Annotated in this window: 40 protein-coding genes (1 of these 40 running past the window's edge); 25 read left to right on the forward strand and 15 right to left on the reverse strand. The window is 58.2% G+C overall.

The features are described from left to right. Positions 1-231, reverse strand: the beginning of a protein-coding gene (gene leuS, locus ACLI1T_RS11150) for a leucine--tRNA ligase (protein WP_349852925.1). It extends 2616 nt beyond the left edge of the window; the window shows 231 of its 2847 coding nt (coding positions 1-231); its start codon is at positions 229-231; the stop codon falls past the left edge of the window. A gap of 297 nt (positions 232-528) precedes the next feature. Between leuS and ACLI1T_RS11155 the strand changes: the two genes are divergently transcribed. From ACLI1T_RS11155 to ACLI1T_RS11165, 3 genes are all read left to right on the forward strand, one after another. After that, positions 529-2082: an alkaline phosphatase gene (locus ACLI1T_RS11155; protein ID WP_411702695.1), complete on the forward strand. Its 1554-nt coding sequence runs from the start codon at positions 529-531 to the stop codon at positions 2080-2082. Positions 2083-2195: 113 nt separating this feature from the next. Further along, positions 2196-4781: a hypothetical protein gene (locus ACLI1T_RS11160; protein ID WP_411702696.1), complete on the forward strand. Its 2586-nt coding sequence runs from the start codon at positions 2196-2198 to the stop codon at positions 4779-4781. Position 4782: 1 nt separating this feature from the next. Then, positions 4783-5415 carry an MOSC domain-containing protein gene (locus tag ACLI1T_RS11165; protein ID WP_349886935.1) on the forward strand — a complete coding sequence of 211 codons (633 nt, stop codon included), beginning with the start codon at positions 4783-4785 and terminating at the stop codon, positions 5413-5415. Positions 5416-5441: 26 nt separating this feature from the next. On the opposite strand, the gene ACLI1T_RS11170 is transcribed toward ACLI1T_RS11165, so the two are convergent. Together ACLI1T_RS11170 and ACLI1T_RS11175 are read right to left on the reverse strand one after the other, a co-directional pair. After that, entirely contained in the window at positions 5442-6626 is a 1185-nt protein-coding gene (locus ACLI1T_RS11170) for an MFS transporter (protein WP_198010510.1), read from the reverse strand. 219 nt (positions 6627-6845) lie between these two features. Beyond that, entirely contained in the window at positions 6846-8321 is a 1476-nt protein-coding gene (locus ACLI1T_RS11175) for an NAD-dependent succinate-semialdehyde dehydrogenase (protein ID WP_023024543.1), read from the reverse strand. A 310-nt stretch (positions 8322-8631) separates the two neighbouring features. On the opposite strand from ACLI1T_RS11175, the gene ACLI1T_RS11180 reads away from it, so the two are divergent. From ACLI1T_RS11180 to trpA, 6 genes are read left to right on the forward strand one after another with little or no spacing between them, the layout of a single operon-like run. Continuing rightward, entirely contained in the window at positions 8632-10158 is a 1527-nt protein-coding gene (locus ACLI1T_RS11180) for an anthranilate synthase component 1 (protein WP_411702697.1), read from the forward strand. Further along, on the forward strand, positions 10155-10802 hold the full coding sequence (locus tag ACLI1T_RS11185) for an anthranilate synthase component II (RefSeq protein WP_349852931.1): 648 nt from the start codon (positions 10155-10157) through the stop codon (positions 10800-10802). Before ACLI1T_RS11180 ends, ACLI1T_RS11185 begins: the two co-directional genes overlap by 4 nt. Continuing rightward, positions 10802-11821: an anthranilate phosphoribosyltransferase gene (gene trpD, locus ACLI1T_RS11190; RefSeq protein WP_284896408.1), complete on the forward strand. Its 1020-nt coding sequence runs from the start codon at positions 10802-10804 to the stop codon at positions 11819-11821. Before ACLI1T_RS11185 ends, trpD begins: the two co-directional genes overlap by 1 nt. A 23-nt stretch (positions 11822-11844) precedes the next feature. Further along, entirely contained in the window at positions 11845-13272 is a 1428-nt protein-coding gene (trpCF, locus tag ACLI1T_RS11195) for a bifunctional indole-3-glycerol-phosphate synthase TrpC/phosphoribosylanthranilate isomerase TrpF (protein ID WP_411702698.1), read from the forward strand. Between the two features lie 2 nt (positions 13273-13274). Beyond that, positions 13275-14477, forward strand: coding sequence for a tryptophan synthase subunit beta (gene trpB, locus ACLI1T_RS11200; RefSeq protein WP_411702699.1), 1203 nt, complete (start codon positions 13275-13277; stop codon positions 14475-14477). A 2-nt stretch (positions 14478-14479) separates the two neighbouring features. Further along, a complete protein-coding gene (gene trpA, locus ACLI1T_RS11205) occupies positions 14480-15322 on the forward strand; it encodes a tryptophan synthase subunit alpha (RefSeq protein ID WP_023024556.1) in 843 nt (280 codons plus the stop codon). 96 nt (positions 15323-15418) lie between these two features. Here trpA and ACLI1T_RS11210 read toward each other — a convergent pair whose 3' ends face one another. Then, positions 15419-16630, reverse strand: coding sequence for a dicarboxylate/amino acid:cation symporter (locus ACLI1T_RS11210; protein WP_023024558.1), 1212 nt, complete (start codon positions 16628-16630; stop codon positions 15419-15421). A gap of 206 nt (positions 16631-16836) precedes the next feature. Here ACLI1T_RS11210 and ACLI1T_RS11215 point away from each other — a divergent pair, with 206 nt between their 5' ends. From ACLI1T_RS11215 to ACLI1T_RS11235, 5 genes are all read left to right on the forward strand, one after another. Next, complete coding sequence (locus ACLI1T_RS11215; RefSeq protein WP_034661150.1) at positions 16837-17313, forward strand: SdpI family protein; 477 nt, start codon at positions 16837-16839, stop codon at positions 17311-17313. 305 nt (positions 17314-17618) lie between these two features. Continuing rightward, positions 17619-17834: a catechol 1,2-dioxygenase gene (locus tag ACLI1T_RS11220; protein WP_232208530.1), complete on the forward strand. Its 216-nt coding sequence runs from the start codon at positions 17619-17621 to the stop codon at positions 17832-17834. A 119-nt stretch (positions 17835-17953) separates the two neighbouring features. After that, positions 17954-18319 carry a Rieske (2Fe-2S) protein gene (locus ACLI1T_RS11225; RefSeq protein WP_023024565.1) on the forward strand — a complete coding sequence of 122 codons (366 nt, stop codon included), beginning with the start codon at positions 17954-17956 and terminating at the stop codon, positions 18317-18319. A 130-nt stretch (positions 18320-18449) separates the two neighbouring features. Beyond that, positions 18450-19424, forward strand: a complete 975-nt coding sequence (locus ACLI1T_RS11230) for a bile acid:sodium symporter family protein (protein ID WP_023024567.1) — start codon at positions 18450-18452, stop codon at positions 19422-19424. Between the two features lie 6 nt (positions 19425-19430). Further along, positions 19431-19739 (forward strand): hypothetical protein, encoded by a 309-nt coding sequence (locus ACLI1T_RS11235; protein WP_023024569.1) that lies wholly within the window; start codon positions 19431-19433, stop codon positions 19737-19739. Positions 19740-19750: 11 nt separating this feature from the next. Here the strand turns inward: ACLI1T_RS11235 and ACLI1T_RS11240 are convergent, their stop codons facing one another. Genes ACLI1T_RS11240 through ACLI1T_RS11255 form a run of 4 tightly spaced genes read right to left on the reverse strand, consistent with a single transcriptional unit; the run spans position 19751 to position 22887 of the window. Further along, positions 19751-20083 (reverse strand): branched-chain amino acid transporter permease, encoded by a 333-nt coding sequence (locus ACLI1T_RS11240; protein WP_023024572.1) that lies wholly within the window; start codon positions 20081-20083, stop codon positions 19751-19753. Then, positions 20084-20815 (reverse strand): AzlC family ABC transporter permease, encoded by a 732-nt coding sequence (locus tag ACLI1T_RS11245; protein WP_023024574.1) that lies wholly within the window; start codon positions 20813-20815, stop codon positions 20084-20086. 39 nt (positions 20816-20854) lie between these two features. Continuing rightward, complete coding sequence (locus tag ACLI1T_RS11250; protein WP_284770829.1) at positions 20855-21451, reverse strand: YqgE/AlgH family protein; 597 nt, start codon at positions 21449-21451, stop codon at positions 20855-20857. After that, entirely contained in the window at positions 21451-22887 is a 1437-nt protein-coding gene (locus ACLI1T_RS11255; protein WP_023024578.1) for a CCA tRNA nucleotidyltransferase, read from the reverse strand. The genes ACLI1T_RS11250 and ACLI1T_RS11255 overlap by 1 nt, the downstream gene beginning before the upstream one ends. Before the next feature lie 28 nt (positions 22888-22915). Between ACLI1T_RS11255 and ACLI1T_RS11260 the strand changes: the two genes are divergently transcribed. The 11 genes from ACLI1T_RS11260 (at position 22916) to ACLI1T_RS11310 (ending at position 39552) form a co-directional block, all read left to right on the forward strand. Next, on the forward strand, positions 22916-23581 hold the full coding sequence (locus ACLI1T_RS11260; RefSeq protein ID WP_411702700.1) for an NUDIX hydrolase: 666 nt from the start codon (positions 22916-22918) through the stop codon (positions 23579-23581). 89 nt (positions 23582-23670) lie between these two features. Next, positions 23671-25812: a hypothetical protein gene (locus ACLI1T_RS11265; protein ID WP_232208531.1), complete on the forward strand. Its 2142-nt coding sequence runs from the start codon at positions 23671-23673 to the stop codon at positions 25810-25812. Between the two features lie 20 nt (positions 25813-25832). Then, entirely contained in the window at positions 25833-29270 is a 3438-nt protein-coding gene (gene murJ, locus ACLI1T_RS11270; RefSeq protein WP_349852942.1) for a murein biosynthesis integral membrane protein MurJ, read from the forward strand. Positions 29271-29381: 111 nt separating this feature from the next. Next, a complete protein-coding gene (locus ACLI1T_RS11275; RefSeq protein WP_349886877.1) occupies positions 29382-29915 on the forward strand; it encodes a YceI family protein in 534 nt (177 codons plus the stop codon). Between the two features lie 533 nt (positions 29916-30448). Beyond that, entirely contained in the window at positions 30449-32164 is a 1716-nt protein-coding gene (locus ACLI1T_RS11280) for an ATP-binding protein (RefSeq protein WP_349852943.1), read from the forward strand. Between the two features lie 69 nt (positions 32165-32233). Then, entirely contained in the window at positions 32234-34753 is a 2520-nt protein-coding gene (gene pepN, locus ACLI1T_RS11285) for an aminopeptidase N (protein ID WP_411702701.1), read from the forward strand. A 93-nt stretch (positions 34754-34846) separates the two neighbouring features. Continuing rightward, positions 34847-35395 carry an RNA polymerase sigma factor gene (locus tag ACLI1T_RS11290; protein ID WP_411702702.1) on the forward strand — a complete coding sequence of 183 codons (549 nt, stop codon included), beginning with the start codon at positions 34847-34849 and terminating at the stop codon, positions 35393-35395. 132 nt (positions 35396-35527) lie between these two features. Beyond that, positions 35528-36454, forward strand: a complete 927-nt coding sequence (gene trxB, locus ACLI1T_RS11295; RefSeq protein ID WP_411702703.1) for a thioredoxin-disulfide reductase — start codon at positions 35528-35530, stop codon at positions 36452-36454. Positions 36455-36461: 7 nt separating this feature from the next. Beyond that, complete coding sequence (trxA, locus tag ACLI1T_RS11300) at positions 36462-36785, forward strand: thioredoxin (RefSeq protein ID WP_411702704.1); 324 nt, start codon at positions 36462-36464, stop codon at positions 36783-36785. A gap of 82 nt (positions 36786-36867) precedes the next feature. Next, a complete protein-coding gene (locus ACLI1T_RS11305; RefSeq protein WP_034659476.1) occupies positions 36868-38049 on the forward strand; it encodes an N-acetylmuramoyl-L-alanine amidase in 1182 nt (393 codons plus the stop codon). A gap of 141 nt (positions 38050-38190) precedes the next feature. Then, a complete protein-coding gene (locus tag ACLI1T_RS11310; RefSeq protein ID WP_411702705.1) occupies positions 38191-39552 on the forward strand; it encodes an MFS transporter in 1362 nt (453 codons plus the stop codon). A 75-nt stretch (positions 39553-39627) separates the two neighbouring features. On the opposite strand, the gene ACLI1T_RS11315 is transcribed toward ACLI1T_RS11310, so the two are convergent. From ACLI1T_RS11315 to rpmH, 7 genes are read right to left on the reverse strand one after another with little or no spacing between them, the layout of a single operon-like run. Then, a complete protein-coding gene (locus ACLI1T_RS11315) occupies positions 39628-40668 on the reverse strand; it encodes a ParB/RepB/Spo0J family partition protein (protein WP_284622764.1) in 1041 nt (346 codons plus the stop codon). Positions 40669-40674: 6 nt separating this feature from the next. Beyond that, positions 40675-41523 (reverse strand): ParA family protein, encoded by an 849-nt coding sequence (locus ACLI1T_RS11320; RefSeq protein WP_349852948.1) that lies wholly within the window; start codon positions 41521-41523, stop codon positions 40675-40677. A gap of 10 nt (positions 41524-41533) precedes the next feature. Continuing rightward, on the reverse strand, positions 41534-42133 hold the full coding sequence (rsmG, locus tag ACLI1T_RS11325) for a 16S rRNA (guanine(527)-N(7))-methyltransferase RsmG (RefSeq protein WP_034659477.1): 600 nt from the start codon (positions 42131-42133) through the stop codon (positions 41534-41536). 33 nt (positions 42134-42166) lie between these two features. Then, positions 42167-43150, reverse strand: a complete 984-nt coding sequence (gene yidC, locus ACLI1T_RS11330; RefSeq protein ID WP_023024601.1) for a membrane protein insertase YidC — start codon at positions 43148-43150, stop codon at positions 42167-42169. A gap of 13 nt (positions 43151-43163) precedes the next feature. After that, positions 43164-43445, reverse strand: a complete 282-nt coding sequence (yidD, locus tag ACLI1T_RS11335) for a membrane protein insertion efficiency factor YidD (RefSeq protein ID WP_239269565.1) — start codon at positions 43443-43445, stop codon at positions 43164-43166. After that, positions 43433-43813 (reverse strand): ribonuclease P protein component, encoded by a 381-nt coding sequence (rnpA, locus tag ACLI1T_RS11340; RefSeq protein WP_349852949.1) that lies wholly within the window; start codon positions 43811-43813, stop codon positions 43433-43435. Before rnpA ends, yidD begins: the two co-directional genes overlap by 13 nt. A gap of 3 nt (positions 43814-43816) precedes the next feature. Continuing rightward, a complete protein-coding gene (rpmH, locus tag ACLI1T_RS11345; protein ID WP_005275994.1) occupies positions 43817-43960 on the reverse strand; it encodes a 50S ribosomal protein L34 in 144 nt (47 codons plus the stop codon). Positions 43961-44632 lie beyond the last annotated feature (672 nt).

Raw genomic sequence — 44632 nt, forward strand, 5'->3', positions numbered from 1 at the left:
ATAACCAAACGGGTGCCCCACGTGCAGGCCCGCACCGGAAGGGTAGGGGAACATGTCCTGCACGTTGAGCTTTTCCTTGGGCAGCTCGCCCGCACCCGTGGCTAGCGAACCGACCGGGTTGGGCGCGTTAAAGGTCTCGTGGTCCTTCCAATACTGCTGCCAAGTCTTTTCGATTTGGTTCGCCAGCTCAGGGGTGTAGCGGTACGACGTGGAATCGCTCGGTTTAATCATAAACACACAGTGTAATAGCCCCAGCCCGGCGCGGGGTAGGCAGAGGTGGGTTTTGCTTCACTAATCCGGCACCGGGCTGGCACTCTGGCGGTGACGAAGGGGGAGTGGGGCAAGGACTAAGGCCCGCCACGAGATGTTCCGGCGGTGTTTAGGAGCTATTAACGCCCAGTTCCTTTCATGGTTAAATCACGCTTTTATCTTCAATTCAAGGCTTTGCACCCAACCATGTTTGGGTCATTTCTCTCTTGCTCGCAAGGCCACCATCTCTTCATCTCTCACTTCCACAAAGGACAATTCATGCGTACCTCTCTCCGCATTGGCACCGCTGCCGTAGCCGCAACCGTGGCTACCGCTGGCGCAATTGCCCCAGCCACCGCCGCCGAATCCCAGGGCCCAAAGAACATCATCTACATGATTGGTGATGGCATGGGCTACGGCCACGTGGCATTTAATAACCTCTACGAAACCGGCCAGTCCAAATACCTGGTCGATGGCGCATTTAGCGCCGAAGGCCCAGAAGAACTCGACGGCGCATCCGTGCAGCGCTTCGAGGACTTCAACCGCCTGTCCATGACCACCTACCCCAATGGCTCTTCCTACGACCCACAAAAGGCGTGGGCAACCCACGAGTACGTGGATGAGGGATACACCGATTCCTCTGCCGCCGGCACCGCCATGTCCACCGGTGTGAAGACCGATAACGGCAAGCTTGGCGTTAATGATTACGGCCACGAGCAGGAAAACACCTCCGAGCGCGCCAAGAAGGCCGGAAAGTCCGCCGGCGTGGTCTCCTCCGTGCCGTTTAGCCACGCCACCCCAGCTGCCTGGGCCGCGCACAATATCTCCCGCAATAACTACCAAGAGATTGCGGAGGAGATGTTCAACTCTGACCTCGATGTCATCATGGGCTCCGGCCACCCGTTCTATGACGATGACAACAAGAAGCAAGATGAGGCCAAGTACAAGTACCTGTCTGAAAAGGTCTTCAACAAGCTATCGTCCGGGGAGTCCGACTGGAACTACGCCGAAACCAAGGAGCAATTTGAGGCCTTGGCCCAAGGTGATGTCGCGGCGGGGGAGAAGTACTTCGGCCTGGCGCCTGTGGCCTCTACCTTGCAGCAGGCACGCTCCGGCGAGTCCACAGTGCCTTATGACACTCCGTTCAACGATGTCGTGGATCTTCCCACCATGACCACCGGCGCCCTCAATGCACTGGGCCAAAATGACGAGGGCTTCCACGTCATGATCGAAGGCGGTGCCATCGACTGGAGCGGCCACGGCAACGAATCCGCCCGCGATATCGAAGAGGTACAGGACTTCAATAAGTCCGTCGATGCCGCCATCGACTGGGTAGAAGAAAACTCCTCCTGGGATGAGACCCTGCTAGTCGTTACCGCTGACCACGAAACGGGATACCTCTCCGGTGCCAATGAGCGCTCTGAGGGCAAGTTCAACTCCATGAACGGTGGCGGCAGCAACACCCTGCCCTCTGGCCACCAGTGGTACTCCACGCAGCACACCAACCAGCTCGTCCTATTCTTCTTCAAGGGCGCTGGCTCTAAGGCCCTTCGCGCGAAGGCCACCCACACCGACCCCGTGCGCGGTGACTACATCGATAACACCACCTTGGCCAAGCTCACCCTGAATGAATGGTGGGTCAAGCACGATGACCAGGGCAGCAACGACAACGCCGACGCCGGTGACGGTGACGGCTCCTCCAAGAGCGGGCTCCTCGCCGGTATCGCGGGCGCCGGTATCGCGTCGCTGGCTATCGGGGCCATTGCCTTCTTGGCCCAGCAGCTGGGCATCATCACCATCAACCCGAATGCTTGGCGGAACTTCTTCCACTAATCCAGGCGATTAATCTCGCGCAAAGGCTTTCACTTCCACGGTGGTGAAAGCCTTCTTATTGCCTTCTGCCTGCAGAATCCACATCTTTTCAAAAATGATCTAGGCTGGTGTAAATGAGCCAGGAGAAGTTTCGTAGCCAGCTATCATCTTTTCTAGACGCGGCGGTATTTCAGGGGGTTCCGCATCTTCGCCTCTCGCCGGATACCGATACTTTAGAGCTTTACCTGCCAGCCGTGAGCGCGGCTTATGAACCAGAAGACCCCCAATGGACCGTGACCACACAGTTGCTGGACGGCACGGAGGTCACCCGCAAGTTTTATTACGTCGCCGGTGAAGAACCTGGCCTGTGGGTGTCCATGCCACAGCCCTTTACCCACCTTGCCGTTACGTTTGCGGAGCAGACGCTGGAGTTTGCGGGTATTGCCAATGGCGGCCTGCTACTTGATTCCACACACCGGCCCGTCGATAGCACGCAGCCCATCGCGCAGGGCGCATATACCTTCATCGCACCGACCGGCACGCAGCTAACCCCCGCCCCGGATAACCAGCCGCGCCCGCATGGCGCGTGGGAAGGCTGGTCCATCTTTGAGGTAGCGGCACAAGATTCCTTCTCCATTGCGGTACCGCGCCAGGACAAGGCCACCATCACCGTCGCGGAAGGCGCGGATTTCTCCTGGGATATGGCGGTCAAGTCCCTGCCCAACGCGCGCGGGCTGGACGGCGAGCTGGTGTACACGAAATCCCCACGCCTCTTGGTCAATACCCCACTGCACCTGCAGCTGACCTATGTCCCCATCGGTGGGGAAGAGGAGGAAATCTTAGAAGATGAGCTGCCGGAGGGAATCCATGAGGTTCTACCCGGTGACGTATTCGAAGACCCCTGGGTGGGCCGGTACCGCTTTAGCCTGTACAAGGGCGAGGAGCTTGTCGATGTCCTCTATCTCAACTTTGCCGAAACCCTCCACATGCGCTCCAAGAACGAGGGACCCCGCGGCACCAACTTCCGCTTCATTGATGCGCTGGGGAACCTCTCACCGTTTAGCTATGCGCTTGCCTCGTCCCCCGATAAGCCCATTCACATGGAAAAGGGCCAGCGCGTATTTGGGGAAGACGAATCGGTGCGCGAGGAGACCATCAGCAGCGAGGCCGGCTACGAGCTGACCTTTGAGGTCATCCCGGCGACCATCCGCACGCGCGTGAAGCGCACCGCGGCCGAGCCCGTGGATTATATGGATAAGCAGGTCATCCTGGCGGATCAGCTGGATGCGGATGCACTGTTTACGGTGCACTCGCCGGAGCCACTGCCGCTGGCAAAATTCGTGGTCATTGATAAGAACCAGAAGATCCGGGATCTCGTTACCGCCAATGGTTCGACGGAGGCGACGACCACGCTCTCCGTCCCGAATCGCGCCCTCAAGGCCGCGCTGACCAAGAAGTCCTCGCTGGAGCTCTACCTCCTGTGGTCCACGCTGTCCTATGAGGAGTACCTGGAGGGCCTGCCGGATAAGGAGCGCGCGGCGCACCTCAAGCGCAGCATGGACCGTCGCGTGATGGAATACGAGGCAACCGCGGCAAGCGACCTGATCTATGCCGCCATCGCCACGGTGCGCAAGGCGCCACTGGTGGCGCGCGCCACCATCGAAGATGGCATCTTGATACCCGAGCAAACCCACGAAGAGGAAGTGGAGCTTTTGGCCTGGGCGTGGCCGCTCGGCAACCCCGCCAGCGAACCGCTGCCCTTGGAGCCGGTGGAGGAGGGCTTCGAGTTACCGGAGGAATTACACGAGGCTGGCGATCTCATCGTGGACTTCCGCGAGGATGAACCGGCCAGCGATCTCGCCGCCCCGCAGTACCCACCGGCAAGCTCGCTTATCATCTTCCACGACGGCGAGAGCGAGAATACCGCCGGCACGTGGGAGAACTATGCCGCCCTGCGCCGCCTCGCTCCCAAGGCCAAGGAGACCTTCGAGGGCGTTATCAAGAACATCGAAGCTGATCCGCGCGCCAGCCTTGATGCGCTCATGCAGGTCGACTTCGAACGCGGCCAGCGCATGCGCGCGTTGGTGCGCACGGGCCTGATTACCCGTTCCTTTAGCAGCGATGGGGAAGAGGCCGCGGAACCTTCTTCCGTGCTCGCCGCGCTTGCCGATGCCAACCAGGCCCACGTGGAACACTCCGGCTCCCCCTCGCTGTGGCGCACGGCCACCACGGGCGTAGACGATGTCACCCGCCCCATGCTGCTCATGAGCGCCACCGGCGAGGCCCCAACGCCTGCAACGGACAGCGCGCAGTTATGCGATGACGCCCACCGCATCGCCGCGCTGCGCGAGTGCTTCGATAACGACTTGGCACTGACCCGCCTGGGGACCATGTCCAACCTGCGCACTACCGCGCTGCAATTGCGCGTGACGCTGCAACAATTGGGCGTAGATAAGTCGGTATTGCACACACTGCTCGCCCTGGACGCCTTTGGGGATGGAAACACGGATCTTGGCGGCTCCGCCTGGATGCCGTTTATTTCCTATGTCTTTGCCATTGCCGCACGTGGGGTGGCCAATGGGAAGCTGACGGATGCGGCCGTGGCCTCCGCGCTAGATAATGCCCTCCCGCAGCTCGCGGAGGCGGTCTCGCTGGCTCCGGAGCTGTTTTACCGGGATATTCTCACTGCAGAGGCCCTTACCCGCGACTACAGTGACTGATATGCAGGTTATTTCCACCAACGTCGCCGTGCGCAGGCCGGATCCGAGCGGGAGGCATGAGTTTTCGGGCATCGACAAGCGCCCGCAAGACTTCATCGATATTTCCGCTCCCGGACCCAATTACGGCGATGGTTCCGGCGTGCGCGGCGATTCTATCGGCGATAGCGAGCACCACGGTGGAAGTGACAAGGCGGTCTATGCCTATGCCCGCGAGGAGCTGGATTATTGGGAGGATTCGCTGGGCCGCACGCTGGGTTCAGGGGCCTTTGGGGAAAACCTCACCACGCGCGGCATTGATCTCTCCGCGCTGCTTATCAATCAACGCCTCCACATCGGCACGGCTACGCTCGAGGTCTCCATTCCCCGCCAGCCATGCGCAACCTTTTCCGGCTGGGTGCAGGAAAAGGGCTGGCTCAAGCGGTGGACTGCGCGCGGTGATTGCGGCGTGTACTTCCGCGTCATCTCGCCCGGGCGCATTTCTGCCGGGGATGCCATAATCTGCGGCCCCGCCCCCGCGCACGATATCACCATGCGCATGGCGTTTGCGGCCAAGATGGGGGACCGGGCGATGGCCCGGCGCGTGGTCGATGCCAAGTGCTTGCCGCCCCAGCACGCAAAAAAGCTCCGGGTATAAACCCGGAGCCAAAAATCTGTGCCGCTTTAGGCCGGCTGCGTGCCCTCTGTGGCGCTGATAACGGGCGCCTTCGCCTTGGGGTAGCGGCCGTGCACCATGTAGTAGTACACCGCCGCGACGACGATGAGGCCGGCGAGGATGAGGTACATCGTATCGAAGCCCGTGGCGCTCACGATGGGGCCAAGCCCGAAGGGGGCGAGGCCGATGCCGAAGTCCATCAAGAGGAACATCGTGGAGATGCCCGCGCCTATCTGAGCGGCCGATACAGAGCGCACCGAGATGGCCTGGCAGGCGGGGCTTAGCGTGCCGTATCCCATGCCCGTAAACGCACCCGCCACCACGAGCATGACGTCATTGCTGGGAAAGCCCATGATGATAAGGGCGATGACGAAGGAAACTAGGCCCAGGTACATGACCGAGTTATCGCCCTTGTGGTCCTGGATGCGGCCCAAGAAAAAGCGCATGATGAGCATGACTACGGCGTAGCCGATGAAAAAGAGGCCGGCGCCTGTGGCCAGGTCCTCTTCGCGCGCATAGGCGTTGAGATAGGTGACCACGCCGGAGTAGGCGATGCCCACCAAGAGCATGAAAAGGCCAATGGGCACCACGTTGGGGTGCACGGCATTGCTCAGCTTGAAAGCGGGCTTTTCCTCATCGAGCTCCGCCGGGTAGCGCAGCACGAGCGCCAGCACGAGGGAGACGATATTGGAACCCAGGGCGACCGCGAAGAGGGTGTTGTAGCCAATGTTATTGGCCAAGAACAAGCCCACTGCGGGGCCGAAGGCGGTGGCAAGTGTGGTGCCGAGGGCAAAGTAGCCGGTGCCCTCCGCGCGGCGCTGTTGGGGGATGACGGATTGCGCGACGGCCATGAGCGCCGTAGAGGTCAACGCATAGCCCGCGCCGTGAAACAGCCGCACGAGGATGAGGACAGCCACGTTATGGGCCACGAAATAGCCCACCGTCACGATGCTGACGAAGGCCAGCGAGGTCAGGGCGGCGCGCTTTTGCCCCACGCGGTCCACCAACCAGCCGGAGAAGATGCGCATGAATGTCGCACCCAAAACAAAGGCGCTGGAGGCAAAACCACTGACGGTATCGGAGGCCCCAAAGCTCTCGACGGCATACAGGGCCATGGTCGTCACCGTTAAGTAGAAGACTAGAAACTGACCAAAATTAGCCACCCACGCCAACAGAAACGTGGGTGTAATCAATGGCGGCTGAGCCGCTGAATTCGTTGTTGACAAGACTCACTCCAATTAAAAAATAAAAAATCTTCCCAACCGCGCACGGCCCCAGAAGGGCAGCGTGCGGGGAGAAGGAAAGCAATCACAATTATGCGGGGAGTGAGTATACGCCGCACGCACTTAAATGTTTAATCAAACACGGTTATAAGCGCGCTCTAAACAGTGATTGCGTTGCCGGCTTAAGGCCTAAGCGTTGGCATAAGGGTCGCGGATGCCCAGGTACTGCACGGAGGTGTATTCCTCGATACCTTCCGCGCCACCCTCGCGGCCCATTCCGGATTGCTTGACGCCACCGAATGGGGCAGCGGCGTTAGAGATAACGCCGGCGTTGAAGCCCATCAGGCCGAACTCTAGGCCATCGGCGATGCGCCACAGGCGGTCGGAATTCTCAGTAAAGACATAAGATGCCAAACCGTATTCGGTATCGTTTGCGATCTCGAGCGCCTCTTCCTCGGTGCTGAAGGTGATAATCGGGGCGACTGGACCGAAGATCTCTTCCTGGGCGACGCGCGTTTCACGTGAAACATTGGTAATCACCGTAGGCTCGTAAAAGTAGCCAGCGCCATCCCCGCGCTTACCGCCGGTGGCGATGGTAGCGCCCTTTTCTGCGGCATCGTCCACAAGTGCCGCAATGCTCTCCAAAGCCTTGGACTCGACGAGCGGTCCGCAGGTAACACCTTCGTCCATACCATTGCCCAAATTGAGCTTCTCGAATTCCGCAACGAGCTTCTCGGAGAACTCCTCGGCTACAGATTCGTGGACCAAGAAGCGGTTTGCTGCGGTGCAGGCCTCGCCAATATTGCGCATCTTGGCGCCCATCGCACCCTGGACCGCTTGGTCAATATCTGCGTCCTCAAAGACAATGAATGGGGCATTGCCTCCCAGTTCCATGGAGGTACGCAGTACGTTATCGGCCGCGCCCTTCAAAAGGGTTCGGCCCACTGGGGTAGAACCGGTAAAGGAAAGCTTGCGCAAGCGGTCATCGGCAAGCAATGGCTCCGAAATTGCAGATGCAGACTTACCGGCTACGACGTTGAGCACACCCTTTGGAAGCCCAGCATCGATCATGGTCTGCGCAAAGTACTGCGCGGTCAGGGGAGTCAGCTTGGCCGGCTTGAGCACCATCGTGCAACCCGCTGCCACCGCGGGAGCCACCTTGCGGGTAGCCATGGCCAACGGGAAGTTCCACGGGGTGATCAAAAGGCAGGGACCCACCGGCTTGCGGCGAGTGATCATCCGCAGCGTGCCTTCCGGAACGGTTGCGGCGCGACCGTAATCGCGCACCGTTTCTTCACTAAACCAACGCAGGAACTCGCCGCCATAAGTGACCTCACCCTTAGCTTCCGCGAAGGGCTTACCCATCTCTAGCGTCATCAGGGCTGCGAATTCATCCGCCCGCTCCTGTACTAGATCGAATGCTCGGCGCAGAATCTCCGCGCGCTCGCGCGGCGTGGTGCGCGCCCATTCATCCTGCACGGCACAGGCGGCGTCGAGGGCAGCAATCGCATCATCCGAGTTTGCGGAAGATAGCGTCGCCAGCGTCTCGCCCGTCGCTGGGTTTTCTACGTCAAAAGTCTCACCGGAGGTGGAATCGCGCCACTCACCACCAATAAGCAATTGGGTGGGAACCTTTGCAATTACCTCTTCGATATTAATACTCACTTATCGTCACCTTTCTTGAAGATATAGACCTGCACCACATTACCCTTAACGGACGCGAAGACCACCTATTAGATACCGATTGAATATTTTTCACTTGTTTCTTCCACGCTATAGAAATCTAGGCTAGGCTAGTGCCCATGAAGAAAATGACTACTCGTTGGTGGTGGCGCGCGTAACTCGCGGGCCTTTCTTCGCAACCCATTTTTAGGCTCGCATTCTGCGGGCCTTTCGGCGTTTTCAGTGCCTTTGCTCGCGGATACCTCGGGTCCCTCGCACTCTGTTCCTCAGTTACTCCTGAAAGGGCACTGCAATGACATACACCGCCACCCGCGATATTGCCTATTGCCGGGATGCCTCAGCGCTATTTCATAGCTTGGCGCGATCCAGCGATTCCTTATTATTGGAAAGCGCTGATATTGAAACCAAGAAAAACCTCACGTGCCTGGCCGTGCTTGATGCCGCGGCAAAAGTCACCTGCACCGGCCAGCGGGTTCGCGTCCTCGCGCTCAGCCCAGCGGGGGAGCAGCTCATCACCATGCTGCAAGCCCGCTTCGCTAACCGGATTGTTTCACGTGAAACCACGGAAATTGTTTTTGAGTTCTCACCCTCCAACGAGTCCGATGAACGGCAACGGCTCCTAGATGAATCGACGGCGGATATCCTCCGCGCGCTGCAGCGCGATGATTCCTATTCCTCGCCCCTATTGCCCTTCGTCGCCGGTGGGTTTGCCTATGACTATTTGGCCACTTTTGAAAACCTGCCTGAGGTAGGCGAGGGGCCCAATAAGTTTCCCGATTATGAATTCCTTGTCGCTCAAACTGTTCTCGCGGTGGATCACCTTACGCAGACCGCGCGGGTAGAGGGCTGGGATATCGACCGAGCCCGCTTGGAAGACACGCTCGATGCACTAGCTGCCACACCCATCGACGCGATAGGGGACCCAGCGCCTAGCCAGCCCGCGGGAACCTTGACTGCAACCGCGGATATTGATGATGCCGCGTTTTGCAATCAGGTAACGCGGCTCAAGGGCAATATTGATTCCGGCGATATTTACCAGGTCGTCCCCGCCCGCACGTTCACGGTGGACTGCCCCGATGCCTTCGCGGCCTACCGCCAGCTCCGGGAGACCAATCCCTCGCCGTATATGTTCTATCTCCGGGGGGCGGATTACGAGCTCTTCGGTGCATCACCGGAATCCAATTTAAAGTTTGACCCAGAGACGCGGCAGGTGGAGCTCTATCCCATTGCCGGAACCAGGCCCCGCGGGCTCAACCCGGACGGCACCATCAACGATGAATTAGATATCCGCAACGAGCTAGAAATGCGCACGGATACCAAGGAACTAGCCGAGCACACCATGCTGGTGGATCTCGCGCGCAATGACCTCGCCCGCGTAGCAGAATCCGGCACGAGGCGGGTGGCAGACCTGCTCCAAGTAGATCGCTACTCGCGGGTCATGCACCTGGTCTCCCGCGTGACCGCCACCTTGCACAAAGACTTCGATGCCCTCGATGCTTACCGCGCCTGCATGAACATGGGAACGTTGACCGGCGCGCCCAAGCTGCGCGCCAGCGAGCTCATCCGCCAAGCCGAACACAAGCGCCGTGGCTCCTACGGCGGCGCAGTGGGATACCTGCGCGGCGACAGTGCCATGGATACCTGCATTGTCATTCGCTCCGCCTTCGTGCACCGCGGTACGGCTGCTGTTCAAGCCGGTGCCGGGGTGGTGCACGATTCCGTCCCGCAATCCGAAGCCGATGAAACCCTGCACAAGGCCTATGCCGTTCTCCACGCCATTGCCCTCGCGCACAACGCCACCCTGGAGGTACAGCGATGAATTCGCCGCACGTGGTTCTGCTCGATAACCACGATTCCTTTGTCTATAACCTCGTCGACGCCCTCGCCGGCTACCGCACCACCGTCTACCGCAACAGCGTGTCCGTCGCGGAGGTGCTCGCATCCGAGCCCGATATTATTGTCCTTTCCCCAGGCCCCGGTCACCCACGCGATGCTGGATGCATGATGGAGCTTATCGATGCCACCTTGGGCACCATCCCCATCCTCGGTGTCTGCCTGGGTTTCCAGGCGCTACTGGAATACCACGGTGGCGGGGTAGGGCCCTGCGGACCCGTACACGGCAAGTCCATGCCTATGACGCTTACCGATGCCGGCACTGCCCACCCAGTCTTCGCCGGGCTAGCCACCGATGCCGATCCCGCCCAGCCCGGCGTCCCCGGTACCCAGGTCCCGGTGGCGCGGTATCACTCCTTGGGGTGCACGCAGGTGCCGGCCGGCATGCGGGTGCTCGCGGAGACGGAGGCGGATATCGGCACCATCGCCATGGCAGCCGAAACGGACGATGGCATGGCGCTGGGGGTGCAATTCCACCCCGAGTCGATCCTCTCGCCCCGTGGCCCAGACATTCTAGACCGTTGCATCTATCAACTATCCACTACTCCCACTATGGAGCTAAAGCACTAATGACGAACCAAAGCCCGCTAAAAACGCTGCAAGCTTTCTTAGATAATCCCGCGCCCACCGTGGAGGAAGCAACCGAGGTCTTCACTCCGGTTGCCGTCGGTGATTATGACGATATTCAGATCTCCGCGTTGCTTACACATATCCGCACCCGCGGCGAAACCCTCGCGGATATTACGGGTGCCGCCAAGGCATTCCTGAACGTTGGCCACCCATTTCCCATTACCGGTGAAGGCCTCATGGACTCCGCGGGAACGGGCGGCGACGGCGCGAATACCATTAATATCACGACGGCTGCCTCCTTGGTCGCCGCCGCTGGGGGAGTGAGGATGGTCAAGCACGGCAACCGGTCCGTCTCCTCCAAGTCCGGGTCCGCCGATGTGCTCGAGGCACTGAATATTCCGCTGGACCTTGACGTGGACCGCGCCGTCCGGCAGTTCGAAGCCTCCAACTTCACCTTCCTCTTTGCTCCGGCCTACAACCCGGCCGTGGCCCACGTGCAACCGGTGCGCAAGGCGCTCGGGGTCTCCACCATTTTCAATACCTTGGGACCCTTGCTCTCCCCAGGCCGGCCCGAGCTACAGATCATGGGCATCGCCAACCCAGCACAAGGCCCCATGATCGCCGAAGTTTTCCGGGAACTGGGGCGCACGCGAGCGCTCGTCGTCCACGGCGCCGGTACCGATGAAATCGCCACCCACGGCACCACACAGGTCTGGGAGCTGAAGGACGGCGAGATTTCGCACTATGAGCTCACGCCGGAGGGGTTGGGCATCGCCAAGCATGAGCTCAGTGAGCTCGCCGGCGGCGACGGTCAAGATAACGCCGCGCATGTGCGCGCCATCTTTAATGGCTCGGGTAAGCCGGCGCACTATGATGCGGTCGCGGCATCGGCTGGAGCGATGTTTTATCTGGGTGGCACCACGGCTTCGATTGCAGAGGGCGTCGCGCACGCCAAGGGGCTCATCGATAACGGGGACGTGGACCGCTGGCTGCGCACCCACGAGGAAGCCGAGTACTAAAGAAACCACACTAGGGATAAGAAATGACAGAAGAGAAACTGCCGACAGTCCTCGAGGGGATTGTGGCTCAGCGCCGCACCCACCTTGCCGGCATTCGCGAGCGCATCGCGCACGTAGACGTAGAAAAACTTGAGCCGTCTCGCCGTTCGCTTTTTGCTGCGCTCAATGGCACCAACCGCTTCATCATGGAGTGCAAGTCTGCGTCGCCATCCCTCGGAATGATTCGCGAGGATTACCGCCCCGGCGAAATCGCGCGCGTCTATTCCCGCTACGCGGATGCCATTTCCGTGCTGTGTGAGCCCGAGCGGTTCGCCGGGGATTACGATCACCTCCAGACCGTCGCCCAGTCCACGCACCTGCCGGTATTGTGCAAGGACTTCATCGTCGATCCGCTTCAGGTCTATGCCGCGCGCTACTACGGCGCGGATGCAATTTTGCTCATGATGTCCATCGTGGATGATGAGACCTTTGCACAGCTGAAGACTTTGGCGGACAAGCTAGGCCTCGACGTCCTCACTGAAGCCATCACCAAGGAGGAGGTGGACCGCGCGCTGTCCTTCGGGGTGGAGATCATCGGTATTAATAACCGCAACCTCCATGACTTGAGCATCGATCTCTCCCGCACCGAGCAGCTCGCCGGGTACGTGCCTGACGATAAGGTCGTCGTCTCCGAATCCGGCATCCGCGATAACCACACCATCCGGCGCTTGGGCGCCCACGCGAACGCCTTCCTCGTCGGCTCCCAACTCACCTCCCACGAGGACATCGACCGCGCCGCCCGGGATCTGCTCTTCGGCGCGAATAAGGTCTGCGGAATCACCGCCGCCTCCACCGCCCAAGCCGCCCGCGCCGCCGGTGCCCGCTACGGAGGGCTCATCTTCGCTCCGGATTCCCCGCGCAATGTTTCACGTGAAACCGCCGAGAAAATCATCGCCGCCGAACCCGGTTTGGATTTCGTAGCAGTGAGCCGCAGCGACGACCCTTCTGAGTTGCGGGAGATAGCGGCAACGCGTGGCCTGTCCGGAATCCAGTTGCACGCCCCATTCCAAGGCAGCGTGGATGGAGAGCTCGAACTGATCGAACGCGCACGCGCGGCCCTCGCGGATACCGACGCGGAGCTTGTTTGGCGGGCTATCGACATGACCAACCCTCAGTGGGTAGACATAGCGCCGAAGCTTGCCGCACAGGTCGACCGCCTCGTGCTCGACTCGGGGAGGGGAGGCACCGGGCGCAGCTTTGATTGGGACGCAATCCCGGACGACATCAAAGCCCACAGCCTGTTGGCCGGTGGCCTCAATCTTGACAACTTGGAAGACGCGCTCCGCGCGGCAACCGCGGGGCTCGACCTGAACTCAGGATTAGAAACGCGTCCCGGACACAAAGACGCCGCCCTGATATCGCGAGCCTTCCGCACCATCCGATTATTCAACCAACCTGACAAGAAAGATTAACCATGCCCGATTCACGTGAAACACTCCTTCCCGCATACTTCGGGGAATTCGGCGGACAATACGTACCGGAATCCCTCATCCCCGCTTTGGATCAATTGGAACAGGCTTTTGTCGATGCCCAGAATGATCCCAGCTTCCGCGAAGGACTCGCCGGATTGCTGCGCGATTACCTAGGCCGCCCGACTCCCATCACCGAGGTTAAGAAGCTAGGCGGCAAGGCGCGGATCTTCTTGAAGCGCGAGGACCTCGTCCACGGCGGGGCCCATAAGACGAACCAGGTGCTTGGCCAAGCCCTATTGGCTAAGCGCATGGGCAAGAAGAGAATCATCGCCGAGACCGGCGCGGGCCAGCACGGCACGGCGACCGCTTTGGCATGTGCGCTGCTCGATCTCGAGTGTGTGGTCTACATGGGCGCCAAGGATGTCCAGCGCCAGCAGCCCAACGTCTTCCGCATGGAACTTATGGGTGCAAAGGTCATCCCCGTTGATACCGGCTCCGGGACGTTGAAGGATGCCGTCAACGAGGCACTGCGCGATTGGACCGCTACATTCCATGAATCGCACTACCTACTCGGCACCGCGGCTGGCCCACACCCATTTCCCACCATTGTGCGCGAATTCCACCGCGTCATTTCTACTGAGGCCAAGGCCCAGCTCCTCGAGAAGACGGGAGGCCTGCCCGATCTCGTCGTCGCCTGTGTGGGCGGCGGTTCCAACGCCATCGGCATGTTCGCGGACTTCATCGATGAAGAAGGAGTGGAATTGGTAGGTGCTGAGCCAGGCGGCGCGGGCCTCGATTCCGGGGAACACGGCGCCACCATTAACAACGGCACCGTGGGCATCCTCCACGGAGCGCGCAGTTACCTCATGCGCAATTCTGACGGTCAGGTGGAAGAATCCTATTCCATTTCCGCCGGCCTGGATTACCCCGGCGTGGGGCCGCAGCACGCGCACCTGCACGCCACCGGTCGCGCAAAATATGTGGGGATCACGGATGCAGAAGCTCTAGAGGCGTTCCAACTCTTGTCCAAGAAGGAAGGCATTATCCCCGCCCTCGAATCCTCCCACGCCCTGGCCTATGCACTGAAGCGCAAGGAAGAAGACATCACCATCCTCGTATCACTTTCCGGCCGCGGCGATAAGGACATCGATTATGTCCGCCACACCTTGGAATCCCACCCCGAACTGCAACTCAAGGAGAACTAATCATGGGCAGCCGTTACGATGAACTTTTTGCCGCGTTGCGTGAGAAGAATGAGGGTGCGTTTGTCCCTTTCATCATGCTGGGCGATCCAACTCCTGAAGCTAGCCTGGATATCATCCGCAACGCAGTCGCCGCCGGGGCGGACGCCCTGGAGCTCGGCGTCCCCTTCTCGGATCCAGTCGCGGATGGTCCCACCATCCAGGCTTCGCATATCCGCGCCCTCGATGGGGGAGCGACCCTTGATAGCGCCTTGGATCAGGTGCAGACGATTCGGACCGAATTCCCCGATTTGCCCATCGGCATGTTGATCTATGGCAACGTTGCCTTCGCCCGCGGGGTGGAGCAATTTTATGCGGAGTTCGCGCAAGCGGGCGCCGATAGCATTTTGCTTCCCGATGTCCCCGTGCGCGAAGGCGCCCCTTTCATTGCCGCGGCAAAGGAAGCTGGAATCGACCCCATCTTCATCGCCCCCTCGCGGGCCGCAGAGCACACGCTTGCCGGCGTCGCCGAGCATTCGCAGGGATATATTTACGCGATCTCCCGCGATGGTGTAACGGGCACCGAAAAGGAATCAGAAACCACCGGCCTCGACGAGGTGGTCTCCAGCATTCAGCGCTTCAATGGGCCTCCGGTGTTACTTGGTTTCGGTATCTCTTCGCCACAGCACGTCGCCGATGCCATCGCCGCAAACGCCGCTGGCGCCATTACCGGATCCGCAATCACTAAGATCATCGACCGCCATGTTTCACGTGAAACCGGCGCCCCGGGAAAGATCAATGATGCGGATGCCTTACATGCGGAGCTGACCGACTTCATCTCCGCGATGAAGGAAGCAACCAAGAAATAAAGCGTCCTCCGAGCGGTAGCGCCACAAAAAGCCCCCTGGCTTCCTCCCACATTCATTGAGTGGGGAAGCCAGGGGGCTCAATTGTTTCACGTGAAATTAGGCCGCAGTCTCTGCCTCTTCTTCATTGAGGGTATCGACCTTGTCGCGGGCGAACTTATCGACGACCATCGCAATGGCGCCATCGCCAGTAACGTTTGCTGCGGTACCGACGGAGTCGATCGCGATATAAGCGGCGATCATCAGCGCCACCATTCCGTCATCAAAGCCCATCATGTCCGCCAATAGACCAACGGCCACCATAACGGCGCCGCCCGGCACGCCTGGTGCAGCGATCATCATAATGCCAAGCAGGAAGATAAAGCCCAGACCGGTGCCGGTGCTGATATCCATATTCGCCATAAAGACGATGGCGAAGGCGTAGAGCGTCAGCTTCATCATGGAGCCGGACAGGTGAATAGTCGCGCACAGCGGGATTACGAAGCTCGCGACCGGCTTAGAAATACCGTTGCGCAAGCTGGACTCCAAGGACACCGGAATCGTTGCCGCAGACGACGACGTACCCAATGCCGTGAAGTATGCCGGAAGCATATTCCGCAGCGCCTTAAAAGGATTCTTCCCTGCGATTGCCCCGGCCACCACGTACTGGAGCACGAGATAAACCAGCGTCATGACAACAGCTAGGATCAATACCTTTGCAAAGGCGGAGAGCACCTCGCCGATATTGCCGTTCATACCCAGCCCAAGGAACATGCCGAAGATGTAGAACGGCAAAATGGGAATAACGAATCCCCAAATCACCTTAACCACTACATTTTCCAGTTCCTTGGTGACGGTGTAGAGAGTATCGGACTTGACCGTCGTCATCGCGACACCAATACAGAAGGACAGCAATAACGCCGTCATCACCTCAAACGGTGGTGCCATCTCCACCTCGAAATAAGGCTCGAGGGAACCTTCGTCGACATCCGACACATTGGTCACTAGTGTTTGGCCCGCCAACATCGAGGGATAGAGCCACTTTGCCAGGCCATAAGCAATCAAGCCTGCCAGAATGGTGGAGCCATAGGCGATGCCTGCTGTCACTCCCAACCACTTTCCTGCGCCCTTGCCAAGGCCAGCAATCGCCGGTGCAACGAGCGCGAAAATCAAGACAGGAATGAAGAAATTGAGGAAGTTACCGAATAGACCGTTAAACGTGGCAAAGGCTCGACCGAACCATTCGGGCGCAAAAAGGCTAACGACAATGCCAAGCACGATGGCGAGAACGATTCGGAAAAGGAGAGAGTCCGCTATTTTCTTGAGATTCATGCAATCACAATCAGGTTAGGTGTTCCCAGTCCGAGAACGCACGTGGGTGCGTTCCAGCGGAAGGAGAGACAACGTGGTGCAGGTGCAAAACCGAGCGAATATCTATCGATCGATCCAAATTGAATATTACCCGAGCCGCCTTATATTTAAGACACAAGCCCCGTAGGTTAATTTCCAATATGGCGTTACAGGATTACACTAAGGATATGGTCGCAGTGGGAATCATATTTTTAGTCCTTGCCGTTTTCCTTATCGCGGTGGGCGCGCTCGCCGCCACCAAGCGGTTGCCCGGCAATAAATACATCGGCTTGCGTTTACAAGAAATCCGAAAGTCACGAGAAGCATGGGATAATGCCCACGCCGTCGCCGGTCCCTTCTGGGCCCTAGGTGGAGTATCGCTACTTTTCGGTGGCGTCGTAGCCTTCCGCGCGGAGGGTTGGATGTGGCTCATTCCGGTCACCACTTTCGTCATCGCGGTCCTCGCGCTTTCCGTCGGTTCGAACCTTGGATCCCGCGCGGCATTTCTTTATGAGCAAGCGCATGCCGATGACGAGGGTTGTGGCGATAGCTGCAACTGTGGCTCCGGCGGCTGCGGTGGGGAAGAGGCCTCCACTGACTCCGCCGCCCAGCCCGAGGTTGATCTGGGCGCACTCCGCCAGGCCGCCCGCCACTCTGATAACTAAATAATTAGCTTTCGCTTTTTCTCCCTCCCGTCCCTGTTCGGCAATCGCCGCATACAGAGACAAGCGAGGGAGATTTTTTATGACACTGTGACGTTATTGTTCTGGAACACGGATCTGCACCCTTTTCGTCACAACTAAATTAAACTAGCCATTCACCATGGTGCATTCCATATTGGGCCCCGCCTATATTGGAATTATTCCACTTACTGCGCTTCCTGTGGAAATTCCTGGAACTCGCATAGAGGTTCCGCACAGCTCGGCTCAGCCACTACACCTGGCGCAGGCAAGGGTAGACAATGGTAGGCATGAAGAAAACCACAGCCCTCGCCGCAATCGCCGTTTCCACTTTCAGCATCGGCTCTTATGTCGCCGATTCACACCGGATTGATCCAGAATCACAAGCCGCAGGAGGGGAGGGGCCACACCCCATCGTTAATGACTTGGGTCTAGATTCCGGCACATATGAACTCACGCCCACCGAGTCTGGTTCCGTCGACACCTGGAACGGCAGCCTTTCCTAATGGCGTGTTTCACGTGAAACCTGTACCGAACCGTTTTACTTCTGATGCCTGCAAACACTTCACTAACCGTTGCCGAAATCATGTTCCGGCCTTAAACCATTCAGGATAGAGTAGGGGCTATGACTATCTGTTCACGCCGCATGTTCCTGCTCGGATCCGCTACGACTTTCGCAGGTGCGTACCTCGCGGCCTGCGGCTCAGAACCATCCGCGGAAATCGCGGCAACGGTCATTCCCGTAGGCTCCGGCATCATCGTCGACGGAGTAATCTTCACACAGCCGCAAGAGGGAGAGTTTAAGGCCTACTCCCAAACCTGTCCGCACCAACAAAACCCCATCACGGAGATCGACGGTATGACTGCCACCTGCACGGCGCATCATACGTCCTATAACCTGCAAGATGGTTCGGTCATCGAAGGCCCGGGTCGGGACCCGCTCAAAGAATTTGAGATAAGCCAAGAGGGCGCAAAGGTCACTACCGCGTAACTCCCGCGGACGCCGCACCCTCTACGCTCATGGTTTCACGTGAAACCACGCGGCTTAAGAGGAGCACACGGAAGAAAATTATCCGCACTACCTTTCGTGGAACCAAGCGCGACGGTTTACACTTTGGGTCATGCTGCACAGACTTAAAAAGCCGGATCCGCTCATCGTCCTCATCCTTACGGCCGTGGCAATCGCGATCATTGCACCGGCCCGCGGCACCTTCGCTGACGTCTTTGGCAGTCTGACGAATGTAGCGATCGCGCTGTTATTCTTCCTTTACGGCGCGCGGTTATCCACCCAAGAAGCCTTAAATGGGCTCAAGCACTGGCGGCTCCACCTCACCATTCTCGCGTTCACCTTCGTTATTTATCCCCTCATTGGCTTGACCCTACGGCCCCTCACTGGGTTCATTTCGGACGATATCTACATGGGAATACTATTCCTCACGCTGGTCCCGTCCACCGTGCAGTCCTCAGTGGCGTTTACCTCCATTGCGAAGGGGAACGTATCTGGGGCCATTGTCTCCGCCTCGACCTCCAACTTGGCCGGCGTCTTCATCACGCCAGTCCTAGTTATGCTGCTCATGGGTAGCGGTTCCGGACTGCATATCGATACCTCCGTCTTTGGGGAAATCTCCCTTTTGCTTCTCGCGCCCTTTGTGTTGGGCCAACTAACTAGACGCTGGATAGCGAACTTCGCCCAGAGCAAGGCTACAAAGGTGGTGGACCGCGGGTCCATTGCTATGGTGGTCTATTCGGCCTTCTCCAAGGGCGTGGTGGATGGAATCTGGTCCGCCATTTCTGTCTGGGAGATTGTCTTCCTCGTCGCTTTCGCCGCGGGATTCGTTATCTTCATGTTGTGGCTGACGCGATTTGTCTCCGGAAAACTTGGATTTTCTCGCGCCGATACTATTGCGATCCAATTCTGTGGCTCTAAGAAATCCTTGGCCACCGGCCTCCCCATGGCCTCAGTCATGTTTGCCTCAGGTCCGACATCGCTAGGTCTATTGATACTCCCGCTGATGATTTACCACCAGGTGCAGCTGATGATCTGCTCACTGTTGGCATCCCAGTACTCGCAGGAGAAGGAGGAGCAACTACACTAGGTTCCCATGGCTAATTACCTTTATGTGCGCACCGAACTATCCGTCCCGGGAGTGGGCTCAGCGGTCCACCTCGCAGAATTAGAAGAACACGATGCCCAGCGCTGCCGCATGCATCGCATGATCGCTTTGGATCCCGCGGACTCCATCGTCGGTGTAGCGACCCCAAATAGTTCCACGGGAAACGTGGACAAGCCGCAAGAAGTAGTTCCGCACCCCGATACCTACGATGAGTTCCCGGATATTAGCGCCCGCTATATGAACCAAGAACAGTTTGAGGCGCTGTGGACGGAGGCTACCACCAAGTTTGGGCTTTAGCTAAGCGCGGGCTAGAGCACCAAGTTCACTAGGATCATATAGAACGCGGTCCCGCAGAAGATGGATAATCCGGAATCCCGCTTCCACCTGTGCAGCCCAGCGGTGACCAACACACCCAGCAAGACTGGCCATAGGCCGCCGGTGCCATCCGCCTGTCCGGCAACGGCATAGACCACCAGGATCGTCATTACGCCCACGGGCATCATCAAGCCCAGCAGCGAAAAGAACTCGCTATCTTTCATCCACTTCTTTGCGGAGAAGGGAAGCTCCCGCAATAAAACGGTCACGATGCCAACGGGGATAAGGACCGCGGCAATCGCGCCTAAGCTGACTCCCGCCGGCATTTAGTCATCCTCCTTCACGGTCGTGGAGGCAAGCGGCTGCAGCCGCCAGGTGAGCGCGTTATCTACGCGAGGCGATAGATAGCGAATGATGAGCAACAGGAAATAGGCGCTCAGGGAGAGCATCAGCAGCTGCCCCGGGGTAATGAAAGCGGCGAGAATACCCAAGGCTGCAGCGGATAGCGGGAGGAACAGATCCTGATTATTGCGGAAGGAGTCCATCGCCAAGACGACGAAGAGGGCAACAAGCGCGAATTCCATTCCCTCGACGGAGGAGGGGATTACCTGGCCGGCGAGTGCACCAACGAGTCCGCCGCCCACCCACAGCATTTGGCAAAAGATTTGGATGCTCAGGATGCGGGTGCCGCTCAGCCGCTCCTCGCGCGGCAGTGCCGAGACGATGGCATACGTTTCATCCGTGAGGGCATAGGTGGAATAGGCCTTGCCCACGGGGGACTTAATCCGCTTGCGGGGAAACGTTAGCCCATAAAAGATATGGCGGAAATTCACCATAAAACCGGTAAGCAGCGAGGAAAGCGCGGAAACTCCGCCGGTAACCATGGAAATGGCGAGAAACTCCATAGAACCGGCGTAGATGACGATGGAAAATATGGGCGTCCACCACCAGCTAAAGCCGGATTGGACCATCAGGAGGCCAAAAGCCAAGCCCAATGGAATTAGCCCGAGAGCCGCCGCCCACGTGTCTTTAATGCCCTTGTGGATTTCCTCGCGCATACGGGTTAGTGTAACCGATCACTTTCCGCCGCCTAGGAATTAATTATCATCCACATTCACGGGATAGGTGGAATACAACGGCAAGGGCATAGGCTGGCGTTTCATGACATCGGCCCATAGATCGGCCGGGCCTGGGGCCACCACGTCCTGCGCTAGGGCGGGTGCTACGAACCATTCGCCGGCTTCGATTTCTTCCTCCAGTTGCCCGGGACCCCACTCGGCGTAACCGGCAAACATGCGCATCCCGGTGACCAGCGGCTCGATATCTTCCGGGTTGGAGCGCAGATCCACGTGCGCTAGGCGCGGTGCGAGGCGGCTGAGTTGTTCTTCTTTATCTGGATCCACACCTTGCTTGGTCTGCGCCAAGCCCACGACGGATTGCTGGTTGAGCGGACCGCCGATATACAGCGCCTGCGGTTTAGCAACGACGGGCATCCATTCTGGAAGCACGTTAAAAATGGCCACTTCTGAGCGCTTAGTGAGGTCCACGCCAAAGGTCATCATGTCATTGTGCTCAACCAGCAGGATGACAGAACGGGCGAATTCTGGGGACAGCATCCCCGGTGCGGACACGAGTAATTGCCCAGGGGCGGGTTCGTTGCGCTCGAGGGCATTAAATAATCTATCGGCAAACATCACTGTTTAGACTCCCACCACTGACGCAACTTCGCAATAGCCTCTTCCCGCTCGAGGGGGCCGTACTCCAAGCGCATTTCCTTCAAGTAGGACCAAGCCTGACCCACTTCGGGCCCAGGGGAGAGGCCCAGGATTTCCATGATCTCGTTACCATCGAGGTCCGGGCGCACCCGCGCGAGGTCTTCCTTGCGGCCAATCTCCGCGATTCGCTCCTCCAATTGGTCATAGGTGCGCTGCAAGCGGCGCGCCTTCTTGGCATTGCGGGTAGTGCAATCGGCGCGCACCAGCTTGTGCAGGCGGGGAAGGAGGTCACCCGCGTCGTTCACATAGCGCCGCACGGCAGAATCGGTCCATTGATTTTCCCCAAAGCCATGGAAACGCATGTGCAGGTACACCAACTGGCCAATATCTTCCGTCGTGGCCTTGGGGTATTTCAGCTTCCGCAGCCGCTTCCGCGTGAGCTTGGCGCCCACCACCTCGTGGTGGTGGAAAGAAACCTTACCGTCGGTGTTATCGAAGGTATCGGGCTTGCCGATGTCATGCAGCAATGCGGCCCACCGCAATACCAAGTCGGGACCGTCCTCTTCTTGATCCATCGCCTGGCGCAGCACCTTCAACGAATGCGCGTAGACGTCCTTATGCTGCGCGTGCTCGTCCGTGGTCATGCGCAGGGCAGGGATCTCCGGGAAGATATAGTCCGCAATCCCGGTATTGACCAGTAGGTCGATGCCATCCCACGGCGCCTTGCCGCAGATGAGCTTATCCAGCTCCACTTGAACGCGCTCTACCGTAATCCGCTGGATCTCTGCCGCCATATCGCGCATGGCAGCAACCACGCGGTCTGCCACGTGAAACTCTAATTGGGACGCAAAGCGCGCGGCGCGCAGCATCCGCAGTGGATCATCGTGGAAGGAGATTTCCGGTTTATCGGGGGTGTCGAGCACCTTGTTGGCCACATCGTGGAGGCCGCCGAGGGGATCGTGGAACTCAAAGGTGGCATCGGCAAGCAGCTCAATAGCCATGGCATTGACCTTGAAGTCGCGCCGCACCAAATCGCCTTCCAGGCTATCGCCGTAGATGACCTCGGGGTTGCGGGACTGCCCATCATAGGAATCAGAGCGGAAGGTGGTGATTTCTATCTGTTGGCCCTTGTACACGGCGGATACGGTGCCATAGGCAATGCCGGTATCCCATACCGTTTCGGCCCACTCATCCAGGATTTCCTTGACCACCTCTGGGCGCGCTGGGGTGGTGAAGTCCAGATCATTGCCCAAGCGGCCGAGGAGGGCATCGCGCACCGAGCCGCCCACGAGGTAGAGGGCATGTCCGCGCGCGCTGAATTTCTCCACCAGCCCGCTCAATAAGCCACTGAGCGAGTTCACGGTAGACTCCGCGCGCGCAAGAACGCCGATTAACTGAGTGTCCTGAAAATTCACGGGTGAGAGTCTACTACGATTGGCAGGGATGACTAACCAAGAACAAGGCTCCGCGCAAGGCCCCTCCAAAGGAGGCGGCCGTAGCCGTAACCGGCGCCGGCGCCGGCGGCGGCCGGATAACCGCACGCGCCGCAACACCCAGCAGCGCAGGCAGCAACGCGGCGGCAATAATCACGGCACCTCCACCGTCATGGAGACCCGCGATGAGACATCTGCGGGCGGGCTCGTAATCTCCGGGCTGGCCGAGTGCGTCGACGGCAACGGTAAGGCGGACCTGTCCCGCGTCTACGTAGCGCTGATTGGGCGCTTAGACCGCCGCGGGCGTTTATTGTGGTCCATGCCCAAGGGGCACTTGGAAAATGACGAGGCCAAGGAGGTCACCGCAGAGCGCGAGGTATGGGAAGAAACCGGTATTTCTGGCGAGGTTTTCGCTGACCTCGGCGTGATCGATTATTGGTTCGTTTCTGATGGCGTCCGCATTCACAAGACGGTGCACCACCATCTGCTGCGCTTTGTGGACGGCATCATGAACGATGAGGATCCAGAGGTTACCGAGGTGTCCTGGGTTCCCGTTTCTGAACTCATCGAGCACTTGGCGTACGCGGACGAACGTAAGCTCGCGCGCATCGCGCACGATCTCCTCCCGGATCTCGCACGAAAGGAAGCCGACGCAGGGAAAGCGACCCCACGCTAATGCACAAGCGCCTCAGATCACTCGCCGCGGCTGGCGGTTGCGCGGTACTTGCCGGTTGGGGATTGTTCTTACCAAGCGCGGCGGCCCAAATGGACTCTGTCCCGGACGAGCAGAAGGATATCCAAGCCTGGTTGGGCGCGCGCGGGCCGGAGCGCGCCGATCTGGATCTTATCGATGCCCAGCCCTTTACCGTAGGCACTGACCTGCAGCTTCGCTTCCGCGTGCATAACCCCACCGATCAGCCCTTGGAAGATCTGCAGGTAACTAGCCGCCGCGGCGATAGCGTGGCCGATGCGGCAGAAGCGCGTACGGAAATGGCCACCGGCGATTTTCCTTATTATGGCTCGGGTATGACGACAGCACCGCTGCAGCCAGGGGAAACCCGGGAGATAAGCTTCACCGTGCCCAGTGGCTTAGATGCCGAGCGTACCTTGGCAATCAATGAACCCGGCGCCTATCCGCTGTTATTTACCCTGACCGGCACTCTCGAGGGCGATGCGGTCAGCTTGGCAGAGGAACGCTTTGTGGCCCAGTTCTCTGGAGACGGGCCGACAGATGCCGGACATACCGCGGCAGCGGAAGAAGCGGCACCAGAAGAAGAACACGACGAAGCCGAAGAACCCCAATCGCACGATCTCACGGTGGTCTATCCCATCAGCGCGAACTTAAACATCGTCCCCGGCGGGCTCGGGGGAGAAGAGCTCATCTTGTCCTCCGATGAGTTAGGGCACGAGCTGCACGAAGGCGGCCGCCTCGATAAGTTGGTTTCTACCTACGAGGATCATGACCTGCAGGGGGCCGGCTGTGTGGCCATCGACCCCGCGCTGCTCGATACCGTCAACCGCATGTCGCAAGGCTATACGGTCAATTCCACCCGCCCCGCCCAAGGCGATCGCCCCAAGCGCCTGCGCGATTCCTGGTCGCGGGGCAGTGACGATGACAAGGGGGAGCCAGGCGATGCGAAAAATGATGCCGAGCGGTGGCTGGAGCGCCTGCGCGAGTTGGATTGCTTCATCGCCATGCCCTGGGCCAATGCGAATGCCTCTGCGGTAGCAAGGGCTAATAATCCCGCCCTTGTCTTTGAGGGTTTGCAGCGCGGCAACCAAACCATCGAACGCGTCCTGGGCAAGGCCCCGGCCAGCAATATCTTGGCGGTAGGTTCCGGCTATATTGACCAAAAATTGCCGGTTCCATCCCTGGTTGCGGATAACTCGAACTGGTCCGGCGAGGCCGCGACTTTCGATTCCTCCCTTGGCGCCCTGCTATCCCAAACCGGCTCCAAGCCGCAGACGGTGGGCTATTCCAACCCGGAGCTGCGCTATGACTACGCCAAAGATTCTGCTCTGTCTCGCGCCATCACGGGCGAGGCGGCCCTCAGCCTCGCGGGCGGGGAAGATACCGTGGCCAAGCTTCCCAACTACTTAGACCCAAGCGCGGCCGAACATGCACTCGCCGCCGCGGAAGACTTGCTCGACTCCGGCCACTCCCGTCCCCGCGGGATCAGCGCGGTGGAATTGCAGCAGGGCGATCCGAACGCTCCCACCGGCAGCCCCTTTATCGATCCGGCGGTCTTTTCGGAACCCGAATTGGCCCGCGTTGAGCAACAGGCGCGCTATACCGATGAGCTGATGAATATCGTGGTCGATGACCCTGATATCACCATGACGCGCTCTGAATTCGTGCTGCCGCTGCGCCGCGATCTCCTCAATTCCTTATCGCTTAATAATCGCGATAGCTTGGCCACCCACGCGGCAGCGCGCCAGTCCTTTTCCCGCACTATGGAGATGCACTCTAATACGCTGCGGGATTTGCGCGATTCCGTTTCCCTCATCCCGCCGGGCAATGTTTATACCCGCGTATCTGAGTCATCGCCGCTGCTCATCGTGGCCGAAAATGGCCTGCCATTGCCGGTGGAGGCAAAGCTGCAATACGATGCCCCCGATGGCGCGCGGCTCAACACGCCCAAAAGCGTCCGTATTCCCGCTAAGGGCTCTATTACTGTATCCATGACCGCTGATATGCCGAAGGACGCGGATCGCACAGATATTGGGCTGTGGCTGGCCACACCTAAAGATCAGACCATTTCGCAGCCCATCACTATCTCCGTGCAGACACGTGCCGGTATCGTAACCTTATACGCTGCCGGCATAGCCGGCGCTCTCGCGCTGGTTTTGGCTACGCTCTTTCGGCTTGGCCGTCACCGACGCAAAAATCACAAGGCTGAAAAGTAAAAGTTGAAGTTGTATCCTCTATGACCGAAAAAGATGGCCGTCAGGCCCACCACGCGGAGAAGGCACCTGCGGGCGCGGTAGACCCCACGGATACCGCCCCAAATGCGGAAGAGAACCGTGTCCCGGTTACCGCCGGCGCGCGCAGCCGCATCGTGCGCGCCTCTCCACCCGCACCGGTACCGGAAAAGCGGCCCAAGCCCTCAGTGCAGAACACTACTGTTCCCCCTGAGGAAGATAAATCCGCGCTGACTGGCCGCAATGCGGAGATCGAGGCCTCTAATCAGGACGTGATCCGCGCGACGGGGACGATGGCCATTGCCACGCTGCTCTCACGCATCACCGGCTTCCTGCGGCAGATGCTGATCGGCGCCACCCTGGGTGCCACGGTGGGTACGGCCTTCAGTAGCGCCAACCAGATTCCCAACCTGGTCACCGAAATCGTGCTGGGCGCGGTGCTGACCTCACTGGTGGTTCCGGTCTTGGTGCGCGCGGAGAAGGAAGACTCGGACCGCGGCGAAACCTTCGTCCGAAGACTTTTTACCCTGGCGTTTTCGATCCTGGGCATCGTCACCATCCTCTCCGTTATCTTCGCGCCATTATTAACGAGGATGATGCTGCCTGAAGATTCCAAGGCCAATGCCGTGCAGGCAACATCATTGGCCTTCTTGCTCTTGCCGCAGATCCTGTTCTACGGCCTTTTTGCCCTCTTCCAGGCGGTCTTAAATACCAAGAATATCTTCGGCCCTGGCGCCTGGGCGCCGGTGGTCAATAACATCATTTCCATCAGCGTCCTCCTGGCGTATCGATTTTTGCCAGGTCGCCTCGACCCACACGAGCCTACGCCGGTGGCGGATCCACACATCATGCTGCTGGGTCTGGGCACCACCACTGCAGTGATCGTGCAGTGCTTGATCCTTGTGCCGTACCTGAAGAAGGCCGGCATCAACCTGCGCCCGAAGTGGGGCCTCGATGCCCGCATCAAGCAATTCGGCGGCATGGCGCTGGCCATTATTACCTATGTGGCCATCTCCCAGCTGGGTTACGTGGTCACCTCCCGCGTGGCGGCGTATGCCGATGCCGGTGCGCCGCTGGTGTACCAGAACGCGTGGCTGATGCTGCAGGTGCCCTATGGCGTTATCGGCGTGACCTTGTTGACCGCCATCATGCCGCGGCTTTCGCGCAATGCCGCCGATGGCGATGTCGATGCCGTGGTACGCGACCTCACCTTGGGTACCAAGCTGACCTTCATCGCGCTAATCCCCATCGTCATTTTCATGACAGGCTTCGGCGTGCCCATCGCCCGCGCGCTGTTCCAATACGGCGCCTATGGCGCAGATAGCGCGGAGCAGCTCGGCCTCACCATCAGTTTTTCCGCCTTTACTTTGATCCCCTATGCGCTGGTGCTGCTGCACCTGCGCGTTTTCTACGCCAGGGAAGAGGCGTGGACGCCCACCTTCATCATTGCCGGCATCACGCTGACCAAGGTTGTGCTGACCTTGCTGGCGCCGCTGATGACGAGCAACCCGGACCGAGTGGTCATCCTCCTCGGTACCGCCAACGGCTTCGGTTTTGTCTCCGGTGCGGTCATCGGCGGCTTCCTGCTCAAGCGCAAGCTGGGCAGCCTGGGCGGCAAGGCCGTAACCCAGACGGTCCTCTGGTCCGCCGGCGCCGGCGCGGTGGGTCTGGTTGCCTCGTGGGCGCTGTACTGGATCGCGCAGTTGGTCTTGCCGGAGCAACTGCCTTCGATCGTCTCGCTGGTCAAGGTCGTCGTGCTGGGCATCGTCTTTGTGATTATCACCGGGATCGTCCTGTCCAAGTCCTCCCTGCCCGAGGTGCAGAACCTGGCACGCGCCCTCCAGCGCATCCCGGGAATGTCCCGGTTCATCACGGTGGACAGTTCCAAGGCCATCGAGGTCGAGGAACCAGACCTGCAGGAAATCCAGCCGGTCTATACGCAGGATTCCTTCAATGCCACCTTGGTGCCGCCACCAATGTCCGCCGGTATCGTCCGCGGCCCGCGCTTGGTCCCCGGCGCCCCTGTCTCGGACGGTCGCTTCCGCCTCTTGCAGGATCACGGCGCTGTATCCGGCGCTCGGTTCTGGCAGGCCCGCGAGCAATCCACCGGCCGCCTCGTGGCGCTGACGTTCGTCGATACCAATACCCAGGCGCCCATCGCGCCATCGACGCCTACGGTCTCTGCCCGCCGCTCCGCCGAAATCTCCCGCAATACGCGGCGTTTGGCCGAGCTCAACCTGGAGACCATGGCGGATAATATCGAGATTTTGTCCTACCGCACCGGCTGCCTGGTGGTGGCGGATTGGTTTGAGGGTACCTCCCTCAAGCAGGTGGCAGAGGCAGATAACCTCGACCCCAATTCCGTCGCCCGCGCTACAGCGCCGCTGTTTGCCGATGCCGCCACGGCCCACGACGCCGGCCTGATCCTCGGCGTCGAGCACCGCGACCGCTTCCGCGTATCCACCTCCGGCATCGTCAAGGTTGCCTTCCCCGCTGTGCTGGATGGGACGTCTGCGGAAAGCGACCGCGAGGCCCTCAGCTCCGCGCTGAGCATGCTGGTTGAATCCACCGAACCATCGCCAAAGAAGCTGCGCGATATTTCCGATGACGCCAACCTCACCGCCGATGAGGCCGCAGAACGCCTCGAAGCAGCACGACTGGCCTTTGATGCCGCGGATGCAGAGACCCGCGAAGAAAAGCTGGAAGAGCTGCAGGAAGCAGAGGGGTTGACCTCGGCGGGCATCGCCAAGCGCCTGCGCGAATTCGCCCCAGAAGAACAGGAAGAAAAGACGGAGGCCCTCCCCGTGGTCGTTGAAGATGAACCCTCGCAGGAAGAGGATCCGAAGCAAGAACCCGGCTTTGGCGGCCGCGGTTACTCGGGCTCCGGCGTCGTGGTCATCGGCATTTTCGCCACCATCTTTGTCGTGGGCATGGCAGCGCTCACGACGTGGATCATGTCCCTGCTCAGCGATGTGGAAAAGACCGGTTCCGTTACCGAAACCGTGCAGGGCTCCACGGTGATCCCGGATACCCCGCCGGTGCACCTCAAGGAATCGTCCGCTATCACGGTGCCAGACGGCGAGGATAATGAGCAGCTTACCGATGGCAAGACGATCACCACCTGGTCCACGAAGGAAACCGGTTCAGGCGCCTTACTCACCCTGGATAACCCGGCCCATCTTTCCGTCATGACCGTGACCCACACCAGGTCCAATGGCGCGCACTATGAAATCTATGGCGTCAACAAAGACGATTTCGATCCGGAGCACCCACAGCTGAGCTCTCTTCCCAAATTGGCGGAGGGCAAGTTCAAGCACGCAAACGAAGACTTGGAGCTGAAAGAAACGCCGCAGCAATTCGATGCCGCGCTCATAGTCATCACAGAACTGCCTAAGTCAAAAGAGGTTACACTGGGGGAGGTCCAGCTTGTAGGCCATCCTTAAGACCGAGGTCAACGAGTTGGAAAAAGAAATTTTACTTCAAGGCTTGACTAAATTGCCCAGTCAGGTATCGTGGTTGGTGCTACATCAACAACAACGTTAGGAGAATCAATTATGTCCCTCGCAGCAGGTACCTACACCATCGACAAAGAGCACACCGTCATCGGCTTCGTTACCAAGCACGCCATGGTCACCAAGGTGCGCGGCAACTTCGGTGAATTCGAAGGCACCATCAACGTCGCCGAGAACATCGCCGACTCCACCGCAGAGGCCACCATCAAGGCTGACTCCATCTCCACCGGTAACGAGGACCGCGATGGCCACGTAAAGAACGAAGACTTCTTCAACGTGGAGCAGTACCCAGAGCTTTCCTTCACCACCACCAACGTCAACGTTGACGAAGACGGCAACGGCACCGTCACCGGTGACCTCACCATCAAGGGCACCACCAAGTCCGTCGACCTCAAGGTTGAAGAGGTCGCTACCGCTGAGGACCCGTTCGGCAACTTCCGCCTGGGCTTCGAGGCACAGACCAAGATCAACCGCAAAGACTTCGGCATCGACTTCAACGCTCCGCTCAAGACCGGCGGCGTCCTCGTTTCTGAAGACATCAAGATCGAGCTCGAGGTTTCTGCCATCAAGCAGTAATCGCACTTCTTTGAAAACCTTGGGCTCTCACTGCCCCTGGTTACCAACAACTAAAGCCCGCGCCGCGTACCCACTCGGCCGCGGGCTTTAGTCGTATTCCCCAGGCAAATCTTTCAGGTTTGGTGCCTTGTCTGGGCAATTACTCGGCCAGCACAAAACAACTCCACAACAACTTCAAACAACTTGAATTTATACCTTGAGCTGCAGGTATGAAGAAGCGACCGAATTATATTAGTTGAGAGTTGTGTATAGTTATTTCAAACAACTTCTGGGTTCCGCGAAGCCCCCAAGTATTCGCGAGTTAGCACCCCCGCCGGAAGTAGCAGTTTGCCCAAAATATCGAAGTTAGGCTGGGTTTTTAAAGAAATTCCTAGGTCCCTCGTTTACGACCCTGGAATCGCCGCGCGATTTTAAGGTAAACAACTTCAAACAACTTGCTACTCTTCTGACCAGCACATCTGTTGTAATCGAATAATTAAGCTTCGAGGAGTTGTGCACAAGTTGTTTGAAACAACTTGTGCTAGCATTCATTTATGTCTGAGGCAGAATTGCAGGCCGTTTACGCAGCTCTCAAAGCTATCGAGGAAGGTGCTACCGCCGATAGCCAAGAGAGTCAGGTTTTGGACTTCAAAGAAGATCCCGCAACACATCCACAGAATCGAAACCCAGATGCTTCACTTACTGAATTCCTCATTGATGAAACCATATGCTTTTCCAACGCGAACGACGGGGTTTGCCATATCGTCTTGGGCGTTTCAGATAAAAGGGCAGGTGCCGCAGCTTTTACCGGAACCTCACGCAGCATCGAATGGATTGAGCAGAAAATATTTAATGGTACTCAACCTGGAATCAGAGTAGAAGGAACTGAACTTAACTATTGCGGTCAGCGGCTTATTTGTCTGCGAATTCCCAAGGGGTTGACACTTTACCAACGCCCGAAAGGGCAGGCCAGCATTCGCAGAGGCACCTCGTGCGTGCCACTTTCTGAAGAAGAGCGGCGCTCCATCGCCTTTCAGCGCGCAAATCCGGACTTTTCTGCAGCTGAGTCCCGATATTCTTTCGAAGATTTGGATGCTACAGCCATCGATCAAGCGCGCCGGCTCCTCAAAAAAGCACGATCGGCTTCAGGTTCCTTAGATCGAGTACCCCACACGACCAATGAACTACTTTCCGAGCTCGGTCTTCTCACCCGCGATGGTCAGTTAACCTACGCCGCAGAAATCCTGTTCATTACTCCAGCCAACAGTCGAACTACCATCAGACACTTGGCCCGTGAGGTACCTGGAGGAGATCCCCAGGCCACGGAAATATCTGCACCTTTGATCACCGCCTACCTGAGGCTAAAAGAGCTCGTAGCAACCGCAGCACGAACAGAAGTTGCACGCGTGACCTTCCCAAATGGGCAAGAGATTTCTATCCCAGCCTTTCCTGAGACCGCAGTGGACGAGGTCATTTCTAACGCTCTCGCACACAGGGATTGGGATGCTAGTAGTGCAGTAGTCATTGACCAATCACCGACAGCGCTTACTGTGTGGTCACCAGGACCGTTGCCAGTGGGAGTCACAGAAAAGCGAATCTTAACTACTCAATCGATTCCCCGCAATCCGCGACTCATGGCTGCCTTAAGAATGCTGGACCTTGCAGAGGAATCTTCACGGGGTTTCGACCGCATGTGGGCAGCGATGTTAGCTAGTGGACGCCATACCCCGGCTTTGCATACAGCGGAGAATTTTGTCGAAGTAAGCCTATCTTCTGGTGAGGTAGACAAGGACTTTGTCTATGCGTTAGCTAAATTAAACGACCATTACCCGGACAAGGCGTTCGAAAGTATCAATGGGTTACTTATCGCACGCCAACTCATGGATCACAAGATTTTGCTCAACCGATCCACAGCCGCTCTAATGCAGGTCACCGAGCAAGAAGCCCAAGATATTCTCCAGTGGTATTCGTCTATTGGATACCTGGAAAGGCTTCGGAACGCCGGGGAATGGATCCTGTCTGGTGACGCGAGGAAACTCATGGGATTGAATAAACAAGGAGCAATTTCATCGGCCTCAGTGCAAGATTGGATTTTGGCACAGCTTGAAGCAGGCGAAGTACTCTCCGCACGGGAGACGGCCGAGGAACTAGGTGTCGACAGAAAGATGATAACTGATATCCTGCGCCATTTGAAAAAAATGGGACAAGCCACGATCGATCCATCGGGCCCACAAAGAGGCAGTAATTCTCGGTGGATTGTCGCCGGTTGAAATGCTCGTCGCAGATTCAGGAGCACATCTTCCTGAGCCCAGCTTCTGCGGTAACTATAGTTTCTAACTATGATGACACAACGCGATAAAACCCAACACGAGCTGCTCCAGGAGCGCGCTGCAGCAGTAGACCTGCGGGCATACCACCTGCACCTGGATTTATCTCAGGTGAAGGAAAGCCCGACGTTCGGCGCGACGAGCCGCATCGAGCTCACCACCACCGAGCCCGAGCTTTTCCTGGACTACCTGGGAGAATCGGTAGAGCAGGTAACGGTTAACGGTCAGGCGCAGGACGTCGACTTTGATGGCAGCATTATCCACCTCCACGGGCTACCGGTGGGGGAGGAGCTAACCATTGAGGTCACTGGCGCCTCGCGCTACTCGCGTACGGGCCAGGGTTTGCACCGCATGCACGACCAGGCCGATGACGCGACCTATCTGTACTCGCACCTCGAGCCTTCCGATGCCCGCCGCATCTTCCCCTGCTTTGAGCAGCCGGATCTCAAGGCACCGTTCCATGTCACCATGACCGCGCCGAAGGACTGGCAGATCCTCTCCAATCAGCCCGAGATCGGGCGCGAGGAGCACGGGGACAATGCTACGGTTCGCTTCGCACCCACCCCGCCGCTTTCTACATACCTCACCTCTTTTGCCGCTGGGCCATATAAGTATCAGGAACGCATCTGGACCTCGCCGGATGGCGATCACTCCGCGCAGCTGCGCGCCTTTGCCCGCGCCTCCATGTTTGAATACTTGGACGAGGAGATTCTGGAACTTACCGCGCAGGGCATGGACTATTTCCACGAGAACTTCGGCTTTGCCTACCCTTGGGGCAAGTACGATTCCATCTTCGTGCCGGAATATAACCTCGGCGCCATGGAGAACCCGGGCCTGGTGACCTTTACGGAAAGCTATATCTTCCGCTCTAAAGCCACCCGCAGCCAGAAGGCCGCTCGCGCAAATACCATTCTGCACGAGATGTCCCACATGTGGTTCGGCGATCTTGTCACCCCGCAGTGGTGGGACGATCTCTGGCTCAAGGAGTCCTTTGCCGAGTTCATGGGCGCCGATGCCTCCGTGCACGCCACCGCCTACGAAGAGGCCTGGGTCAACTTCGCCGGCCAGCGCAAAAACTGGGCTTACCTGCAGGATCAGCTTCCCACCACACACCCCATCAAGGCCGAAATCCCAGACGTCGATGCCGCGCGCCAGAACTTCGATGGCATTACCTATGCCAAGGGCGCGGCGGTGCTCAAGCAGCTCGTGCACTACGTGGGCCGCGATAACTTTTATGCGGGGGCGCGGGATTACTTCCAGGAGCATGCGTTTGCCGCGGCCACCTTCGATGACCTGCTCACGGCCCTGAAAAAGCACACTGACCGCGACCTCGATTCCTGGTCAAAGGCATGGCTGCGTACCTGGGGTCCGGATACCCTCACCCCGGAGATGCACACGGAGGGTGAGAAGATCACCGAGCTCGCGGTGAGCGCCGAGGCCGAGGATACGACCCGCCCGCACCGCCTGAGCGTGGCGCTTTTTGATGCCCACCTGAACAAGTACCGCGAGTTCGACATCGACCTTCCCGCCGGCGGCCACCGCACCATCGTGGATGAGGCGGCGGGGGAGAAAGCCCCGGCATTGCTGCTGCTTAACGATGCCGACCACACCTACGCCAAGGTCCGTTTCGACGATGCTTCGCTTACCACCATTAGCGATCACCTCTCCGAGGTCCAGGATGGCCTTAGCCGCGCGGTCATCTGGACCTCGTTGTGGAACCTCACCAGGGACGGGGAGTGGACTGCGGAGGAGTACGTGGGGGTCGTCGCCAAGCACGCGCCCGCAGAAACCAATGCGACGCTGCTGACCACCGCTTACGGCAATGCCCACTTTGCCATCCAGCACTACGTGGCCGAAGATCGCCGCGAGCAGGTGCGCGCCAAATTCGCCGATGCGCTGTGGGAACAGCTCGCCGCCGCGGATCCGGGCTCCGATGCGCAGCTCATTTTGGCCCGCACCGCCATTGCCGCGCTGGCCGCAACGCCGGAGGCCTCCGGTACCGAGCGCCTGCGTGACCTGCTCGCTGGCACGGTAGAGGGCCTGCGCCTCGATCCGCAGATCCGCTGGTCCATCCTGCGCGTCCTTGCCGCCCGCGACGCCGTCGCACTGGATGAGTTAGAGGCAGAAAAGCAGCGGGATAATACTCTGACCGGCGCCGCCGAATTCTTGGGCGCTAGCCACGCCTTCCCCACGCCGGAGACCAAGCGGGCCGCCTTCGATAGCGCGCTGACGCCAGGGGAATATTCCAATGCGGAGGTCGATGCCCTGCTGGCCGGCTTCAACGCCCCACGCTCGGCAAAGCTGCAAGAAGAATTCGCCGAAGAGTTCTTCCGCCACGTCGAAGACATCTGGGATAACCACCCGATTGAGATAGCCAACCGGCTGATCCGCGGACTCTATCCGGAAACTTCCATGGCGGAGTCCGCCACCACGGATCTCCTGCACAAGGATCTGCCGGGTGCGTTGCGTCGCGTGCTTCTGGAGTGCCGCGACCACCTGCGCCGCACCCTGCGCGTGCGCGCCCAACAGTAGGCGGTCAATAGACTGTACCGCCGCCGGCTCGCGCCGGAGTTCTCCCCGGGTCACAATTGCTTTAACACTTGTTGATCCGGGGGGAATCTACAGATGCCATTAAGTCCTGACCACAGCGACGAAGAATTAGTTGATGCTTTTATCGAGGGGGATTATAAGGCCTTTTCCGCCATCGTGGAGCGCCACCGCAAGCGGCTGACCACTGTGGCGCGGCGTTATACAAGGAATGAATACGATGCGCAGGATGTCGTACAAGAAGCCTTCCTGCGCGCTAGCTGCAATCTCCATAGCTACCGGCGGGAATCTGCCTTAAGCACGTGGCTGCACCGCCTGGTTAAAAACACCGGCTACGACTATTTAAATCACCGCGCTAATAGGGAAAACGCCTCGCTCGATAGCGATGATTTTGCTGATGATCGCAATCCACTGCTGGCACACAATCCATCCGAAAACCTGGCGGAACAGCTCGTCGTCCGCGAGGCCATGGAGCTTTTAAGGCAAGACCAGCGCGAAGCACTCATGCTTACCGATGTCGCCGGGTTCCGCGTCAACGAAGTCGCCACCGCCCAAGGCGTAAAACCCGGCACCGTTAAATCTCGCCGGGCACGCGCGCGGGAGGTACTGCGCGAAGCCATCGGTTAACTACATCTCGATATCGCATCATTCTTGCATCAATTTCGCAGCCGCTAGCCTTTGCAATATGAACGTTTCGCAATCTGGCGGGTAGACTCTTGACGTTACGCAAAATGACACTGTGATTTTAGGGAGTTAGCAATGACCGTCCACGATGTTGCCATCGTAGGTTCCGGACCTGCCGGTTATACCGCCGCGCTTTATGCCGCTCGTGCTGAACTCAGCCCCATTGTATTCGAGGGATTTGAATACGGTGGCGAATTAATGAACACCACCGAGGTAGAGAACTACCCGGGCTTCCAAAAGGGCATCATGGGCCCAGAGCTCATGGAAGAAATGCGGGCACAGTCAATCCGCTTTGGTGCGGATCTGCGCATGGAAGTCGTCGACTCCGTTGAATTGGAGGGCGATATTAAAAAGCTCCACGTGGGCGATGAGGTTTTTGAAGCCCGCACGGTAATCCTCGCCACCGGCGCCGCACCGCGCCACCTTGGCATTCCCGGTGAGGAAGAGCTCTCCGGCCGCGGTGTTTCTACCTGCGCTACGTGCGATGGCTTCTTCTTCAAGGGCCACAACATCGCCGTCATCGGCGGCGGCGATTCCGCTATGGAGGAAGCTACCTTCCTGACCAAGTTCGCGGAGTCAGTCACCATTGTCAACCGCTCCGAAAACTTCCGCGCCTCCAAGATCATGTTGGACCGCGCCCAGGACAACGAGCAGATTAAATGGGAGACCAATAAGGTTGTCGAGCGCGTCCTTGAGGATGACGGCAAGGTCGGCGGCCTAGAGCTCAAGGACGTTGAGACTGGGGAAACCTCCACCTTGGACGTAACCGCCATGTTCGTTGCCATTGGCCACGATCCGCGTTCGTCCTTCCTCAACGGCCAGGTGAAGCTCAATGATAATGGTTACGTTGAGGTTGACCAGCCCTCTACTAAGACCACTCTGCCAGGCGTTTTCGCTTGCGGTGACTTGGTAGATGATCATTATCAACAGGCCATCACCGCTGCAGGTTCTGGCTGCCGCGCTGCCATGGATGCGGAACAATTCTTGGCTGCAAACCGTTAGATCCAGTATGAGCAACGTCAAAAAGGTAACCACTGAATCATTCCGTTCTGATGTCATCGAGGCGGATAAACCCGTCGTCGTGGACTTCTGGGCGGAATGGTGCGGGCCATGCAAGAAGCTGTCTCCGATCTTGGAAGAGGTCGCAGATGAGCTCGACGGTGAAGTCACCATCGCCCAGGTCAACGTCGATGAAGAACGAAACCTTGGTGCCATGTTCCAAATCATGTCCATCCCAAATGTATTGATTTTCAACAATGGCGAGAAGGTCGACGAGTTCGTCGGTCTGCGTTCTAAAAATGACATCGTGGCGCAAGTGAAAAAGCAGTTATAACTGTTACTCTTGTTACTAAAGTTACCAAGTAGGAAATCTGCCATGCGGCCTAAAGTCCTAGGCCGTGGAAGGGGTGAAAGGCGTGAATCGCGTTCTTCGGGTTGGTGATTCAAGTGTGCGCGTAGCTGAAGCTCGCGCCACCTTGGCTCGCCTTGGCCTCTTATCAGATTTCACGGGCGAACTGTCTGCGTGGAAAAAGCAGAAGTACTCCGAGACTGATAAGACCTTTGACGCCGATCTCGCTGAAGTGCTCAAGGCATTCCAGCAATCGCGCGGCATCCTCCCAACGGGAGAGATCGACGATCTCACCCTGCGCGAATTGCGCCAAGCCTCTTATACCCTGGGCAGCCGCGTATTGAGCTATGAACCCACCAATCCATTGGTGGGCGATGACATTTCGCAATTGCAGCAACAACTGCAAGAGCTCGGTTTCTATCAAGATCGCGTCGATGGTCATTTTGGCCGCAATACCCACGCCGCTTTAACCGAATACCAGCACAATTGCGGGCTGCAGGAAGACGGCGTGTGTGGCCCCGCGACTATTCGCGCGCTCAGCTTGCTCGGCCGCCGCATCACCGGCGGTTCCGCGCACAATATTTTGGAGCGCGAGCGCGTGCGCAATGCGGGTCCAAAGTTGGCGGGCAAGCGCGTGGTCATTGACCCTGCACTAAGTGGCCGGGACTCCGGCTTCACGGTCAAGGGCCGTTTTGGTGATATTTCTGAGCAAGAAATCCTTTGGGATCTCACCCAACGCATCGAAGGCCGCATGATCGCCGCCGGCATGGAAACAATTATTTCGCGCCCCCGCACCGATGATGCGGACGTGCAATCCCGTGCCGAGCTGGCCAATGCCTTCGATGCCGATATGGTCATCTCTTTGGCGTGCGATTCTTATCCCAACGAGAAGGCCCACGGCGTAGCCACGTTCTACTTTGGTTCCGAATCCGGAAACTCCTCACTCATTGGTGAAACCCTTTCCGGCTTCATCCAGCGTGAAATCGTGGCGCGCACCGATCTGCAGGACTGTTCTAACCACGGCCGCACCTGGGATCTTTTGCGCCTGACGCAGATGCCGGTTGTTCAGATATTTTTGGGTTACCTCACTAATCCTGAGGACGTCAAAATCCTTACCAACCCGAAGCGCCGTGACGATATTGCAGAAGCAATCGTTATCGCCGTCAAGCGCATGTACCTCATGGAGCAAGACACCGCCATTACCGGTACCTACAAATTCTCCGAGCTTCTCCAAGCGGAGCAGGCTTAACCTGCACAGGCTGGAGCGCACCGAGCGGGCTTAATCACTGGCCGCCGCGCACGATTAACTGCGTTATCTTGTACCAATAGAATTCATTCGATTAGTATCAGTCCAAGCTATTGATATCTACCAATTGAATGGATTCCTATAATGGGCAGCTCAACCTCCGCCCCTATTTCTAGAAAAGAAACGCGCCGCGTAGTAGCTGCCACCACAATCGGAACTGCGATTGAATGGTACGACTACTTTCTCTATGCTGCCGTCGCCGGCTTGGTATTTAACCAAGTGATGTTCGGCCCCTTAGAAGGTGGGGTAGCCAGCATCATTTCCTTCGCCTCCGTGGGCCTATCCTTCCTTTTTCGCCCCCTTGGCGCTTTCCTGGCCGGACATTTTGGTGACCGCCTTGGTCGCCGCCTTGTCCTCATGGTCACCCTTTTTGCCATGGGTGGGGCCACCACGCTAATCGGCCTTCTGCCTACCTACGATACGGCGGGAGTATGGGCTCCGATCCTGTTGATTTTCCTCCGCATCGTTCAGGGCATCTCTGCCGGGGGAGAGTGGGGGTCAGCGGTACTACTTGCAGTTGAGCATGCTCCCAACGATAAGCGCGGCCTCTTCGGTGCTGGACCACAGATCGGAGTCCCCATCGGCCTGCTGATGTCCTCTGGCGTGCTGTCCATCATGAATATGATCGCGCCAGGGGATGCCTTCCTTGAATGGGGTTGGCGCGTGCCGTTCTTGCTTTCCTTTGTCCTCGTCATCATCGGTTACGCCATCCGCATCGGCGTGGATGAATCACCGGTCTTTCAGGAGATCTCAGATAATAAGAAACGCGAGGCGGCAAACCCCATTGGGATCCTTTTCAAGCGGTACTTCCCGCTTGTCCTCATCGCAGCCCTAGTCTTTGCCGGCAATGGCACCGTGGGCTATATGACCACCGGTGGCTATATCCAAAATTACGCCACCAACCCCGAGGGCCCGGTCTCGCTCGCGCGTGGCGATGTCCTCAATGCCGTCACCCTATCCGCCTTCACGTGGCTTATCTTTACCCTTTTCGCCGGCTGGTTATCGGATTATATCGGGCGCCGCGCGACGTATCTCATCGGATTTGTCATTCAAGCAATCGGCGCAGCGGCCCTTTTCCCGCTGGTAAATACGGCGTCCCTAGGATTGCTTTATGCCGCACTCATCTTCCTGACGGTCGGGCTCGGCTTAACCTACGGTGCACAATCTGCCATGTACACCGAGCTTTTCCCAGCATCCATTCGCGCTTCGGGCGTATCGATTACCTATGCCATCGGTTCCGTTCTCGGCGGTGCCTTCGCCCCGATGATCGCGGCCGCGTTGGTAGAAGCAACGGGCACGACCTTTGCGGTATCCATCTATCTTGTCTCCGCAAGCATCGTCGGATTTATTGCAGCCCTGCTCCTGCGCGAGCGCAAGGGCATTCCGCTTGGCGCCGAACACGAGGAAGAACAAGCCAAGGGCCACTTCATCTTTTCTAAAAAATAGTGCCCTCGCTCTAAAGAGGAGGGCACTAACTTTGGGAATTCGGCAGGCACCTGGGGAACCTGCCACAGGAGCAGGTTATTTATCCCGCTCCATCAGCGCCATGATGCGCTCGAAATCCTCCTGGTCGCCGAATTCTACGACCATCTTGCCCTTGCGCTTACCCATGGTCACGGTGACCTTAGTATCGAAACGATCTGAGAGGCGCTCGGCCGAGTCGGTGAAAAATTGCGGCTGTGGTACCTGGGACTTCTTCTTATTCTCCGCGGGTTTCCCGTCGCGCTTATAAAGCGTCACGGCTTCCTCGGTAGCGCGCACGGACAGGCCCTCTGAAATAACCCGGTCCGCGATGTAGTCCATCGCTTCCTTATCGTCAAGGCCCAAGATAGCGCGGGCGTGACCGGCCGAGAGGGTGCCTGCGGCGACTCGCTTCTGCACGTCCACCGGCAACCGCAGCAGGCGGAGCATATTGGTCACCTGCGGGCGCGAGCGGCCAATGCGGTCCGCTAATTCGTTCTGGGTTACTCCGAACTCTTCCAAGAGCTGCTGATAAGCGTGTGCCTCTTCCAAAGGGTTGAGTTGGACGCGGTGGATGTTTTCCAGCAGGGCATCGCGCAGCAGGTTGTCATCTTTGGTGTCGCGCACGATGGCAGGGATGGTGGCCAAGCCAGCCTTGGAGGAGGCGCGCCAACGACGCTCACCCATGATGAGCTCGAATCCGCCCTCCTCGGAGGGGCGGACCACGACCGGCTGCAGGAGGCCGAACTCGCGGATGGAGTGAACCAGCTCGCTGAGCTCATCTTCGTCAAAAACGGTGCGCGGCTGCTTGGGGTTGGGGACGATTTCCCCCACGGAAATCTCGCGGTAAGTCGCACCGATTGCTGCCGGCGTAGCTTGCCGCTTCTTGGAGGACTTGGACCCAGAGCCCTGTTGGATGGTGGGAGCGCCCTTTACGCGCTTCTCGCCGCGCGCCTTGCGCTCACTACTTCCCGTGGAATTTCCCAGGATAATATCTGCGGCGGAATCACCCAGCCGTGGTTTGCGGGTGGGTGCGTCGGGGCCGGACGGGATGAGAGCGGCTAGGCCTTTGCCTAGGCCACCTTGCTTTTGTTCTGCCATGAAATCCTATCCTTCCAATTCCGCATAAATTTCGGGGCTCACGCCAATCGCTCCCGTGGTGGGATGCGGGCGATAATCACCGCGCCTGTTGAGCTCGCGAGCCGCGGCGAGGTACGCCCGTGCGCCGGTGGACGAAGGGGCGTAATCAATCACCGTGGTCCCGTAACCAGGCGCCTCTGAGACGCGCACTGAACGCGGGATGACGTTGCCCATGACAACGGCGCCAAATTGCTCGCGGACGTTATCGGCCACATCTTCGGCCAAACGTGTACGTGCATCATACATGGTAAGGAGCACCGCAGAGATATGCAGATCTTCATTGAGGTGCTCACGAATCATCGTAATATTGCCCAATAACTGGCCCACGCCCTCCAGTGCGTAGTACTCACACTGGATAGGAATGATGACTTCCTCCGCGCACGTCATGGCATTGATCGTCAACAAACCCAAAGAAGGCGGGCAATCAATAAAGACGTATTCAAAGCCGTGTTCTTCTAGGAACCCGTTATGGAGGGCATCGTAAAGCCGAAACTCGCGGCGCACGAGAGATACCATCTCAATTTCCGCGCCGGCAAGATCGATAGTCGCGGGGATGCAAAAAAGGTTGGAATTATGCGGGGAAGCCTGCATGGCCTTTTCCGCAGTGCAATCGCCCAAGAGCAATTCATAGCTGGAATCGGTTCCTGAGCTATGTTCCGCGCCCATGGCGGTCGATGCGTTTCCCTGGGGGTCAAGGTCAATGACCAATACCTTCTTGCCTTCAGTAGCAAGGGCTGCGGCCAAGTTGGCGGCGGAGGTGGTTTTACCTACGCCGCCCTTCTGGTTAGCAATGGTGATAAGGCGCGGATTAGTCATGCCGTCTACTTTAGTTCACGCGCGGGACACGGATAATCGTGGTTCCGTGAACGGTCGTGACCTCGGCCTTTCCGCCGCCGGCCTTCTTAATATCCGCGGCATCGCGCTCCAGCTCTTCGTGTACTGAAGAACCTTTCAGCGCGATCATTTCCCCGCCTTTGCGCACCAAGGGAAGAGACCACTTTGCCAGTTTTCCCAGGGGAGCTACCGCACGGGAGGTCACGACGTCCGCGCCGGCCACTGCCTTTTTAATGGGGCCTTCTTCGGCGCGCCCGCGCAGCACGGTGACGTTATCTAATCCCAGCTTTTCGGTCACCTCATTGAGGTAGTTATAGCGCTTCAAAAGCGGCTCAATGAGCGTGATGTGCAGGTCTGGGCGAGCGATGGCCAGCGGGATGCCGGGCAATCCGGCACCAGAGCCGACATCGATAACCGTGGCGCCTTCCGGAATGACTTGTTCAATAACTGCGCAGTTTAAGATGTGGCGCTCCCATAGGCGCGGTACCTCGCGCGGGCCGATAAAACCACGAGTGGACCCGTCTGTAGCGAGCGAATCGTGGTATTCCTGCGCGAGCGGCAGGCGAGAGCCAAATACTGCAGACGGGTCCATCTCGGACACTATGAGAATCTCCTCAGTAGCTGTTTAGTTGTCGTTCTTCCGCTGTTTCTTCGTGCGGTTGTCTTTCTTGCGAGCGCCAGGCTTTGGAGCGGTAGTGCGCTTGGCCTCAATCTTAGCGGCCTCTTCCTCTTCTTCTTCGCGGTCCATCTTGCCGTAGATGATGCGGGTCTGGAAGAAGGTCCACACGGTGTTGGACAGCATGTAGAACAGCAAACCGATGGGCCAGATGAAGCCGGAAAAGATCAGCATTGCGGGCATGACCCACAGCATCATCTTGGACATCATGGCCATCTGCTGCTGCATCATTTCCGCATTCTGACCCTGCGGGGCGGAAGTCTTGCCCTGGGCGCGGCGCTTTTCTTGGCGGTTCAGGCTCATGCGCGCGTTAAAGTGCATCAGCACCACAATGACGGCAATCATCGGCACAATGATGAACGCCGCCTGGGTGGTAGTGGTAACGCCTTCCACCAGGGGCGAGTTCAGGCGGAGGTTAGTAACCAGCGGAACGCCAAAGATCTTGGCATCCAAGAACTGCTGGACGAGCTCCGGTTTAAAGATGTAGTTCGCGGTATTGGCGTTGGCCTCAATGGACATCGGTTCGCCGCTGGGGTGTCCAATGCCGCCGGCTACAGCAACCGTGCGGTCGAACGAGCGCAGCACGTGGAAAAGACCAATGAACATTGGAATCTGCACCAAGACCGGAAGGCAGCCGGCCATCGGGCGAACGCCAGATTCCTTATAAACCTTCTGCATTTCCTGCGCGGCTCGAGCCTGATCGTTGCCGTACTTCGCGCGGATTTCCTGCACCTTGGGCTGGATTTCCTGCATCTTGCGTGAAGATCGAATCTGGCTCACGGTGGGCTTGACCATGAGCGCCTTCAGCGTCCAGGTCAGCAGCACGATGGCCAAAATCCACGTAATGCCCCATGCGGGATCCATTACGAGGGATAGCAGCCAGTGCCAGAACCATAAAACGGCCGAAATTGGCCAGTAAATGAAATTAAGCACGAGTGTTTAATCCTCAGTTGTTGTTGGTGACCGGTACCGGGACTGGATCGAATCCGCCCGGATGCCAGGGCCCACATTTGCACACCCTAGCCATTGCCATCGCCGTACCTTTAAACGCGCCATGTCTGGACAACGCCTCTAAAGCATAAGCACTGCATGTCGGTTCGAACCGACAGGTTGATACCATCTTAAGGCCCGAGACATGTTTTTGGTAGAAACGAACCGCTTTAACCAACGGTGCGGCCAGTCCGGAGGCTGCAGGAATTTCTTCCCCACGGGTATTTAAATATCCCATTGCTTGCGCAGCGCCTTAGTAATATCTTTTTCTAATTGCTCACTGGTGGCGGTCGCGCTTGCAGGTAGCGCACGAATCACAACATCCACGCCCGCTGGGAGCTTGGGGATGAGCGTCATGCACACATGGCGAAGCCGCCGGGAGGTGCGGTGGCGTACCACTGCATTCCCGACGGCTTTAGAAACAATGAGGCCGAATCGCGGCCCGGTGGCCGCGATCTCGGCCGGATTGCCCATGGTGCCAGTGGAATTCGCACTCATGGTGTCGCGCGCATGCACGACGACGGTGCGAGTGCCCTGCCGGCGACTGCCCTTCATCGTCCGCCGAAATTGCGGCGGCGATGTGAGCTTGTGGTGGGCTGGCAGCATGACTTATGCGGACAGCTTTGCGCGGCCCTTCTTGCGGCGAGCGGCCACAATTGCACGACCGGAGCGGGTGCTCATGCGAGTACGGAAACCGTGCTTACGTGCACGGCGACGGTTGTTCGGCTGGAACGTGCGCTTACCCTTTGCCACGTCAATTCTCCTTGAAGTTGTACGTGGACATACTGCCGCCGCAAAACGGCAGCACATCCACTGATGAATGGATTCCATGAACCTGACGCGTCACTGTTATCTAAACGCTCGGCGAGCTCTGGTAAGCCCTGCCAATGCGAAGTGACGCTGTCCTGTTCACGCGCAACTCTCTGTTGCAATAGACCATGCCAGATTACGTGATTTAAACCGCTGGAAACAAATCGACACTCGGGTACACCCGAAATTACATAAGTGTTTTTTCCTGCAGCTAGAAGGCCAGTTTTGGCGCTCATCCTGCGGCTAATCCAGCGCGTCGCGATGGTCCATAGCCGCTTGCATTTTAAGTATAAATCTTCCGTTAGACACACCCGCCTTCGCGGCGGTAGAACTAAGTAATCGAATTCCACAGCTAGCAAACCGTTGTGGATAACTCTAAATAACCACTTGAGAGTTTTAGTATTTCCGCAGTACAACGCTATAAAGTGGTCTATCACAAGTTATCCACAGCCATGCACTAAGCTGTGAATAACTATTTCTTCCACACCTGTGGATAACTCTGTGGAGATCGAGGTGACTCGATAAAAACCACTGTGAAACCGCGGTGGAATCCACCGTGGAATTTGTTATTTACTGTCCACCCGTCCCCGAGAGAATTATTGAAGGTAGCCCGTT

Source organism: Corynebacterium tuingiense, from assembly GCF_046718165.1.
Classification (GTDB): Bacteria; Actinomycetota; Actinomycetes; order Mycobacteriales; family Mycobacteriaceae; genus Corynebacterium.

Excerpts from the sequence above, each read along its gene's own strand:
- ACLI1T_RS11155 (WP_411702695.1), top strand. The coding sequence starts at position 529 with ATGCGTACCTCTCTCCGCATTGGCACCGCTGCCGTAGCCGCAACCGTG.
- ACLI1T_RS11160 (WP_411702696.1), top strand. The coding sequence starts at position 2,196 with ATGAGCCAGGAGAAGTTTCGTAGCCAGCTATCATCTTTTCTAGACGCG.
- ACLI1T_RS11165 (WP_349886935.1), top strand. The coding sequence starts at position 4,783 with ATGCAGGTTATTTCCACCAACGTCGCCGTGCGCAGGCCGGATCCGAGC.
- ACLI1T_RS11180 (WP_411702697.1), top strand. The coding sequence starts at position 8,632 with ATGACATACACCGCCACCCGCGATATTGCCTATTGCCGGGATGCCTCA.
- ACLI1T_RS11185 (WP_349852931.1), top strand. The coding sequence starts at position 10,155 with ATGAATTCGCCGCACGTGGTTCTGCTCGATAACCACGATTCCTTTGTC.
- trpD (WP_284896408.1), top strand. The coding sequence starts at position 10,802 with ATGACGAACCAAAGCCCGCTAAAAACGCTGCAAGCTTTCTTAGATAAT.
- trpCF (WP_411702698.1), top strand. The coding sequence starts at position 11,845 with ATGACAGAAGAGAAACTGCCGACAGTCCTCGAGGGGATTGTGGCTCAG.
- trpB (WP_411702699.1), top strand. The coding sequence starts at position 13,275 with ATGCCCGATTCACGTGAAACACTCCTTCCCGCATACTTCGGGGAATTC.
- trpA (WP_023024556.1), top strand. The coding sequence starts at position 14,480 with ATGGGCAGCCGTTACGATGAACTTTTTGCCGCGTTGCGTGAGAAGAAT.
- ACLI1T_RS11210 (WP_023024558.1), bottom strand. The coding sequence starts at position 16,630 with ATGAATCTCAAGAAAATAGCGGACTCTCTCCTTTTCCGAATCGTTCTC.
- ACLI1T_RS11215 (WP_034661150.1), top strand. The coding sequence starts at position 16,837 with ATGGTCGCAGTGGGAATCATATTTTTAGTCCTTGCCGTTTTCCTTATC.
- ACLI1T_RS11220 (WP_232208530.1), top strand. The coding sequence starts at position 17,619 with ATGAAGAAAACCACAGCCCTCGCCGCAATCGCCGTTTCCACTTTCAGC.
- ACLI1T_RS11225 (WP_023024565.1), top strand. The coding sequence starts at position 17,954 with ATGACTATCTGTTCACGCCGCATGTTCCTGCTCGGATCCGCTACGACT.
- ACLI1T_RS11230 (WP_023024567.1), top strand. The coding sequence starts at position 18,450 with ATGCTGCACAGACTTAAAAAGCCGGATCCGCTCATCGTCCTCATCCTT.
- ACLI1T_RS11235 (WP_023024569.1), top strand. The coding sequence starts at position 19,431 with ATGGCTAATTACCTTTATGTGCGCACCGAACTATCCGTCCCGGGAGTG.
- ACLI1T_RS11240 (WP_023024572.1), bottom strand. The coding sequence starts at position 20,083 with ATGCCGGCGGGAGTCAGCTTAGGCGCGATTGCCGCGGTCCTTATCCCC.
- ACLI1T_RS11245 (WP_023024574.1), bottom strand. The coding sequence starts at position 20,815 with ATGCGCGAGGAAATCCACAAGGGCATTAAAGACACGTGGGCGGCGGCT.
- ACLI1T_RS11250 (WP_284770829.1), bottom strand. The coding sequence starts at position 21,451 with ATGTTTGCCGATAGATTATTTAATGCCCTCGAGCGCAACGAACCCGCC.
- ACLI1T_RS11260 (WP_411702700.1), top strand. The coding sequence starts at position 22,916 with ATGACTAACCAAGAACAAGGCTCCGCGCAAGGCCCCTCCAAAGGAGGC.
- ACLI1T_RS11265 (WP_232208531.1), top strand. The coding sequence starts at position 23,671 with ATGGACTCTGTCCCGGACGAGCAGAAGGATATCCAAGCCTGGTTGGGC.
- murJ (WP_349852942.1), top strand. The coding sequence starts at position 25,833 with ATGACCGAAAAAGATGGCCGTCAGGCCCACCACGCGGAGAAGGCACCT.
- ACLI1T_RS11275 (WP_349886877.1), top strand. The coding sequence starts at position 29,382 with ATGTCCCTCGCAGCAGGTACCTACACCATCGACAAAGAGCACACCGTC.
- ACLI1T_RS11280 (WP_349852943.1), top strand. The coding sequence starts at position 30,449 with ATGTCTGAGGCAGAATTGCAGGCCGTTTACGCAGCTCTCAAAGCTATC.
- pepN (WP_411702701.1), top strand. The coding sequence starts at position 32,234 with ATGATGACACAACGCGATAAAACCCAACACGAGCTGCTCCAGGAGCGC.
- ACLI1T_RS11290 (WP_411702702.1), top strand. The coding sequence starts at position 34,847 with ATGCCATTAAGTCCTGACCACAGCGACGAAGAATTAGTTGATGCTTTT.
- trxB (WP_411702703.1), top strand. The coding sequence starts at position 35,528 with ATGACCGTCCACGATGTTGCCATCGTAGGTTCCGGACCTGCCGGTTAT.
- trxA (WP_411702704.1), top strand. The coding sequence starts at position 36,462 with ATGAGCAACGTCAAAAAGGTAACCACTGAATCATTCCGTTCTGATGTC.
- ACLI1T_RS11310 (WP_411702705.1), top strand. The coding sequence starts at position 38,191 with ATGGGCAGCTCAACCTCCGCCCCTATTTCTAGAAAAGAAACGCGCCGC.
- ACLI1T_RS11315 (WP_284622764.1), bottom strand. The coding sequence starts at position 40,668 with ATGGCAGAACAAAAGCAAGGTGGCCTAGGCAAAGGCCTAGCCGCTCTC.
- ACLI1T_RS11320 (WP_349852948.1), bottom strand. The coding sequence starts at position 41,523 with ATGACTAATCCGCGCCTTATCACCATTGCTAACCAGAAGGGCGGCGTA.
- rsmG (WP_034659477.1), bottom strand. The coding sequence starts at position 42,133 with ATGGACCCGTCTGCAGTATTTGGCTCTCGCCTGCCGCTCGCGCAGGAA.
- yidD (WP_239269565.1), bottom strand. The coding sequence starts at position 43,445 with ATGGGATATTTAAATACCCGTGGGGAAGAAATTCCTGCAGCCTCCGGA.
- rnpA (WP_349852949.1), bottom strand. The coding sequence starts at position 43,813 with ATGCTGCCAGCCCACCACAAGCTCACATCGCCGCCGCAATTTCGGCGG.